Here is a 56,921-nt window from a genome sequence, read left to right on the forward strand (position 1 = left end):
GGGCGACGCCCAGCACCAGGGTGCCGAGGACGGCGCGGCGCATCGTTGAAAATACCGTGGTTTTGCTCGTAATCGTGTTCATGTCTCACTCCAAGTTTATTGTTATGTGTGAACGTGCGGGCAATCTCATCCTTGCGGATGGCGCCGCTGGTTGCTCTTTGTCAACCATACGGCGGCTTAGTACGGCTACTGCTATTACTATTTAAAACACTTCATCCTTCAAGTGATACCAGCGGTACAGGAAGCGCTGGCCCAGGCGGCGGAACGGGGCGAACGCTTGCGACTCGACCAGTTCCATCATGTTGGGATACGGCAGTTTCGAATTGAAGATCGGCAAGCCCGTTTCGCTGGCCTTGCCGGCGATGCGCTCGGCCATGCGCCGGCCCGCCTGCGCCGAATACATGACGCCGTTGCCGCCGTAACCGAGCGAATAGAAGATCGATTGCTTCGGGTCCGGCTGCACGATGCGCGGCATCATGTCGTGGCTGACGTCGACCCAGCCCCACCACGAGTAATCGATGGCGATGCCGGTCAAGGCGGGGAACTTGCGGTGCAGATCGTTGATCAAAAACTGTTTGTACTTGTCGTCCGGCGCGTCGGCGCCCGTGATGGCGCTGCGGCTGCCGATCTGCACGCGGTTATCCGGCATCAAACGGTAGTAGTGGCGCAAGATGCGCGTATCCGTGATCACCTGGTGGGTGCGGAAATTGCACGCCTCGATTTCCGCGGGAGTCAGCGGGCGCGTGACGAGCGAGTTCGACAGGATCGGCAGCAAGCGGTTCTTCACTTGCGGATGCAAATGGGGCGAGGTGTAGCCGCCCGTGGCCACGGCCACGGAACGGGCGCGCACCACGCCGCCCGGCGTTTGCAGATAATGCACGCCGTTGCGCGTTTCCCAGCCCATTACGGGGCTGGACGGATGCACCTTGGCGCCCAGCGCGCGCGCCTTGCGCAGGTAGCCGAAGGCCAGCTTGCCCGCGTGGATGCCGATGCCTTCCGGCTCGTGCAGCGCGCCGGCCGCTTCCTTGTCATCGACGAATTCGCGCTTGACGGTGTCGGCGTCGAGGATGCGGGCGTCATACTTGAATATCTCGCGCATCACCTTGGCTTCTTTTTCCAGCGCGGGCATGGCTTTCGCCTTGTGGGCGATGTACAGGTGGCCGCCCGGCTGCGGGTCGCAATCGATGTCGGCCGTGATCTTCTTGAACGTTTCCATCGCGTCGCACACCTCCGTGTGCAATTTGAGGGCGGTTTCCAGGCCATAGCGGTCTATCCACTGCGAACGCTTCAGGCGGCCCGTCGTGCACTGGGCCTGGCCGCCGTTGCGCGTGCTGCAGCCCCAGCTGACCCGGTTCGCTTCCAGCACGGTGGCCTTGATGCCGTGTTCCTGGGCCAGAAAGATGGCGCAGGACAAGCCCGTGAAGCCGGAGCCGATGATGGCCACGTCGACGTCGATGTCATGCGTGATGGGGCCGTCGTCGGCGGGCGGCTCGCCGGCCGTGCCGATCCAGTAGGTGGGCGCGTAGGCATTGCCATGGCCGGGGCGCTGGGCCACCAGGGGATCGAAGGCGGGATCGTAGGGCGTGCGGGCGGCAGTGCTGTTGCCCAGTACGTCAGATGGGGTGTCGACAGGTTTGTTCATGGTCATTCCTGGTGAACGTGCTGGCTCAGGCGGCTTGCTTGGCCGTGGCGACCGGTGGGCGGTCCTTGCGGAAGGCGTTCTTCACGGCGATCTTGCCGTCGCGGAAAGTGAAAATGTCGACCATGCGCGCTTCGATGCGCGTGCCGTCCGCCTTGGTGCCGGCAAAGGTCGACTCCGTCACGCCGCGCTCACCGCTGACGAAGTGTTCTGGATTGAGCCAGGCGGCATCGGGGAAGGTTTGCCAGGCCAGCTCAAAGCCGGCGCGCACGGCATCGCGGCCGATGAAGCTCTTGCCCAGCAAGTCAGGGCCGGCGACGGCGTGGAATTCGCAGTCGTCCGCCATGGCGGCCATCAGGGCCTCGATATCGTGACGGTTCCAGGCATCGCCGAACGCTTGCAGGAAGTCGGTGGTGACGGCATCGGTAGTTACGCGTGTGTTCATTTCTGTCTCCGTAAATCGTTTTTGATACGCTGCGTTCCGTTTTTTGTCTTTTATTGAATTTAAGCCTTAAGCATGGCCTTGTCAAATCAAATAATTCAAAAAACGGGACGCCTTGTATTCTTTAATGAAATTATGATGCTTTCGTGACAATCTGTGAGAATTTGGTCACAGCCCACTCCCACAGGCTGTCTTACTTAAACATAGTCTTTGTACTTGTCCAGGTGACGGATCGGCTTGCTCAGCGCATCGCGGCGGAACGGGTCGCCCAGCTCGCGCGTGCACATGATTTCGATGATGGTCGTCTTGCCTTCATTCATCTGCATGTCGATCGCCTTTTTCAAGGCCGGGCCCACGTCTTCCAGCTTGTCGACCGTGATGCCTTCGGCGCCCATGGCCCGCGCGATCTCGGCAAAGCTCTGATTGTCGAGCTCGCCGGCAACGAAGCGGCGGTTGTAGAAATCCACCTGGTTTTTCTTTTCCGCGCCCCACTGGCGGTTGTGGAATACCACGGCCGTGACGGGGATGCTGTGGCGCACGCAAGTCATCGTTTCCATCAGGCTCATGCCCCAGGCGCCGTCGCCCGCATACGACACGGCCGGACGGTGCGGCGCCGCCACCTTGGCGCCGATGATGGTCGGGAAGGCGTAGCCGCAATTGCCAAAGCTCATCGCCGCAAAGAAGCTGCGCGGCTTCTCGAAGCGCAGGTAGCTGTTCGCCACCGAGTTGATGTTGCCGATGTCGGTCGACACCATCACGTCTTCCGGCATGGCTTTTTCCAGCTCGCGCAAGACCTGGCGCGGGTGCAAGTAGTTGCCCGGCTCTTTCTTCTGCTCTTCGATCATGTCCAGGCTGTACGCATCCTTTTCATGGGTCCAGTTGGTCAGCTCCTCTTCCCACGCCGCCTTCTCGGCCTGCACGGTGGCATAGCGTTCTTCGCGCGTGGCGTCGCAGTCGAGCTGCTTGCCGTCCAGGCGCGCCAGGATGGCCTTGGCGGCCGCCTTGGCGTCGCCGCAGATGCCCACCGAAATCTTTTTGACCAGGCCCAGCATCTTGTTGTCCGCGTCGATCTGGATGATTTTCGCGTTCTTCGGCCAGTAATCCATGCCGTGCTGCGGCAGGGTGCCGAACGGTCCCAGGCGCGAACCCAAGGCGACGACGACGTCGGCCTGGGCGATCAGTTTCATGGCCGCCTTGGAACCCTGGTAGCCGAGCGGGCCGCACCACAGCGGGTGGCTGGCGGGGAAGGAGTCGTTGTGCAGATAGCTGTTCACCACCGGTGCGCCGAGGCGCTCGGCCAGCGCCTTGCATTCGTCGATGGCGTCGCCCATGACCACGCCGCCGCCGGAAATAATCACGGGGAACTTGGCCTTGGCCAGCAGTTCGGCCGCATCGTTCAGGCTTTGCTCGCCGCCGGCGCCACGGTCCAGGCGGTTCGGTTTCGGGATTTCTGCCTTGATTTCGCCATAAAAATAGTCGCGCGGGATGTTCAGTTGCGTCGGGCCCATTTCCGACATGGCGCGGTCGAAGCAGCGGCCCGTGAATTCGGCCATGCGGGCCGGATTGGTCACGTGGCCCTGGTATTTGGTGAATTCCTCGAACATCGGCAGCTGGTTCGCTTCCTGGAAGCCGCCCAGGCCCATGCTCATCGTGCCCGTCTCCGGCGTGATGATCACGACGGGCGTGTGCGCCCAGTAGGCGGCGGCAATGGCCGTGACGCAATTGCTGATGCCGGGGCCGTTCTGGCCGATGACGACGCCATGGCGGCCCGAGACGCGCGCATAGCCGTCGGCCATGTGGCCGGCGCCCTGCTCGTGCACGACGGGAATCAATCGGATGCCGGCGGGGGCGAAGATATCCATCGGGTCCATGAAGGCCGAGCCCATGATGCCGAACATGTCGGTCACGCCATTGGCGGCCAGGGTTTCCACGAACGCTTCGGACGGCGTCATCTTTTGCGGGCCGGTGGGGATGGCCGCTGCGGCGGCGGCTTTTTGCTCGGTCATGTCATTCATGGGTGTCTCCTGGTCTGTAGTGATGAACTTAAGCTAAATTATCAAAAAACGGTATATTTTGTTCCGAAATTTGATATACAATTCAATTTAAGCGTTCGGCATGTAAAAGTCAAACAGAATTTCGAGGAAACGGTACAATTTGAGTTCGAAAATGAAATAACACACCGATACCACACCGAGGCCACCATGGACATGATTTCATCCCCAAAACTTGAGCCGGAAAAACTGGAAGGCGACACGCCCACGATGCGTTTGTTTGCCTTGCTGGAAGTGATTGCCGAAAAAGACCAGTTGCTGTCGCTGCAAGCGCTGGTGGAAGAAACGGGCCTGCCGAAGCCCACCCTGCACCGCATGCTGCAACAGCTGGAAAGCGTGGGCGTGCTGCAGCGCGAAAGCGATGGCCGCCACTACAGCACGGGCGTGCGCCTGCGCCGCCTCGCGTCTAACCTCTTGATTAACAATACGTTCCATGGCGCCCGCCGCATGGTCTTGCGCCAGCTGGTCGAGGAAGTGGGCGAAAGCTGCAACCTGACGGCCTTCAGCGGCAGCGAGGTGGTGTACCTGGACCGGGTGGAAACGGCGGCCCCGCTGCGCTTCTATCTGCATCCCGGCTCGCGCGTGCCGGCCCACTGCTCGTCCAGCGGCAAGCTGTTCCTGGCGCAAATGACGCCCGTGCAGCGGCGCCGCCTGCTGGGCCACATGGAATTGACGCGCTTTACGGACAAGACGGAAACGGACCCCGTCAAGCTGGAACGCGAACTGGAACTGGTGCGCCGCAACGGCTATGCGCTGGACGACGAGGAATTCCTGCCCGGCCTGCTGTGCGTGGCCGTGCTGGTGCCAAACCCGAACGGCCGCTCGAACCTGGCCGTGGCGATCCAGGCGCCCATCATCCGTTTGACGCACGACAAGGCTTTACATTTCTTGCCAGCATTGCAACGCGCCGCGCAAGCCCTGGCCGCCATCGAATCGGAAACCATGCCGACGACGGGCGGGGACGACGACGCATTGCAAGCAGGTAATTCATAACCGCTGCGGCATCCATGCTGCGGCCAGACCAGGAGAACAAGGTGCCAGATTCACGCCAACATCCCCCCGCCGCAGCGGCGCAGACCTTGCAGTCCGTGCGCAGCCTGTTCAACATCGACAGCGACCTGCTCGTGCCCGTCTTCACGGAGCGCGACCCGCACGTGCCCGACATCGACCCCGCCTACCGCTTCAACAAGGACGTGACCCTGGCGATCCTGGCCGGCTTCAGCCACAACCGCCGCGTGATGGTGCAAGGCTTGCACGGCACGGGCAAGTCCACGCACATCGAGCAGGTGGCGGCGCGCCTGAACTGGCCTTGCGTGCGCGTCAACCTCGACGGCCACATCAGCCGCCTGGACCTGGTCGGCAAGGACGCCATCGTGCTGCGCGAACAGCAGCAGGTGACGCAATTCCAGGAAGGCATCGTGCCCTGGTCATTGCAGCGCCCCGTGGCCCTGATCTTCGACGAGTACGACGCAGGCCGTCCCGACGTGATGTTCGTCATCCAGCGCATCCTCGAACGCGACGGCAAGTTCACCCTGCTCGACCAGAACCGGGTCATCACGCCCCACCCCCACTTCCGCCTGTTCGCCACCTCGAACACGGTGGGACTCGGCAACCTGAACGGCATGTACCACGGCACGCAAGTGCTCAACCACGCGCAGATCGACCGCTGGAACATCGTTGCCACATTGAACTATCTGCCGCAAGACGAGGAAACGGCAATCGTGCTGGCCAGGGTTCCCGCCATGAACGACGAGGCGGGCCGCCAGCTGGCGAACAGCATGGTGGCCGTGGCCAGCCTGACGCGCCACGGCTATGCGGCAGGCGACCTGGCCTGTCTGATGTCGCCGCGCACGGTGATTACCTGGGCCGAGAATTGCCAGATCTTCCGCGACCCGGCCCTGGCTTTCCGCCTGTCCTTCCTCAACAAATGCGACGAGGCCGAGCGGCCCATGGTGGCCGAGTACTACCAGCGCTGTTTCAATGAGGAATTGCTGGCGACGGCGCCATGAACGCCCCCGCCGCCTACACGCGCGAACAGCAGGAAACGGATGAACTGTGCGCGGGCGCCATCCGCGCGCTGAGCGGCGTTGCCTCCATCCGCTACCGGGGCCGGCGCCTGCACGACGGCCACCGTCCGTTGCCCGTCCACGCAGCCCATCTGCAGCCCGATGCGGCGCTGCAGGATCTGCCCTCGCTGCGCGGCGCGGCCGACAGCGTGGCCCTGCGCTTGCTGCACACGGACGCCGCCTTGCACAAGTCGCTGTGTCCTGTGGAACCCGTGGCGCGCCTCGTCTTCGAATTGCTGGAGCAACTGCGCGTTGAAACGCTTGCGCCAGAACACCACGCTGGCGTGGTAGCCAACCTGCGCCACCGTTTCACGGCCTGGTCGCATGCGTTCTACGATTCCGGCCTGGCCGAAGGCGCCTCGGGCTTGCTGCTGTACACGGTATTCCAGATGTGCTGGTCGCGCCTGACGGCCAGGCCCGTGCTGGAAAAGACGGAAGATTTCATCGAAGCGACGCGCTGGTCAGTCTCTTCGCAGTTGAGCGGCGACCTGGCGGGATTGCGCCGCCATCGATTGGACCAGGCCGCCTTTGCGCGCCACGCGCTGGCCATCGCCCACGCCGTCGACGCCATGCTGAAAGAGGCGCAGGCGGCGCGCGACGGCGGCGAGGAGGACGGGGGCGACGCCAAGGCGCAGGCGGCGTTCAAGCTGCTGCTCGATTTCGACAGCGACAACGACCAGCTTCCCGATGCGGCCCCGCTGGGCGAGAGCCGCGCCTTCAGCGATGGCGATGGCGGCTATCAAACTTACTCCACGACCTACGACCGCGAGGAAAAAGCGGGCGAGCTGGTGCGCCGCGCCCTGCTGCTGGAATACCGCGAGCGCATGGATGGTCGCATCGCCAGCCTGGGCATCAACACGGCCCGCCTGGCGCGGCGCTTCACGCAATTGCTGGCCCTACCCCAGCGCGACGGCTGGTCCTTCGGCGAGGAAGAGGGATACATCGACGGCCGGCGCCTGGCGCAGCTGATCAGCTCGCCTTCCGAGCGCCGCTTGTTCCGCAAGGAACAATTCCTGCCGCAAGCCGATTGCCTCGTCACCTTCCTCGTCGATTGCTCAGGCTCCATGAAGACGCATGCGGAATCCGTGGCCGTGCTGCTCGACATTGTATTGCGCGCATTGGAGCAGGCGGGCATCGCCACGGAGTTGCTGGGCTTTACGACGGGCGCCTGGAACGGGGGACGGGTCAAGCGCGACTGGATGCGCGCCCGCGCGCCTGCCAACCCGGGCCGCTTGAACGAACTCGTGCACATGGTCTTCAAGGATGGCGACACGCCCTGGCGCCGCGCGCGGCCCGACATCGCGGCGCTGCTGAAGGCGGACCTGTACCGCGAAGGAGTCGATGGCGAAGCCGTGGATTGGGCGTGCGCGCGCATGCTGGCGCGCCCGGAACGGCGGCGCATCCTGCTCGTCGTCTCCGACGGTTGCCCGATGGATACGGCCACGACCCTGGCCAACGACGAGTTTTACCTGGCGCAACATCTGAAACAAGTGGTGGCGCGCCGCGAGGCGCAGGGCGCGGTCGAAATTTGCGGGCTGGGACTGGGCCTGGACCTGGGCGCCTACTACAGCCGCAGCCTGGCCACCACCCTGCCCGCCTCGCTGAACAATGAACTGTTCAGCGAGATCGCCCAGCTGATCGCCGGACGGAAACGCTAAGCCGTCAACTCACTTCGTAACGCACGGCATGCGCTTCCATCGGCAGCGGGATTTCCCAGTTCCACAGCATCGATTGCAGCTTCTTGTTGCTGAGCGATGTGTCGCGCTGGCCGTTGCGCCGCAATAATTCCTTGCGCGGCTGCTCCAGATACACGAGCTCCACCTGCGCATGGTATTTATAGAGCAGGTTGAGCGTCTTTTCGCGCATCAGCTTGGACAGGTGCGTGGCGTTCCACACGAACGGCTCGCCCTTGCGCAACAGTTCGCGCGCCCGCTCTTCCGCGTAATCCCCCACCTGCCCTTCGTTCTTGCCGTGCTTCAAGCCCAAGGCCGTCCGCGCATCGTCGAAGGAAACGACGGGCAGGCGCGGATGGTGCTTGTCCACCCACGTATTCTTGCCCGATGCGGGCAAGCCCGACATGACGATCACCTGCGAGCCCGGCTCCTGGAACAGGGGGTAGTCGGGATGCGCCTCGGCGCCGCGAAAATATTTCACGCGCGTGTGGTCGTCGACGAACACCCGCCGATGGCCATAGCAGCCCTCCTCGCGCGCCAGTTCGCGGAACAGCTCGATGGCGTCGAGTATGCGCTGCGGATCGGGACAGATGCGGCCGCGGATATCGGCTTCGGCCAGCATGGCCAGCAGGCGGATATCGACCTGCCACGACAGTTCGCGCACGGTAAATTCCGGCGTGACGCCGCGCCGCGATTGTTCCAGCGCGAAGAACGGTACTTGATGGACGTTAATCAGGCGGCAGATTTCCTCGCGCGCGGCAAACGGCGCGGCATAGTCCCACAGGGCGATGCGCGCATCGAGCGCGCCCTTGCGCGAGTGGCCGGGCTGGCCGATGGCGCCCGTTGCCGGGTCGATCACCGTGGTGCTGCACTTGGCCACGTCGTGCAGCAAGGCGGCCAGGAACACGATTTCCTGTTCCGCCCGCGTCGCTTGCTGGTAGTCGGGCATGGCCAGCAGGGATTCCACCACCATCATCGTATGCGTCCACACGTCGCCTTCCGCGTGGTAGATGGGGTTTTGCGGCGTCGTCTTCGCCAGTTCCAGCTGCGGGAAGGCGGCCAGGCAGGCATCGAAATCGGGCGACTGGCCCGCTGGCGGCACCAGTTGTTGTAACTGTTTCCAGTTCATCTTGTCCTCCTTGAAAATGTTGCCAGCTCATCGAGCGAACGGCAGGTATGCAGGCCCAGGCTCTCCCACGTCACCAGCGGCTGCGGCGCGTACAGGTCGACGCCGTCCGCCAGCAGGTTCGGGATCAAGGGCCGCGTGCTGTGGTGCGAGCCGCTGTCGAGAATGGTTTGCGTAAAGTCATGCCGCACCAGCTTGTAGCGGGCCAGCACTTGCTCGTCGTCCTCCACTTTCAGGTACAGGCCTTCCGCGTGGTCGGACTTGTCCGTCTGCTTCCAGCACAGGTCCAAAGGCAGGCGTTCACGCGCCACCACGCCTTCGAAGGCGTCGCGCCACAGCCGGGACTTGGCCAGCGAATGGCGCAGCAGCTGCCATAACTGCTTGGGCGACGCGGGCATGGCGCCCGCATACAGCACGGGCACGGACAGCACGGGCGAACCGGCCAGCATGGCGTGGCGGCGCGCCGTCGATAAAAACATCTGGCGGCGGCGGCAATACACGTCGAACTCGTTGAAGTAATGGGGCAGCCGGTCGTAAAACACGGAATGCTTGCTGTACGACCATTCGCCAAACAGCACATACTGGTCTTCCAGCAAGCCCAGCAACGCGTGTTCGTGCGCATGGGCCCACGGTTTCAAGAGGTTGAACTGGCGTTCGCTGCCGCCGCCAGCCAGGTAATGGCCGCGCGACTGCAGCAGCACTTCGCCCGCGTCGCTGAACGACACGGCGGAGTTGGCGCCATCGATTTTTTCCTCGATGACGACGTACTGGCCGGCCAGCTTTTTCAAGGGCATCTGGTCGGAGCCGTCGTCGCCATCCTGCAGGCGTGAGCCTTCCAGGTGCGGCGTGCGCGGGTATTTAAATAAGGGCAAAGATTGTAAAAACATAGCGTCCCACGCCGCGTTCACCGCAGGCGTGTCCATACAGGGTCAGTGGTGCTGACAACGTGTTCGGGCGTGGACGACCGGGACCAGGGTCACGGATACGTGTGCGGAGGGAGCAAAAACAGTGCCGCAGCAATCGGGGGGCGTCAACGCGCCGAACGATGCTGCAGAGAGCATTTCGTCAGCGTTAGCAGGTGATGGCGAAGAAGCGAGGCACTTTTGGCTCCAATAAGGAAGAGGTTCGAGAAAGAACCGCGAATATAAAGGCTGTTTGATTATTTTGCAAGTGGCGCAACCTATTGTGCGCACGCTTGTGCATCCCCCCGCTTTGCAATCCCCGCAAAGTTTACTAAGCTGGCGGCACTTCCTGTCGCTGCTGCGTGGAAAACAAACATGGCCCTTGCAAAACGGCCGTGCCTTCGTTATTTCCGGAGCAGAATCGTGTTTCCCCTATCCAGATTACAAAAAGCCCTGCGCCGCCAGGGCATCGCCGTCGCCTATGCCGACGGCATTTATACGCTCAGCAATCCGCACGCCCAGGCGTCCGTGCTGCTGCCTCACAACTTTCCCCTCGAGGAAAAAGCCGTGCGCCAGCTGATGGCATTCGCCGCCGTGGCCGTGCCCGGCCAGGATGGCCATGTCTGCAAGGCGTGCGCCACGCCCGACTTCCACCCTGGCAGCATTGCGCCCGTGGGCAGCATCGTCGCCACCAGCCCCGACATGGTGATCCCCGCCATCCCCGGCACGGACATCGCCTGCGGCATGTGCCTGATCACGACCGGCTTGACCCTGGCGCAGTTCGAGGCGCGCAAGCCGCAGCTGCTCGCCAAGCTCAAGCATGTGTTGCTGGAAGACGGCCGCAACGTGCCGCTGCGCTCGAAGGCGTTTGCCGCCCTGTTCGACGTGGGGCCGGAAGCGTTCATTGACAGTCTGCACAAGGATGGCATATGCGGCTTGTGGCCACGGGTCGACAAGGCGCGCCTGTTGCGCGAGCTCGACGATTGCATCGCCCTGCGCGAACTGGGCGGCGGCTTGCGCCATGCGCCCGAAGCGCTGGTGGGCACGCGCGACGTGATACGCGACCCCAGCCTGGGCACCACGGGATCGGGCAACCATTTCGTGGAAATCCAGCTGGTCGACGCCGTCATGGACCGCCACGCCGCGTACCGGCACGGGCTGGTGCCGGGCGAAGTGGTCGTCATGAGGCGCAGCATCCGCCGCCAGGCCATGCGCGCCATGCGCCCCACGGTGGGTGGCGACGAGATGGCGTTCCAGTGCGTGACCCTGCGCGAGGAACGCCGCGTCGAGGAAGCGCCGATGGCCTACAAGAAGATCGGTCCCGTCATCGCCGCGCAGGAGGAAGCGGGTTTGCTGCAATCGGTGGCGCGCTTGAAGCCCTTGCTGACGTTTAAAGCCTAGTGCAGCAATTGCGGCGCGGCCGCCGCCATCAGCGACAGGCCGATCAGGGTCAGCACGGCGAACGCGATGCGGCGCATGCCGCGCTGGGCGATGGGCGGCGGGTAGCGCTTGCCGACCATGGTGGCCAGCACGCCGACTGGCAGGGCCAGCGCGCACAAGAGCAATACTTTCGCATCGAGCTGGCCCTGGCTGCCCGCCATCAGCGAGCGTCCGCCAGCGCTGATGGCGAACAGGAAGATCAGGCTGTAGCGAATGGTTTTTAAACTCATTTCCTGGCGATAAAACTGGTACACGAGCGGCGGTCCGGCCAACGAGAACAGGCCCGAGAACAGGCCGCCGCACACGCCGCTGATGAAGAAGCTGCGCTTGTCGGCCGCGCCCGGTCCCGGCGGCGCTTGCAGCAAAATGCTGACGCCGCCATACACGATGGCCGCGCCCAGCAGCAGCTTCAGCAAGGGCGCATACGCCTGGTCGAGATATCCCAATAGCAAGACGCCGGCCGCCATGGCCGGCAGCAAGCCGATGCTGGCCGCGCGGACGGCGCGCCAGTCCAGGTGGTGCAAGGCGCCCGGCAAGGCCACGAGGCAATTGGCCAGGGACAACAAGCTGACGAGGGCCGCCAGCGCGGGCACGGGCGCCAGGCCCAGGCCGCTGGCCACGCCCATGACGATCATGCCCAGGCCAAAGCCCGTGACGGTCTGGAAATACGTGCCCGCCGCCACCACGCCCAGCAGCGCCAGCACGGGCAGGCTGAACAACTCAGCGCCCACCCTGCGCCTGCACGGAGGTCACGGCAATCACGTTGTACACGTCGTCGGCGCTGCAACCGCGCGACAGATCGTTGGCGGGCTTCTTCAAGCCTTGCAGCAAGGGGCCGATGGCGACGGCGCCGCCCATGCGCTCGGCCAATTTATAGCCGATATTGCCCGCGTCCAGGTTCGGGAACACCAGCACGTTGGCGCGGCCGTTGACGACGGAATCCTTGACTTTTCTCTGCGAAATCTCGGCCACGATGGCCGCATCGAGCTGCACGTCGCCATCGATGGCCAGCAGCGGACGCTGGGCCTTGACCCGGTCCGTGGCCGCATGCACCTTGTCGACGGCCGCATGGTGGGCGCTGCCGCTGGTGGAAAACGACAGCATGGCCACGCGCGGCTCTTCCATCAGCAAGGCTTGCGCGCTGTCGGCCGCGGCCATGGCGATGTCGGCCAGCTCTTCCGCCTTCGGGTCGACCACCAGGGCGCAGTCGGAAAAGATGAAGCCGCCCTTGAGGCTATGGAAAGGTTCGCACAGCATCATCAGGAAAAAGCTCGACACCAGCTTGAAGGCCGGATCGACGCCGATGATCTGGATGGCGCTGCGCACCACGTCGGCCGTGGTGTGCACGGCCCCCGCCACGCAACCGTCGGCGTCGCCCAGGCGCACCATCAGGTTGGCATAGCACAGCGGATCTTGCACGGCGATCCTGGCCTGCTCCACCGTCATGCCCTTGGCCTGGCGCAGCACAAACAATTGCTGGGCATAGTGTTCGGACTCGCTGGAAGCGGCCGGGTCGATCAGGCGCACGCTATCGAGGTCCAGCGCATGCTCGCGCGCCAGCGCCAGGATGGCGGCCGGCTTGCCGACGATGGTGATGTGCGCCAGCCCTTCGGCAGCCGCCCGCGCTGCCGCCTGCAGCACGCGCACGTCGCCGCCCTCGCACAGGACGATGTTTTTCGGCACGGCGCGGGCTTGGGCGATGATGCGGTGCAGGGCTTTCATGAGTACTCCAATTCGGTAAAAAAATGCCGGAACCATGGAAGCATGAAGCATGAGACATGAAGCATGGTTCCGGCACATAAAACCCGGCAAGCCGGGGTCATACAAGGATCGAACTGACTGATTACACGTAGTCTTTGTACTTGTCCAGGTGACGCACAGGCTTGCTCAGCGCATCGCGGCGGAACGGGTCGCCCAGCTCGCGCGTGCACATGATTTCGATGATGGTCGTCTTGCCTTCATTCATCTGCATGTCGATCGCCTTTTTCAAGGCCGGGCCCACGTCTTCCAGCTTGTCGACCGTGATGCCTTCGGCGCCCATGGCCCGCGCGATTTCCGCGAAGCTCTGGTTGTCGAGCTCACCGGCAACAAAACGGCGGTTGTAGAAATCGACCTGGTTTTTCTTTTCCGCGCCCCATTGCCGGTTGTGGAACACCACGGCCGTCACGGGAATGTTGTGGCGCACGCAAGTCATCGTTTCCATCAGGCTCATGCCCCAGGCGCCGTCGCCCGCATACGACACGGCCGGACGGTGTGGCGCCGCCACCTTGGCGCCGATGATGGTCGGAAACGCATAGCCGCAGTTGCCAAAGCTCATCGCCGCAAAGAAGCTGCGCGGCTTCTCGAAGCGCAGGTAACTATTCGCCACCGAGTTGATGTTGCCGATGTCGGTCGACACCATCACGTCTTCCGGCATGGCTTTTTCCAGCTCGCGCAAGACCTGGCGCGGGTGCAGATAGTTGCCTGGCTCCTTCTTCTGTTCCTCGATCATGTCCAGGCTGTACGCATCCTTTTCATGGGTCCAGTTCGTCAGCTCCTCTTCCCACGCCGCCTTCTCGGCCTGCACGGTGGCATAGCGTTCTTCGCGCGTGGCGTCGCAGTCGAGCTGCTTACCGTCCAGGCGGGCAAGAATCGCTTTCGCCGCCGCCTTGGCGTCGCCGCAGATGCCCACCGAAATCTTTTTGACCAGGCCCAGCATCTTGTTGTCCGCGTCGATCTGGATGATTTTCGCGTTCTTCGGCCAGTAATCCATGCCGTGCTGCGGCAGGGTGCCGAACGGTCCCAGGCGCGAACCCAAGGCGACGACGACGTCGGCCTGGGCGATCAGTTTCATGGCCGCCTTGGAACCCTGGTAGCCGAGCGGGCCGCACCACAGCGGGTGGCTGGCGGGAAACGAGTCGTTATGCAGGTAGCTGTTGACGACGGGCGCGCCCAGGCGCTCGGCCAGGGCCTTGCACTCGTCGATGGCGTCGCCCATGACGACGCCGCCGCCGGAAATAATCACAGGGAACTTGGCCTTGGCCAGCAGTTCGGCCGCATCGTCGAGGCTTTGCTCGCCGCCGGCGCCACGGTCCAGGCGGTTCGGTTTCGGAATCTCGGCCTTGATTTCGCCATAGAAATAGTCGCGCGGGATGTTCAGTTGCGTCGGGCCCATTTCCGACATGGCGCGGTCGAAGCAGCGGCCCGTGAATTCGGCCATGCGGGCCGGATTGGTCACGTGGCCCTGGTATTTGGTGAATTCCTCGAACATCGGCAGCTGGTTCGCTTCCTGGAAGCCGCCCAGGCCCATGCTCATCGTGCCCGTTTCCGGCGTGATGATCACGACGGGGGTGTGCGCCCAGTAGGCGGCGGCGATGGCCGTGACGCAATTGCTGATGCCGGGGCCGTTCTGGCCGATGACGACGCCATGGCGGCCCGAGACGCGGGCATAGCCATCGGCCATGTGGCCGGCGCCCTGCTCGTGCACGACGGGAATCAGCCGGATGCCGGCGGGGGCGAAGATATCCATCGGGTCCATGAAGGCCGAGCCCATGATGCCGAACATGTCGGTCACGCCGTTGGCGGCCAGGGTTTCCACGAACGCTTCGGACGGCGTCATCTTTTGCGGGCCTACTGGAATGGCAGCGGCGGCGGCTTTTTGGTCGGACAAATCGGTCATGGCTCAGTCTCCTTACGGTTTTATGAAAAATCGGTATATTTTGTTCCGATATTTGAAATACGTGTTCAATTTAACGGTTGCGAAATGGGCTGTCAATGAAAATTCATGAAAAATCGGACTGTTTCATTCCTGAATCCGGAATCCATGACTTTGACCCACTCCTGAAACAACAATGGCGGCTTATCCGCAACAGATAAGCCGCCACCAGTTTCTCGCCAGCCCTGCTCCTTAGAACTTCAGGCGCATGCCGGCCGTGAAGGCGCTCGAGTGATGTCCAGGCAAGGGCACGCTGCCGCCGCTCGATGCGTCGCCGACGAAGTTGGTGCCCGCGCCATCGTTGTTGATGCGCCCGTACGAGGTGTACAGATTCGTGCGCTTGGACAAGGCATACGTATAGCCGATGGCCAGTTGGCGCCCGCCGCGGCGCGCATTCGTGCGGTCATCCTTGCGGATGTACGAGGCCATCACGCTGCCGGCCGCACCCACGGGGGCCGACGCGCCCAGCATGTAGTTGCGGAAATCCGTGCCCGCATCATCCTTGTCCGTTTCATACGCGGCGTGCAGCTTGGCGGGACCGAAGTCGTAGGTGCCGCCCAGCAAGGTCACTTTCGCCGTGTTCAGCGGCGTATCCTTGCGGTTGTCGTGCGCCAGGGTCAGCACGAGCGGGCCGTTGGCGTAGTCGATGGAAAAGTCGATGGTGCGGCCCAGCGTGTTGCTGTCCGGCTTTTCGCCCAGGCCGACCATGATCGCGGCCGACAGGCCGTTCACCTTCGGCGTTTCGTACATGATGGAATTTTTCGTGCGCAGGCTGGCCACGCTCATCAGGTTGATCGAGGCGCCCGTCATGCCCGTCTCGAACGGATCGATATTGTCCAGCGCGGTGAACAGCGGGTTATGCTGCAAGCCCAGGTTCACGGCGCCGAAGCCGCCGGACAGGCCCACGTAGGCCTTGCGGCCGAACAAGGCGCCCTGGCGGTTGGCGCCCGTGTCCACGTCGAGGCCATTTTCCAGCAAGAAGTTGGCTTTTATATTATTGCCCAGGTCTTCCGTGCCCTTGAAGCCGATGCGGCTGCCCGACTGCACGCCGGTGGCCAGCTTGGTGACGGAACCGTCCGCGCCGCCGTGCTCGGACGTCAGGCCCGCGTCAAGCAAGCCGTACACGGTGACGGACGATTGGGCGCTGGCGTTGCCGGCGAAGAGTGTGGCCAGGACGGCCGCCGCTACGAGTGTGTGTTTCATGTCATCTCCAGGTATTGTGGTTTTTATGGGTGCTTCCAACAAGAATCGACAACGGTGCTACAAACTTGGCTCAGGCGATCAGCCCGGCCATCGGCGACGAGGGCGAAGCGCTCATGACGCCTCCTCTCCGGGGCATGCGTCCGGCCAGGTAAGCTTCGCGTCCGCCCTGCACCGCCAGTTTCATGGCGCGCGCCATGCGGATCGGTTCGCGCGCCGCCGCGATGGCGGTATTCATCAAAATGCCGTCGCAACCGAGTTCCATGGCGATGGCCGCGTCCGACGCCGTGCCCACGCCGGCGTCGACCAGCACGGGCACACGGGCTTGCTCGATGATCAACGACAAGTTCCACGGATTCAAAATGCCCATGCCCGAGCCGATCAATGACGCCAGCGGCATGACGGCGATGCAGCCGAGGTCTTCCAGCATGCGCGCCTGGATGGGGTCGTCGCTGCAATACACCATCACCTGGAAGCCGTCGCGCACCAGCTCCCCCGCCGCCTTGAGGGTTTCCGGCATGTTCGGGAACAGGGTCTTTTCATCGCCCAGTACTTCCAGCTTGCACAGCGGGTGCCCGCCCAGCAGCTCGCGCGCCAGCTGCAAGGTGTAGACGGCGTCGCGCGCGTTGTAGCAGCCGCCCGTGTTGGGCAAAATCGTGTATTTCGACGGCGGAATGAAGTCGAGCAGATTCGGCTCGCCCTTCTCCTGGCCGATGTTGACCCGGCGGATCGTCACCGTGACGATCTCGGCGCCGCTTTCCTCGATGGCCAGGCGCGTTTCCTCGAAATCCTTGTATTTTCCAGTCCCCACCAGCAGGCGCGACTGGTAGGTGGTGCCGGCCAGGGTCAGGCCGTCCGGTGCTTGGCTGGGGGTGGCGTCGTCTCTCATCGTGGTGCTCTCCTAAGTTGAACCAAAGCGGCCTCATGCCGGGGGGTTTCGCCGCAAAACGCAAAATCGACTTCCGGCCGCCGCCCCGACACGAGCTCGGCCAGCGCCCTGCCCGCGCCGCAGCCCATGGTCCAGCCCAAGGTGCCGTGGCCCGTGTTGAGATAGAGCTGGCGATAGCGCGTGGCGCCAATGTAAGGCACGTTCGACGGTGTCAGGGGGCGCAAGCCGGCCCAGTAGACGGGGTCGCTGTAATCGCAGGCGTGGGGAAACAGGGCCTGCACGCGGCGCGTGATGGCGGCGCAGCGCACGGGGTTCAGTTCCCGCGTGTAGCCGTTCAGCTCGCACGTGCCCGCCACGCGCAGGCGCTCGCCCAGGCGCGAAAACACCAGTTTGTGGCCGTCGTCCGTCAGCGACACGGTCGGTGCGCTGGCGGGGTCGAGAATCGGATAAGTGGCCGAGTATCCCTTGCCCGGATACAGCATCAATCGGATACCCAGCGGCTGCAGCAGGGGCGCGGAAAAGCTGCCCATGGCCACCACCACGGCGTCCGCGTGCTCGAGGCGGTGGCGCCCGTGCGCGTCGATGCATTCCACGCCCGTGATGCGCTCGCCATCGTCCAGCAGCCGCGTCACCGTCGTGCTGAATTGAAAATCCACACCGGCCTTGGCGGCGCGCGCCGCCAGTGCCGTGGTAAACAGATGCACGTCGCCCGACTCGTCGCTGGCAGTAAAATCGCCGCCGACGATCTGGCCGCGCGCGTGGCGCAAGGCCGGTTCCAGCCGGATCACCTCATCGGCGCTGACGGTGTTGCGCGGGCAGCCCAGTTCGCGCAAGAGCGCGGCCCCGGCTTGCGATTTGTCAAACTCCTGCTGGTCCGTATAAAAATGCAGGATGCCCCGCTCCAGGTGGTCGTAGGCTATGCCCGTCTCGCGCCGCAGCGCCTGCAAACTCTGCCGGCTGTACTCGGCCAGGGCAACGATCTGGCGCATATTGCGCGACACGCGCGACGGCAAACATTCGCGCAGGTAGTGCAAGGCCCACTGCCATTGCAGCGCATCCAGGCGAGGACGGAACAGCAGCGGCGCGTCGTCCTTGCCCAGCCATGTGAGCACCTTGCGCAGGGTGGCGGGATTGGCCCACGGTTCCGCATGCGAGACGGAAATCTGCCCGCCGTTGCCGAAGCTGGTTTCCTGCGCCGCGCCCGCCTGGCGCTCGAGCACGCGCACGTCGTGGCCCGCCTGGCGCAAGTACCAGGCCGATGCCGTGCCGACCACGCCGGCGCCGAGAACGAGGATCTTCATGGCGGGCCCGCCTCGCTTAGCGCGTCAGCAGCACGGCGATGGCGACGAAGGCGGCGATCCACACCGTTTCCATCACCAGCATGATCACGGGACGCCAGCCCAGCGAAGCCAGCGACTGGAACGAGGTTTTCACGCCCAGGGCGGCGATGGCGATGACGAGGCAGGCGCGCGAGGCATTGTTGATCCAGCCATTCACTTCCTGCGGAATCAGGCCCAGGCTGTTGGTAATCACCAGCCAGACAAAGCCGATCAGGAAGAAGGGCACGAGCGGCGGCGCATCGACCTCGCTCTTGCCATCCTTGCGCTTGAACATGATCGACAGGCCCAGCACGACGGGTACGAGGCAGGCGACGCGCGTCAGTTTGACGAAGGTGGCCACGTCGCCCGTATGGTTGCTGACCAGATAGCCGGCGCCCACCACTTGCGCCACGTCATGGATGGTACCGCCGATGAACACGCCCGCTTCCGTCGGGTCAAAGCCCAGCAGCTTGACCAGCAGCGGGTAGACGATCATGGCCAGAGTCGACAGCGACGTCACGCCCACCACCGTCAGCAGGGTGAACTTTTCGTTTTCCTTGGTTTGCGGCAGCACGGCCGAAATGGCCAGCGCGGCCGACGCGCCGCAGATGGCCACCGAGCCGCCCGACAGGATGCCTTCCGTGATGGGCCGTTTCAGCCACCTGGCCAGCATATAGCCGAAACCCAGGGTGGCGATCAAGCCGCCGACGACGATCAACAAGGGCGTCACGCCCACCGAGGCGATCTGGTTGAAGGTGATGCGCGCGCCCAGCAGGGCCACGCCCGTGCGCAATAAAATCTTGCTGCAGAACTCGATGCCAGGCTTGCAGGTGGGGTCGGACGCGAGGAAGTGGAAGGCCAGGCCGAAGAACAGCGCATACAGCAGCTGGGGGCCGCCGTAATTGCTGGAAATAAAGGTGGCCGACAGGGCGATCACCAGCGCAATGGCCACGCCGGGCCAGCTGCGCAGCACGGCGCGGGGGCGCCAGATGGCGACGGCGGAAGACAGGTAGGGAATGTTCTTGTCGACAACGCGTGTTATCGCTGAGGAGTTGGTTTTCATGCGGGTCAGCTCATAATGTTTTAAAAATTGGGACATTTCATCTCGTTTTTTAATAATACACGATGAGCTAGCGAAGTCCATGCTTTTCCATCAAAATCGAAACTGGATGTTCCGGAAACTGACGTTTTTTATTTTTTACCCCTGTAAACGACGAGCGGCGCGGCCCTTCGCAGGGACGCGCCGCTCTCTAGTGACGAGTTAAAGACTTACTTTTTGTTCAGACGGGTGATCAGGCTGGACGTGTCATAACGGTTGCCGCCCGCCTGCTGCACTTCGCCATAGAACTGGTCCGTCAAGGTCGTCACGGGCAAGTCGCTGCCGTTGCGCTTGGCTTCGGCCAGGCAGATGCCCAGGTCCTTGCGCATCAGGTCAACGGCGAAACCGAAGTCGAACTTGCGTTCGATCATGGTCTTGCCGCGGTTTTCCAGCTGCCACGACTGCGCCGCGCCCTTGGAAATCACGTCGACGACGAGCGCCGCATCGAGGCCCGCGTTTTCCGCGAAGGCGATGCCTTCGCTGAGCGCCTGCACGAGGCCGGCGATGCAGATCTGGTTGACCATTTTTGTGAGCTGGCCCGAGCCGGACGCGCCCATATAGGTGACGGCGCGCGAAAACAGGGCGATGACGGCTTCGGCGCGCGCATACGCTTCCGCGTCGCCGCCCACCATCACCGTCAGCTTGCCGTTTTCCGCGCCAGCCTGGCCGCCGGACACGGGCGCGTCGAGGAAAAACACGCCCTTCTCCTTGGCCGCCGCGTGGATGGTGCGTGCCGCTTCTGCCGAGGCCGTCGTATGGTCGATCAGGATGCTGCCCGGCGCCATGGCGGACAGCAAGCCGCCCTCTTCCAGGATGACCTGGTACAGATCATTATCGTTGCCGATGCACGTAAACACGAACTCGGCGCCCGCAGCGGCGGCGGCCGGCGTGGCGGCGCTGCTGCCCTTGTGCTGCGCCAGCCAGGCGGCCGCGCGGGCCGGGTTGCGGTTGTACACGGTGACGTCGTGCCCGCCCGCCGCCAGGTGCCCCGCCATAGGGAAACCCATGACGCCCAAACCGATGAATGCCACTTTTGCCATATTCTCCGTCCTGTCGATGTATGAATCCGATTATTGTTGCACAAACAGCCGCCGCCGGCAGCCTCAAGGCGCGGGGGCGCGCCGGTAATACAGGTCGAACTCGCCCTCGCCATCGGGCACGAAGCCGTGACGCACATAGAAACGGTTCGCCTCGCTACCGCGCAAGGCGCCCACGCGCACGCTTTGGCGGGCCGCATCGGCCTCGGCAAAGACGCGCGCCAGCACGGCCGCGCCCATGCCCTGCCGCTGGCATCCGGGCGCCAGGTAGAGGTGGTCGAGCAACAGATAGTCCGCTTGCGGCCGCAACACATAGAAGCCGGCCAGCGCGCCGCCGTGGCGCAGCTGCCAGGTGCAGGCTGGATCAAAAGTAGCCAGGAAACGCTGGCGCGCCCGCTGCGGATCGTAGCGGCCGATGCGTTCCAGGCTCTCGCGCATGGCGGTCACGCGCAGGCTGGCCAGCGCTTCGCCATCGGCCTGGCTGGTAGCAACAAACGTCAGCATGGCGTCACAGCACTGCGCGCAAGGCCGCCATCAACGCGGCGCATTCGCCCTCGTTGCCGATGCTGATGCGCAAATACTGGCTGATGCGCGGCGCATTGAAATGGCGCACGATCACGGAGCGGGCGCGCAAGCCGGCGGCCAGTTGCGCCGCATCGTGCCGCGGGTGGCGGGCAAACACGAAATTGGCCACCGACGGCAGCACCTCGAAACCCAGCGCCGCCAGGTCCGCCGTCAGCTGCTCGCGGCTGGCGATGACGGCCTGGCGCGTCTGCTGGAAATACGCCTCGTCATGTAGCGAGGCCACGGCGCCGGCCAGCGCCAGCCGGTCCAGCGGATACGAGTTGAAACTGTTCTTCACTCTTTCCAGCGCCTCGATCAGGTCCGGATGGCCGAAGGCACTGCCCACGCGCAAGCCGGCCAAGGAGCGCGATTTCGAGAACGTCTGCACCACCAGCAAGTTCGGATAACGGTCGACCAGGGCCACGGCGCTCTCGCCGCCGAAATCCACATACGCTTCATCGACCACCACCACGGCGTCGGGATGGTCGCGCAGCAAGGTTTCCACGCCGGCCAGCGGCAAGTCCACGCCCGTCGGCGCATTGGGATTGGGAAAGATGATGGCGCCGCACGGCCCCCGGTAATCTTCCGGGCGGATGCGCATGGACTCGTCGAGCGCGACCGTGCGGTATGCGATGCCATACAGCTTGCAATATACGGGATAGAAACTGTAGCTGATATCCGGGAACAGCAGCGGCGCATCGTGCTTGAGCAAGGCCATGAAAGCCAGCGCCAGCACTTCGTCGGAACCGTTGCCGACGAACACTTGCGCGCTATTCAGACCGTGGTAGTCGGCCAGGGTTTGCTTCAGTTCGCTGGCGGATGGGTCCGGATACAGGCGCAGGCTATCGTTGCTGGCTTCGCGCAGCGCGGCCAGTACCTGCGGCGACGGGCCGTAGGGGTTTTCGTTGGTGTTGAGTTTCACCAGGTCGGGCAGTTTCGGCTGCTCGCCGGGGACGTAGGGGGTCAGCTCGCTGACGATGTTGCTCCAGAATCGGCTCATTGCTTTTATTGGTGGGGGCAGGATGGGGATGCGCTAGATTACCATAGGCTGAGCGGGGTCAAGGCGGGCGCCATCGGCGAGGAGTAGCGTGGACAGCATCGGCATCGGCCCCAGACTGAAGAGGATGTGGCATGAACAGCATGCACAAGCTGAGCGATACGCGGTTGCGGCATGGCGCGCTGACGCAACAGTCACGCCAGCGCAAAATCGATGCGTGGCTGCAGGTCGCAGCCAGTCTCAGCGAGCAGATCAGCGTCGAATTGCAGACTGCCACGGAGCAGCTACAGGGCGAAGGAATGGCCGACTTGCAGCGCGTGACGGCGCTGGCGCAACGCCTGGCAAGCAATAGCAAGGCCATGCACGATACTCTCGGGACACGGTTTGACAGCAGTGAAAAAAGCGAGGAGCATGCAGTGACAAGCACGGAGGATTACGCCATGGACGAGCAAGTCAACGCACTGGCAAAAGATATGGCCAGTGTGAAACTGGACGTTGCTGATGTAAAGGTTGATGTGGCTGACATCAAGGTGGATGTTGCGGACTTAAAAACCGATGTGGCGGACTTCAAGGTGGATGTGGCGGACTTGAAAACCGATGTGGCAGACCTCAAGGTGGATGTGGCTGGCTTGAAAACGGATGTGGCGGACCTCAAGGTGGATGTGGCGGACTTGAAAACCGATGTGGCAGACCTCAAGGTGGATGTGGCGGACTTAAAAACCGATGTGGCGGACCTCAAGGTGGATGTGGCTGGCTTGAAAACGGATGTCACCAGTCTCAAGACCGATGTCGGCGTTCTCAAGACGGATGTCAGTGGCTTGAAACTGGACCTCGCTGTGGTGCGCTCCAATTATGCGAGCAAGTCAGATGTGGCGGAGGCGAAGTCGGCTGTCATCCTGTCATGTGTGGGGACAATGATTGCACTGTCGGGCGCGGCGTTTGCGGTGGCGAGGCTCGTGCATTAGCTTGGGTTCGTGGGGAGCTGGCCTTTAAAACCTGAATGGAGGAAAAAACGCCTTGCGCTGCGCGCTTTGGGCGGTTTTTCTACCTGGACTTTGCGCTGGTGGTCTTTTGACCTTGCGGGAATAAAAAAAGCTCCCTTGCGGGAGCTTCTCTTATGTATTCTGGCGGAGAGGGTGGGATTCGAACCCACGGTACGATTTAACGTACGCTTGATTTCGAGTCAAGTACATTCGACCACTCTGCCACCTCTCCGTTTACTGCGGTCTATTCATCCAAACTGGCGTGACTGTTTGAACGAGGCGCTATTTTAGCATGGGGATTGTTCAGTTGGGTAGGGGTTTGTTGCTTATCCTGCTTTGAAAAAGCAGAAACCAATTGGGCGATTCGGGGAGCCTCGCGCGAGTACGCGCTCGTCTTCGAATCCCGCGCGTACGCCCCGCAGGGGGCGTACTCCTCTTCGCCGCCACAAATAAAAAAAGCTCCCGCAAGGGAGCTTTTTTTATTTGTTCTGGCGGAGAGGGTGGGATTCGAACCCACGGTACGATTTAACGTACGCTTGATTTCGAGTCAAGTACATTCGACCACTCTGCCACCTCTCCATTTGCTGCGGTCTTTTCCTGCATTGCTGCGGGAAGGCAAGATTATAGCAGCCGCTTGAAAAAATGGAAGGACTATTTTTCACCTTCCATCGCAGCGGCTGCCCGAACCTTTCAAGCCTTCAGATGCGTCAGGCCACCCATGTATGGGCGCAGCACTGCGGGGATCTCGACGCTGCCGTCCGCTTGCTGGTAGTTTTCCAGCACGGCCACCAAAGTGCGGCCCACTGCCAGGCCGGAGCCGTTCAGGGTGTGCGCCAGTTCCGGCTTGCCGGCCGCGTTGCGGAAACGCGCCTGCATGCGGCGCGCCTGGAAGGCTTCGCAGTTCGACAGCGACGAAATCTCGCGGTAGGTGTTCTGCGCCGGCAGCCACACTTCCAGGTCGAAGGTCTTGGTGGCGCCAAAACCCATGTCGCCCGTGCACAAGGACATCACGCGGTATGGCAGACCCAGGCGTTGCAAGATCGTTTCCGCGTGGCCGACCATGTCATCGAGCACTTGATAGGAAGTGTCCGGGTGCACCACTTGCACCATTTCCACCTTGTCGAACTGGTGCTGGCGAATCATGCCGCGCGTGTCGCGGCCGTAGCTGCCCGCTTCCGAGCGGAAGCATGGCGTGTGGGCCGTCATTTTCAGGGGCAGTTGATCGAGCGCCAGGATTTCATCGCGGGCGATGTTGGTCAGCGACACTTCCGACGTGGGGATCAGGTAGAAGGTCTCGCCCTCGCCTTCCGCCCCGCCTTTTTTTACCGAGAACAGATCGGCTTCGAATTTCGGCAGCTGGCCCGTGCCGCGCAAGGAATCGGCGTTGACCATGTACGGCGTATAGCATTCCGTGTAGCCGTGCTCGTCGACGTGCGTGTTGAGCATGAATTGCGCCAGCGCGCGATGCAGGCGGGCGATGCCGCCCTTCATGACGGAGAAACGCGAACCGGTCAGCTTGGTGGCCACTTCGAAGTCCAGGCCCAGCGGGGCACCCACGTCGACGTGATCCTTCACCTCGAAATCGAAGGTGCGCGGCGTGCCGACCTTGCGCACTTCCACGTTGCCCGACTCGTCCATGCCCAGGGGCGACGATTCATGCGGCAAATTCGGCACGGCCATGATGAAATCGCTCAACTTGGCTTGCACCAGGGTCAGGGCCGCTTCATCGGCTTTCAGCTCATCGCCCAGGCCAGCCACTTGCGCCATCACGGCCGAGGTGTCTTCCCCCTTGCCTTTCAACATGCCGATTTGCTTGGACAGCGCGTTGCGCTTGCCCTGCAGCTCTTCGGTGCGCGTCTGGATCGCCTTGCGTTCGGCTTCGAGGGCGGTAAAACCTGCCACGTCGAGCTGGAATTTGCGCGTCGCCAGGCGTTCTGCGACGGTGGCGATGTCTTTACGGAGAAGTTGGATATCTATCATGGGTGGATGGCGGTGCCGATGTATCGAAAGCACTCATTGTACCAAGACCCGTTCAGTTCTTTATGAGTTTTGCACATGGCCAACCATCGTCATGGCGGCATGCCTGGGCACTCGCGCCCGCTTTACAATCAGTGTTCAGATAAAGGCGGCTTTTTCGGCAGCGGTCAGGCGGCGGGCGCTGACGGTGACGACGGGCATGTCGGCAGCCTGGGCGATCACGGTACTGCTGGCGCTCACTTCCACGGTATTCGCGCCGGCGGTGGCGAAGCTGGCGCCGATGGCGATGATGGCGGCGGCGACGAAGGTGATTTCCATGTTTTTCAGTGCGTGCATGATGTGACTCCTGGTTGGTTTGTTTCGTTGACTGCTGCTGGTATGGTGGTACTTTAGCCAACGGCCGCGAACAACGCCACCGGCTTGCGACCAGCGGCGAAAAACAGGGAGCGAACGGTGAAAAACGGGGACTGAAGGGAAAACGAGGGAATGAACAACGCCTGACAGAACCGTAGCGAGCGGCAGTGATTTGTGGCTAAGAAGCGCAACCGTGCTAGAGCACGGTGAGCATCGCAGGCCGCAAAGCGCGCCGCGCAGTAGGTTTTGACAGGCGTTCTACAAGGCGTCCTTGACCAGATGGCCCAGGCGGCCGATCGCCTGCTCGATGCGCGGCGTCCACGCATTGCCGCAATTGAGGCGCAGATAATTGCCGAACTTGCCCGAGGCCGAGAACAGCTGGCCCGGCATGTAGGCCACGCCGTCCGCGATGGCCTGTCCATGCAGGGCCAGCGCATCGACTTGCGGCGGCATCTGCACCCACAGCACGAAACCGCCCTGCGGCTCGGACAGCATGCAGTCCGCCGGAAAACTGGCCGCCACGGCGTCGGACATGCGGGCGATGCGCTGCACCAGGGTGCGCCGCATCTTGCGCAGCTGCTGGTCGTAGCTGCTGCCTTCCAAAAAGTCGGCCAGCACGGCCTGGAAGAAATGGCTGGTGGCGCCGCTCGACACGGTTTTCAGCAGGGCCACTTCCTGCGCGAAGCGCCCGGCCAGCACGTAGCCGACGCGCGACGCGGGGGTGATCGCCTTGGAAAACGAGGAGCACAATAAAACGTTGCCGCTCGTGTCGTAGGCCTTCACGGGCCACGGCCGCTGCGGCGCGAAACACAGGTCGCCATACACGTCGTCTTCCACCAGCGGAATATTGAATTCCGACAGCAGTCCCGCCAGCCGCTTCTTGTTTGCTTCCGGCATGACGCAGCCCAGCGGATTATTTGCGTTCGGCACGAACAGGCAGGCTTGCACGAGGCCGGCGCGCAGGGCCAGCTCCAGCGCGTCGAGCGACGGCCCCGTCTTCGGGTCGGTGGGAATTTCCAGCGCCTTCATGCCCAGGCTTTCGATCATCTGCAGCAGCACGAAATACGTGGCCGACTCGATGGCGATGGTGTCGCCCGGCTTGGCCACAGCGCGCAGGCACAGGCTGATCGCTTCCGTGCAGGAATTCGTCACGACGATCTCGTGCGGGTCCAGCTTGCCCCAGTCCAGCGCGCGGCGCGCCACCTGGCGCAGGAAATTGCCTTCGCTGACGTCATAGCAGCTGACCTTGCTCAACAAGGCGGGTTCGCGCCGCGCCACCGCGCTGATGGTGCGCTGCATGCGCTTGACGGGCAGGATTTCGTCGGGCGGCCAGGCCGTGCCCAGCTGCACGATATTCGCCGTTTCGTTATCCTTCAGCACGCGCATCAACAGATTGTTGATGCCGACAAAGGCCGGCTCCTTCAAATGCTGGGCGTCGGCACTGCAGGGCCGGCGCGGCGCCCGGTGGCGCACGAAGTAGCCGGACTGGGGCCGCGCATCGACCTGCCCGCGGTCTTCCATAAGGCGCAGCGCTTGCATCACCGTGCTGACCGAAATGCGCTTTTGCTGCGCCAGGTGGCGGATCGACGGCAGACGGTCGCCGGGCGCGAACACGCGCGCGTCGATCAAAGCGCCCAGCTGGTTGGCCAGGTGCTCGTACAGATTCAAATGCGCGCTCATGTTCATCCCTTCAGTATGCGGCTGCCGCGCGCGGCACGCACAGATACAGTTGCCCGATTTTTTGACAAGCACAGTGTACGACGAAGCACACTGTATGCATCACAATTTCGTTTTCCTGCATCTGTCATGGTTTGCCGCAAGCGCCTAAGCTGTTCCTGTCAGCACAACAGGAGCGATGCCATGCATACCGACCACGAATTACCCAGCGAACGACCCTTGCGCCTGGAGCAAGCGCACGCCAAGGTCATCGAGTGCCTGTCCGGTACGGCGTGGATCACAGCCTACGCCCAGTTCGAGGATTGCGTGCTGCGCAGCGGCGAACGCTACACGATACCGAATGACGGCCTGGTGCTGGTCGAAGCCGTGGGCAGCGGACGCATCCGCGTGCACGGGACGGCCGCACCGCGCCCCGCCCTGCTGCGCTGGCTGCACCTGGCACTGCCTCACATCTTGAATACAAGGAATACATGACTCAAATACCATTGCGCGTCCTCGTCACGGGAGCCGCCGGCATCATCGGCAGCGCTTTCTGGCAGCGCCGGCACGGGGAATTCTCCCTGCGCCTGGCCGACCTGCACACAGGCAAGCTGGCCGAAGCGCCCTGCCCTTTCATTCAGCTTGACGTGGCCGACCATGCCGCCTGCCTGGCCGCCTGCGCCGATATCGACGTGGTGCTGCACCTGGCCGGCGTGCCCCATGCCGGCGCCGATTTCGACACGCAACTGCTGCAGCCGAACATCATCGGCACGCACCATATCTTCCGCGCGGCGCAGGCGCAAGGCGTAAAACGGGTGGTGTTCGCCAGCAGCGCGCAAGCCGTGGAAGGCTATCCGCTGGATGTACAGGTGCATGAACACATGCCCGCGCGCCCGGCGAACATGTATGGCGCCAGCAAGGCTTTCGGCGAAGGCGTAGCCTGCGCGTTCGCCCACCAGCATGGCATGACGGCCATCGCCGTGCGCATCGCCAACGTGGCGCAGTTTGAGAAAGGTCAACAACACAGCGCGCGCGACATCGCCGCCTTCATCAGCGAACGCGACGTGGTGCAATTGCTGGCCCGCTGCGTGGCGGCGGACGTGCCGGCCGGCTACCACGTCGTGCATGGCGTGTCGGACAACCGCTACAAACGCTTGTCGATCGCGGCGACGCGCCAGCTGGTGGGCTACGCGCCGCAGGATGACGGTTTTACTTTGCTGGGCCTGTAAGCCTCAGCCCTTGCCTGCTGGTTTTCCTGCTTTTCTGTCCAGCTCGCGCAACCACGCCAGTTTATCGGCTATTTTACTTTCCAGGCCGCGTAGGCGTCCGGCTCGTCGTGCGCGTAGCGGTAGGCGTGGCCGTAACCGAGTTCCTTCATCAGCCTGGTCGGTGCATTGCGCAAGTGCACGGGCACTTCCTTCGACTTGTCTTTCTTGACGAACGCCATGGCCGTGTTGAAGGCGTTGTAGCCGGCATTGCTCTTCGCGGCAATCGCCAGGTAGATCACGGCCTGGCCCAGGGCCAGTTCGCCTTCCGGCGAACCGAGGCGTTCATAGGTTTCCGCCGCATCGTTGGCCATGGTCAAGGCGCGGGGGTCGGCCAGGCCGATGTCTTCCCAGGCCATGCGCACGATGCACTTCACTTTCCAACCAAAGTCTCAATGCCGAACTGTGCTTACGGCAGGGATACTGCTTGTCTCAAAAAAAAAGCTTGCAAAGCAAAATCATCCCGACTATAGTCTCTTTACCGATCGGTACATTGTGTTCCGAACAGTACAACCAAGGAGAAATATCATGTCTATCCGTCCACCACTGCCACCTTTTACCCGTGAAACCGCAATCGAAAAAGTTCGTCTGGCCGAGAACGGCTGGAACACCCGCGACCCTGAAAAAGTCGCACTTGCCTATACCGAAAATAGCTGGTGGCGCAATCGTGCCGAGTTCGTTCAAGGCCGCGAAGCCCTCACCGCGCTGCTGAAGCGCAAGTGGACCCGCGAGCTGGACTACCGCCTGATTAAAGAGCTGTGGGCCTTTGACGGTGCGCGCATCGCCGTGCGCTTCGCTTACGAATATCATGACGACTCCGGCCAGTGGTATCGTGCCTACGGCAACGAAAACTGGGAGTTCGACGAGAACGGCCTGATGCATCACCGTCACGCTTGCATCAACGAGCATCCAATCAAGTCCGAAGACCGCAAGTTCCTGTGGGACAATAGCGGCCCACGCCCAGCCGATTATCCAGAGCTGAGCAGCTTCGGTTTTTAAGGAAAATGAATGGCTAGAGTAATTGCTGAACGGGAGGATGTGATCCCGCTGCTAGGAGAAATTTTCCGAACCTATGGTTTCGAGGGTGCAAGCTTGGCTCGCATCAGCGAAGGCACCAAATTGGGCAAGGGCAGCATCTATCATTTCTTCCCAGGCGGCAAAGAGGAAATGGCTGAAGCCGTTCTGGCTCAGATCGATGAGTGGTTCAAGCGCCACGTTTTTGAACCACTCGTTGAGCGCGCCAATGCCGTAGAAGGTATCAGAGCAATGTTCGACGACGTTGGCCGTTACTTCCTCTCTGGTCGTCGCGTCTGTTTGGTCGGCGTCTTCGCTCTCGGCAGCGAGCGTGACCGCTTTGCAGATCGGGTCCGTGATTACTTTGTAGCTTGGATTGATGCGCTTGCAGCCGCCTTGGTGCGAACTGGGCGTGAGCAGCTGGAAGCCAATGCTCTCGCTAAAGAGGTTGTAGGTGGTATTCAGGGTGCCTTGGTTTTGGCGAGGGCTTTAGACCAAACGGAAGTTTTTACCGATACTTTGAGTAGCCTCCAAGACCGCCTGTTGACTGTTTAGTCCAGCAGCAAGCACATGGCGGCAAACCAAGCATCGGCTGACATATTTGACGTTTAAAGGACTGAGATGATTGACAAGCCAGGTACCGCGCCGCTGGACAAAAAGCCCTCCAGCGCCGAACCTCCGCTCACAGGCCAGGATCACGATGACATCGCGCTCGACGAAGCGCTGAGAGAGAGGTTCCCGTCAAGCGATCCCATTGCCATCAACATCGAGCCGCTAGCCCACAAGCCCCAATGACCCAGTACTGCATCTCAAGCAGTACTGGGTCCTGCCGGCGGCACCTAATTATTCTTTACTGGCTTCCTCATCCCACTTCCTGAGTAACGCGAGCTTTTCACCAATCTTGATCTCTAAGCCCCTTGGCACAGGTTGGTACCAAGCTGGTTCCTCTATACCATTAGGCAAGTAAGTTTCCCCAGCGGCATAAGCATTCGGTTCGTCATGAGCATACCGATACTCATGCCCATAGCCAAGTTCTTTCATCAATTTTGTCGGAGCATTTCTGAGGTGGACTGGCACCTCCCGGCTCTTGTCCTGCTTCACGAAAGCTCTGGCCTGGTTGTAGGCGTTGTATCCAGCATTGCTCTTGGCAGCTACTGCCAGATAAATTACAGCCTGCCCCAAGGCCAACTCCCCTTCAGGGCTTCCCAGTCGCTCATAGGTCAAGGCCGCATCGTTAGCGATCTGCATGGCTCTTGGGTCGGCCAAGCCAATGTCCTCCCAAGCCATGCGAACAATGCGCCGTGCCAGATACCTTGCATCTGCGCCACCGTCCAACATGCGAGTTAGCCAATACAGGGCAGCGTCAGGATGGGAACCGCGAACAGACTTGTGCAACGCTGAGATCTGGTCATAGAAGTTATCCCCTCCTTTGTCAAAGCGCCGACTGTTCAATGTCAAGGCGTTTTGCAAGAAGTCAGCGGTAATCTCTGTGAGACCCGACGTATTGGCTGCTGTACTTGTCTGCTCCAGCAGGTTCAAGAATCGCCTGGCATCACCGTCTGCATAGCCAATGATCGTGTCGGTAGCCAAGTCATCGAACACCAGATGGCCAAGCGCAATATCTTGGGCGCGTTTTAAGAGCAGCCTTAGTTCTTCGTCTGTTAGCGACCTGAGAACATAGACTTGCGCACGCGACAGCAGAGCCGAATTGACTTCAAATGAGGGGTTTTCAGTGGTGGCACCAATAAAGGTAACAAGGCCACTTTCTGCATACGGAAGAAGAGCGTCTTGTTGAGATTTATTGAACCTGTGAATCTCATCAACGAACAAGATCGTATGCTTGCCCATAGCCAGATTCTGCTGGGCCTGTTCCATCGCAGCCCTGATGTCTTTGACACCTGAGAACACTGCCGACAATGCTATAAATTCGCACTTGAAGGCGGTTGCGGTAAGGCGTGCCAAGGTCGTCTTACCGACACCAGGCGGCCCCCAGAAGATCATGGAATGCGGTTTGCCAGACTGAAAAGCCAGCCTCAGCGGTTTGCCTTCACCGAGCAGATGAGACTGCCCAACCACCTCGTCCAAGGTCTTCGGGCGGAGCTCTTCTGCCAATGGTGCTTGAGGCTCTTGTGAGAACAAATCAGCCATGATTACCTCCCGCTAAACAATGGGGAAGCCCAAATATTTGCACAATGACTCTTCTAAGTGCTTGTTTTAAATAAGAGTTGACAGCTTTGTTGAACTGGTGGATCTCGTCGACGAACAGCAAAGTGTGCTTGCCGAACTGGTCCAGGCTGTAGGGGGCCTGGTCCATGGTGGCGCGGATATCTTTCACGCCGGCAAACACGGCCGACAGCGCGATGAATTCGCTGTCAAACGCATGTGCCATCAGGCGCGCCAGGGTCGTCTTGCCCACGCCGGGCGGTCCCCACAGGATCATGGAATGGGCCTTGCCCGCCTCGAACGCGAGGCGCAGCGGCTTGCCCGCGCCCAGCAAGTGCGTCTGGCCGATGACTTCGTTGAGGGTGGATGGCCGCAAGGCTTCGGCCAGCGGCTGGCGCGGTGCGGTGGAAAAGAGATCCGCCATAGTATTTACCGGGTAAGAATGCAAAGGCCCCGCATGGTGCGAGGCCGGTCAATAACAGTCTGCGAAAAATTAATTATTAATCACATCCGCGCCCTTGGGCATGACAAATTTAAAGTGATCGGCGGATAAGGCCGGATTTTTCTGGAAGTTCTTGAACGCCAGCACCGACGTCTGGCCGAAGGAATCGCGCAATTCCATCGCTTCCGGCACGCCGTTGCGCAGGCCGATGGTGATTTCGTCGAATGTCGTGTCCTTGGCTTTCGGCGTCGCTTTCAGCCATTCCAGGCCATCGCGCGTGCCCGCTTCGGACAGGGTGAAATTCTTTTCCAGGTCGTTGCTGCCGAACAAGATGGCGGCCGGCGAGGAACCGAGCGCGTCGCCCAGTTTCTTGACCGTCACCTGACTCAAGTCCTTGTCGTAGATATACAGCTTGTCGCCATCGGCCTGCAGCAACTGCTCGTACGGCTTCAGGTAGGTCCAGATGAACTTGCCGGGACGGGCGAATTCAAACGTGCCGCTGGCGGGCGTGGACACTTTCGCCTTGCCGCTGGCGTCCGCTTTCTTGACCTGGCGCTGCACGAACTCGCCCTTGGCCGACCTGGTGCCGGCCGCGAAGCTCTTGAATTGCTCCAGCGCGCTGGCCGAGGCGCTGGCCGCGAACAGCAGGCTGCAGGCGACACTGGCCGCGCCGATCATCATTTTTGCTGCGAAAGTATTGCTTTTCATTCTTTACCCTTGTTCGGCACTTGCCGCCGGCACCAGGATGTCCCGGTTGCCATTGGATTGCATGGTTGATACCACCCCGCTCTGCTCCATCTGCTCGAGCAGACGGGCGGCGCGGTTGTAGCCGATGCGTAAATGACGCTGCACCAGCGAAATCGAGGCGCGGCGGTTTTTCAGCACCACCGCCACCGCCTGGTCATACAGGGCATCGGCCTCGCCGCCGCCCTCGCCCGGCGCGCCGCCTTCGGCGCCGTCGCCTTCCAGGGTGCCGCCTTCGAGGATGCCCTCGACGTAATTCGGTTCGCCCTGCAACTTCAAATGACTGACGACACGGTGGACTTCCTCATCGGAAACGAACGCGCCGTGCACGCGCATTGGCAGGCCGGTGCCGGGCGGCATGTACAGCATGTCGCCCATGCCCAGCAGGGTTTCCGCGCCCATCTGGTCGAGAATGGTGCGCGAGTCGATCTTCGACGACACCTGGAAGGCAATACGCGTCGGGATATTCGCCTTGATCAAGCCCGTGATCACGTCTACAGATGGGCGCTGCGTGGCCAGAATCAAGTGCAAGCCGGCGGCGCGCGCCTTTTGCGCGATACGCGCGATCAATTCCTCGACTTTTTTGCCCACCACCATCATCAAATCGGCCAACTCGTCGATGATGATGACGATGGTGGGCAATTTTTCCAGCGGTTCCGGCGAATCCGGCGTCAGGCTGAACGGATTCGGGATATGTTCTTCGCGCTTCTTCGCGTCGGCAATCTTCGCGTTGTAGCCGGCCAGGTTACGCACGCCCATCTTGCTCATCAGCTTGTAGCGGCGCTCCATCTCGTTCACGGCCCAGTTCAGCGCGTGGCCGGCCTGGCGCATGTCGGTGACGACGGGCGCGAGCAAGTGCGGAATGCCTTCGTAGACGGACATTTCCAGCATCTTCGGATCGATCAGGATCAGGCGCACGTCGAGCGGGTCGGATTTGTACAGCAGCGACAGTATCGTCGCATTGATGCCCACGGATTTACCGGAACCGGTGGTGCCGGCCACCAGCAAGTGCGGCATTTTCGCCAGATCGGCCACGACGGGCTTGCCGGCGATATCCTTGCCCAGCGCAATCGTCAGGCTGGACACGCCATCGTTGTAGACCTTGGAACCGAGGATTTCCGTCAGGCGCACGATCTGGCGCTTGCTGTTCGGCAATTCCAGCGCCATGTAATTCTTGCCGGGAATGGTTTCCACCACCCGGATCGACGTCAGCGACAGCGAACGGGCCAGGTCGCGCGCCAGGCCGACGATCTGGCTGCCCTTCACGCCCGTGGCCGGCTCGATTTCATAGCGCGTCACCACAGGGCCGGGGTAAGCGGCCACTACCTTGGCATCCACGCCAAAGTCCGAGAGTTTCTTTTCGATCAGGCGGCTCGTAAATTCCAGGGTTTCCACGGACACCGTTTCCACCACGGGTGGCGCCTCGTCGAGCAAGGACAAGGGCGGCAGCTTGCCATCGCCCAGGTTCTCGAACAGATGGGCCTGGCGTTCCTTTTCCACGCGCTCCGATTTCACCACCGTGACGACCTGCGGCTCGATCTTCACGGGTGGCGCGGCCACGTGTTTTTCCACGTGCTTGGCCCGTTCGATGACCACCACTTCGTCGCGGCGCACGGCGGCCACTTCGCCCTGGCGACGGTCTTCGCGGTCCTGGTAGCGCAGCACGAACCAGTTGAACGCATCTTCGATGGCGCCGCCGATGCGCTCGGCCACTTGCAGCCAAGACACATGGAAGAACAGGGAAAATCCCAGGCCGAACAGCAGCAACAGCAATAAGGTGGCGCCCGTGAAACCGAAGGCCACGTGGGCCGAGTGTCCCACCAGCTGGCCCAGCACGCCGCCCGGCTCGCGCGGCAGCTGCACGTGCAGGCTTTTCGCCATGCGCAAATATTCGAGGCCCATGCTGCCGATCAGCATGATGGAAAAGCCGACGATGCGGATCAGCATCTCGACATGGTGCTCGCGCTCCACCTCTTCCTCTTCCAGCAGGAAGCGCTTACTCAGGCGGCGATAGCCATGCCACACCGTGCGCAGCAACCACACGCACCACCACCAGGCGGAAAAACCGAAGATGTACAGCAACAGATCGGAGAAGGTGGCGCCGAGCTTGCCGCCCAGGTTGGCCACCTTGTCGACATTGGTGGCGTGCGACCAGCCAGGGTCGAGCTTGTTGAAGCTGGCCAGTATCAGCACGAAGTACAAGGCAAACGCGGCCAGCGCGAACCAGCGCGCCTCGGACAACAGCCGCACCAGCCGGTTGGGCAGGGGCCGGCGTTCGACCGGTTTTCGGGTGTAGCTATTTTGATTGGCCTGGGCTGGTTTAGTCATTCTGGGAAGCGCTGCAAGGTGAAAAATGTTTCTGAAAGGGAATTTCCCATAATAAGGAAGTATTCTAAGCCATATATGCCCCGGACGGCCCCACGATTCGTCGCTACAGGCAGCTTGGTCTATAATCGTGGATTGCTTGCGCAAGCGCAATACGCCCTTGTTCTTCGCGCGTATGCCCCCAATTCGGATAGACCCTACTCATAGAGAAGCCTCCCATGACCACTACCAAACACGCCCGCGTTTTGATCCTCGGCTCCGGCCCAGCCGGCTACAGCGCCGCCGTCTACGCCGCCCGCGCCAACCTGAACCCGATGCTGGTCACCGGCGTGGAACAAGGCGGTCAATTGATGACCACCACCGACGTGGAAAACTGGCCCGGCGACCCCATGGGCGTGCAAGGCCCGGACCTGATGCAGCGCTTGCTGCAGCACGCCGAGCGCTTCAATACGGAAATCGTGTTTGATCACATCCACACCACTTTCCTGAATGAAAAACCGATCCGCCTGAAGGGCGACAGCCACGAATACACGTGCGACACCCTGATCATCGCCACGGGCGCGTCCGCGCAATACCTGGGCCTGCCATCGGAAGCGGAATTCATGGGCAAGGGCGTGTCCGCCTGCGCCACCTGCGATGGCTTCTTCTACCGCAACCAGGAAGTGGCCGTCGTCGGCGGCGGCAACACGGCCGTCGAGGAAGCGCTGTACCTGTCGAACATCGCCAATAAAGTCACCCTGATCCACCGCCGCGACAAGTTCCGCGCGGAAGCGATTTTGATCGACCGCCTGAACGCCAAGGTTGCCGAAGGCAAGATTGTGTTGAAATATAACCACACCCTGGACGAAGTGACGGGCAACGAAGGCGGCGTGACGGGCTTGAACATCAAGTCGACCATCGACGGCAAGGTTGAAGCATTGAGCGTGCACGGCGTGTTCATCGCCATCGGCCACAAGCCGAACACGGGCATCTTCGAAGGCCAGCTGGACATGCACAACGGCTACATCAAGACGAAAACCGGCCTGGAAGGGATGGCCACGGCCACCAGCGCGCCGGGCGTGTTCGCCGCTGGCGACGTGCAAGACCATATCTACCGCCAGGCCATCACCAGCGCCGGCACGGGTTGCATGGCAGCACTGGACGCCCAGCGCTACCTGGAAGGCCAGGAGTAAGCGTCGCATGGCGTCGATGAAAGACTTTGCCGACCTGAAAGCGGTCAGCAAGCAGCTCAAGGAACAGGCGGAGGCGCGCGCCCAGGCCGAGGCCGAGCGCATCAAGCAAGTCAAGGTGCAGGCCGTGGAAAGCAATCTGTTCAAGGCCAGCATCGGCGGCGTCAAGCGCCTGCCCGAGTCGGACCGCTACGTGCCCAGCCTGCCCAAGGCGGGCGCGGCAAGCGTTCAGCAGCCGGCCCGCAAGCTGTCTCCGGAAGAGGACGATGCGGCCGTGCTGCGCGAGTCGTTGTCGGACTTGTTCGAGGTCGACCATTACCTGGAAAACGATCCGGCCCTGAACTACGCCCGCCCCGGCGTGGGGCCGGACGTGGTCAAGAAGATGCGCAAGGGCCACTGGCCCATCCAGGATGAGCTGGACTTGCACGGCTTGCGCCGCGACGAGGCGCGCGACGGCATCGGCGCCTTCCTGAACCAGGCGACGCGACGCAAGCTGCGCTGCGTGCGCGTGATCCACGGCAAGGGTTTCGGCTCCAAAGGCCAGGAACCGGTCTTGAAATCGATGGTGCACAGCTGGCTCGTGCAAAAGGATGAAGTCGTCGCCTTTTGCCAGGCGCGCCGCTCCGAAGGGGGCGATGGCGCGCTGGTGGTACTGCTTTCTTCCGCGCTGCAGCCCATTCGCTGAGCTTGCCAGCAAGAAAACACCATTCCGTCACAAGTTACACCCTGCACACGGCCCCGTTTGTCACCATTCGGGGCCGTGTCATGTTAACCTGTGACAATTATTTCCTGCTCAAGCGCTCCACCCATGATGCCACCCCAATTGCCGCCTGGCTCCTTGATCAAGATCATCGAGATCATCGCCATCCTGGTGGGCGCGTTTTCCGGCTTCATCGAGGCGCGCCGCAAGCGCATGGACCTCGTCGGCGTGTTCGTCGTGGCCTTCATCACGGCGTTTGGCGGCGGCACCCTGCGCGACATCCTGCTCGACAAACGGCCCCTGTTCTGGGTGTCGCACCAGGAATACGCGATTCTCATCTTCGTGCTGGCCCTGACGGCCGCGCCCCTGATCCAGCACTTGCGCCAGATCGTCTCGGAACGCCTGATCATCGTGGCCGACGCCATCGGCCTGGGCATGTTCGCCATCGCGGGCGTGGCCGAAGCGATGCGCGCCGGCATGCCGATTTTTATTGCCTCGATGATGGGGGTGATTACGGGGATTTTTGGCGGCGTGATGCGCGACATCGTCTGCAACGAAGTGCCGATGGTGTTCCGCGACGGCAAACCGTACGCCATCTGCGCGTTTTTCGGCTGCTGGGCCTACCTGCTGCAGATGCACTTCGGCGCCGAGCACGACTTTGCGCTGTGGACCAGCGCCAGCGGCATCACCATCTTGCGCCTGATCTGCTGGAAATTCGACATGCGGCTGGGGCGCTGAACAACAGCCGCCCCGGCAGGTAACGCTTAAACGGCGTCGGGACCCGTTTCGCCCGTACGGATGCGGATGACCTGCTCCACGTCGCGCACGAAGATCTTGCCGTCGCCGATCTTGCCCGTGCGGGCCGCCTTGATGATGGCGTCGACCACCAGTTCCGACACGCTGTCATCCACCACCACTTCGACTTTGACCTTTGGCAGGAAGTCGACCACGTACTCGGCACCACGGTACAGCTCGGTATGGCCCTTCTGGCGGCCGAAGCCCTTCACTTCCGTCACGGTCAAGCCCGTCACGTTCACATCGGCCAGGGCCTCGCGTACTTCGTCGAGCTTGAATGGTTTGATGATGGCTGTAATCTGCTTCATGGCTTTCTCCTTATTGGTAATCATCAGTTCTTCATTAGCTGGCTTAACGGGACCCCGCAAAACCGGGTTTGGCGGGGTTCCCCACGTTATTCGTAAAACTTCGACGTAATGGGATAACGCCAGTCGCGGCCGAAGCCACGGTGCGTGACGCGGATGCCCACCGGCGACTGGCGCCGCTTGTATTCATTGATCTTGATCAGGCGCGTGACCCGGGCCACATCGGCCGGCGGGTAGCCAGCCTCGATAATCTCGGCGATCGGCCGGTTTTCTTCCATGTACAGCTGCATGATGCCGTCGAGCACGTCGTACGGCGGCAAGGAATCCTGGTCCAGCTGGTCCGCGCGCAGCTCGGCCGACGGTCCCCGCGTCAGGATACGCTCGGGTATCACGTCCGACACCCCGTTACGGTACGCGCACAGGCGGTACACGAGGGTCTTGGCGATATCCTTGATCACGGCAAAGCCGCCCGCCATGTCGCCATACAGGGTGCAATAGCCGACGGCCATCTCGCTCTTGTTGCCCGTCGTCAGCACGATGCTGCCATGCTTGTTCGACAAGGCCATCAGCAAGGTGCCACGGATGCGCGCCTGGATGTTCTCTTCCGTCGCGTCTTCCGCCAGTCCGGCGAACTCGTCAGCCAGGGTGGCGCGGAAGGCGTCGAATGTTTGCTTGATCGGAATTTCATCGTAGCGCACATCGAGGCGTTTTACCATGTCGCGCGAATCGATCCACGAGATATCGGCCGTGAATTGCGACGGCATCATGACGGCGCGCACCTTGTCGGCGCCCAGCGCATCGACGGCGATGGCCAGGGTCAGCGCGGAATCGACGCCGCCCGACATACCGATCAGCACGCCAGGGAAGCCGTTCTTGACGATATAGTCGCGCACGCCCAGCACCAGCGCCTGGTACACCTGCGCCTCCGTCGTCAGCGGCGCGGCCAGCGGCTGCGGCACGGGCGTGGCGCCGTCGAACTCGACCAGCTGCAAGTCTTCCTCGAAGTGGCGCAGCTGGGCGCAAATGGTGCCGGCCGCATCCATGACGAACGAATCGCCATCGAAAATCAGTTCGTCCTGGCCACCGACCAGGTTGGCGTAGACGAGGGCCATGCCTTGCGCGCTGACATTCCTGCGCATGGTGTCATAGCGCAGATGCTGCTTGTTCATGTGGTAGGGGGAACCGTTCGGCACCAGCAGCACTTGCGCGCCGGCCGCGCGGGCGCGCATCGGCGCATGTTCGAACCACGTGTCTTCGCAGATATTGATACCGAAACGCACACCCTTCACGCCAAACACGAAAGCCTGGTCCGACGACGTAAAGTAACGTTTTTCATCGAAAACAGTGGTGTTCGGCAAGTCATGCTTACGGTAGGTGCCCAGCACTTCGCCGTTCAGCAGCACGGAGGCGGCATTGTGGCGCACGCCCTTCTCGTCCTGCAGGGGCAAGCCCACCACCACATGCAAATCCTTGAACTGGGCCAGTTCCAAGGCCAGCGCCGCAAACGCTTCCTGCGTTTTTGCGTAGAATGCATTGCGCAGCAACAGGTCCTCGGGTGGATAGCCGACCAGCGACAGTTCCGGCGTGAGCACGATATCGGCGCCCGCCTCAAAGGCGCGACGGGAAAGGTCGAAGATCTTGGCACGGTTGCCGGCCAGATCGCCGACCGTACTATTCATTTGAGCAATTGCGACTTTGACTGTCATGATGATGATGGATATTTCGTTCTATTAAACAAGACAGGGGCGCGCAGGCCGATGGCGGCGCCCCGAGAGTGATGAATGCACACTACAACAATGAATTATCGCACGGCAATCGTCTCTACCCTGGCTGAAATTGGCGAAGCGGCCTGGACTGAACTGCTGGCCAGCCAGGCCGAGGCCAATCCCTTCCTTTCCTACGCCTTCCTGCACGCGCTGCACGAGTCCGGCTGCGCCAGCGCGGACACGGGCTGGCAGCCGAATTACCTGGCGCTGTGGCAAGGCGATGTGCTGGCCGCCGCCCTGCCCCTGTATCTGAAGATGCACTCGTATGGCGAGTACGTGTTCGACTGGGCCTGGGCCGATGCTTATCAGCAGCATGGTCTCGAATATTACCCGAAACTGTTGTCGGCGATTCCGTTTACGCCCGTCAGCGGCACGCGCCTGCTGGCCCGCGATGGACAGGCGCGCGCCGCCCTGCTGGCCTTTTTGCAGGCCCAGCAGCAGGCGGCAGCAGTGTCATCCTGCCACATCCTGTTCCCGCCGGAAAGCGAAGCGCGCCAGCTGGCGGCGGCCGGCTACCTGATGCGTAGTGGCGTGCAGTTTCACTGGCTCAATCCCGGCTACACGGATTTCGAGCAATTCCTCGCCACCCTGGAACACAAGAAGCGCAAGAATATCCGCGCCGAGCGGCGCAAGGTGCGGGAAGCGGGCGTGGTCATGCGCCAGGTGCGCGGCAGCAACGCCACGGAGGCCGACTGGCAGTTGTTCCACCGCTGCTACAGCAATACCTATGCGGAACACCGGTCTTCGCCCTATCTGTCGCTGAACTTCTTCCGCCGCATCGGCGCCACCATGCCGCAGAACATTTTACTGGTGATCGCCGAACGCGAAGGCCGGGCCATTGCCGCCTCGCTGCTGATCCACACGAGCAATACCCTGTATGGCCGCTACTGGGGCGCGCTCGAACACGTGCCCTGTTTGCATTTCGAGACGGCGTATTACCAGCCGCTGGAGTTTTGCATCGCCAACGGCATCGCCACCTTCGAGGGCGGCGCCCAGGGCGAGCACAAGATGGCGCGCGGCTTCCTGCCGCAAAAGACCTGGTCCGCCCACTGGCTGGCGCACCCGGCCTTCGCCGACGCCGTGCAACGCTTCCTCGAACGCGAACGGGGCGGCATCGACGCCTACCTCGATGAATTGAACGAGCACAGCCCGTTTCGCTCCGCGACGGCGCCGTAAGAAAAAACGTTCCCGGCCAAGTGGCGGGGAGCGCCTGTCGTCATGCCGGCACGGGCGGGATCAGGCGGCCGAGCGGCCCGCACCGGCACCGAGGGCGCCGTCCTTTTTCAGCCGGTAGGCGCGCCATGCCAAGCTCAGCAACAAGATACCCGTCAGCAAGGCATACACGCCGATCATCCACACGAGGGCAAAGGTGCCGGCGGCGGGGAATGCCAGGATCAGGATGCCGAAGGCGATGGAAATGATGGCATTGAGCACCAGCAACCATTCACCCCGGATGGCCTTGCGCAGGCGGATCGCCAGCACGATATCGAACACGCCCGATATCAGCGCATTGACGCCGATCAAGACGATCAAGGCAAACGTCGTCAGCAGCGGGTAGATGATGGTCAACATGCCCACGGCCAGGCCGCAGATACCCAGCAGCAGCAAGGCCCACCAGTCGCCGCCATGCTTGCGGTTGCTGAACGCCCCGACGACGGACGCGCCGCCGCCCAGCAGCGCGTAGGCGGCAAACACCATCAGCAAGGACAATACCGTCACGCCCGGCAGCGCCAGGGTGATCACGCCAAAGGCGATCGCGGCCAGGCCACGCAGGGCCAGCACCCACCACGAGCGCATGAATAAATGGTCAGAATGCATATCACCTCCCGGATAACTTGCTGCGAGATTAAATTTTTGATAACTATTTTGACGTGTGAAAACAGCCGCATTCATCGGCAAGCATGACGCATGTGGCCATAAAAAAACGCACCCGGCCATCATAGCAGGGTGCGTTTTTTACTCGCACACGAATGAAAACAGGCCAGGCCCGGGGTGGGCGGCCGTCTTCTGACGCAGAGTCAATGCTTAGGCAGCATCTTTCTTGAAGGCGGCGACGCCGTTCAGGATTTCTTCCTTGGCCACTTCAGGACCATGCCAGCCGTCGATCTTGACCCATTTGCCTTTTTCCAGATCTTTGTAGTGCTCGAAGAAATGCTGGATCTGGCGCAGGCGCAGTTCGTTCAAGTCTTCCGGCTTTTGCCAGTGGCTGTAGATCGACAGGACCTTGTCGACTGGCACGGCCAGCACTTTCGCGTCTTCGCCCGACTCGTCGGTCATTTTCAGCACGCCGATAGGACGGCAGCGCACGACCACGCCGGGAATCAGCGGGAACGGGGTGATGACCAGCACGTCAACCGGGTCGCCATCCGGCGACAGGGTGTTCGGCACGTAGCCGTAGTTGCACGGGTAATGCATGGCGGTACCCATGAAGCGATCGACGAAGATCGCGCCGCTTTCCTTGTCGACTTCGTACTTGATCGGATCGGCATTCATCGGGATTTCGATGACGACGTTGAAATCGTTCGGCAGGTCGCGGCCGGAAGAGACGTTATTCAAACTCATGGGGTTCCTCATTAGCGGATGGTGTTTTAACCGCGCAATTATAGCGAAGTACAGGCAGCTTGTGCGATGCAGCAGTGGCCCGCCGGTGTTTTGCGCAACACGCCAGCAACGGTGGCCTGCACCGTCCGCCGGCGCCCGCAGCCGGCCATCGATAAAATAAACAGGCCAGCGACAATAATAAGTAGAAACACTTAAGCAATACTACCGGCACCTTGAATTAATTCGGATGAAATATCGGCATATTTTCATTTCAATATCACCATGCCATTAACAGGGTTATGACAATCCGCATTGCATTTTTTGCAGCCACTTATAACAACAGTCTGATGATCATTATCCCGCGCTGCCGCCGTATTATTGCGCCACCGTTTCAACGCCCTCCTTTCCCTGCCCCCCAAAACGGCCTGCCAGCCGGGCGCGCCCCTGATCCAGCATAATATTTGCTCTTATTTGAAGTGTTTATTTGATTCAAATGGCGGCCCCGCCTAAAAATGGCGCGACCAGAAGACAATCATCAATTCTGATAAACTATCACATTCTGGTGATTCCAAACTTTGTAGATTCTGCAATCGACGCCTTCCCTGAATTCAATATGGCGCATCAACGCGCCACCGATAAATCCTTGCAAAAAGGAATATGATGATTCCCTCTTTCCGGCCCGGGCCTTTATTAAAGGTCACCGGCGTTATTTTCATTCTGTTTGGCCTCGCCCTGCTGGGCGGCGGCATCTGGCTGGCCACGCTCGGCGGCTCCTGGTACTACTTGCTGGCCGGCATAGGCATGCTGATCGCCGGCGCGCTGGTATTCCAGGGCAAGCGCAGCGCGCAACCGTGCATGGCGCTGCTGTTGCTCGCCACCCTGATCTGGTCCCTCATTGAAGTGAAATTCGACTGGTGGCAATTGCTGCCGCGCCTCGACATCTGGTTTGCCGCCGCCGTCTGGCTGCTGCTGCCCTTCGTCAGCCGCCGCCTGGCGCCACCCGCCTCCGCAAAACGACCGCAAGTGGGCAAGACGGCCCTCTCCGCCGCCGTGGCCCTGACCGTCGTCGCCGGCGTCATCGCCCTGTTCCAGGACTACCATGACCTGCATGGCGACGTGCCGGCCGAAAACATGGCCGCCACCGCCACTGGCGACCTGGCGCCCGGCGTCGAGCACAACGACTGGTCCGCGTATGGCCGCTCCGGCTATGGCGACCGTTATGCGCCGGCCGCGCAGATCACGCCAGCCAATATATCCGGCCTGAAAGAAGCCTGGACCTACCACACGGGCGACTTCAAGGGCTTGACCGACCCGGGCGAGATCGCCAACGAAGTCACGCCGCTGAAGGTCAATGACATGCTGTACCTGTGCACGCCGCACAATATCGTCATCGCCCTGAATCCGGACACGGGCAAGGAAATCTGGCGCCACGATCCAAAGATCAACCGCGATGCGGCCAGCTACCAGCACATGATCTGCCGTGGCGTCGCCTACTGGGACGTCAATGCGGGCCGCGCGAAGAACAATCCCGCCCCCGAGGCGGCCAGCATGGAATGCCCGCGCCGCATCCTGGCGCCGACCATGGATGGCACCATGATCGCCGTCAACGCCGATACGGGCGAGTCGTGCAAGAGCTTTGGCAACAACGGCGTCGTCAACCTGTATAAGAACATGGCCATGATCAAGCGCGGTTTCCTGATGCCGACCTCGCCGCCGGCCGTGGCGCAAAACGTGGCCGTGATCGCCGCCAGCGTGACGGACAACCATTCAACGCAAGAGCCATCGGGCGTGATCCGCGGCTACGATCCCGTGACCGGCAAGCTGATGTGGAACTGGGACCCGGCCACGCCGGAAGATACCGCACCTTTCCCTGAAGGCAAGAACTACACCAACAACTCGCCCAACTCGTGGGGCGTGGCCAGCATCGATGAAAAGCTGGGCATGGTCTACATTCCGATGGGCAATGAAACCCCCGATACCTGGGGCGGCAAGCGCAACAAGAATGGCGAGAAATTCAACAGCGCCATCGTCGCGCTGGACCTGGCGACCGGTAAAGTACGCTGGGTCTACCAGACCGTGCACCACGATATCTGGGACATGGATATCGGCGGACAGCCTTCGCTGGTCGACATCGACACGCCGAAAGGCAAAGTGCCATCGGTCGTGGCCACGACGAAACGCGGCGACATTTACGTGATCGACCGCCGCGACGGCAGCCTGGTCGTGCCGGCGCCGGAAAAACCGGTACCGACGAGCAATCCTGCCGCCGGCGACACCCTGTCGCCCACGCAGCCATTCTCGGCCCTCACCTTCTTGCCTGAGCGCAATATCAGCGAAACGGACATGTGGGGCACCACGCCGTTCGACCAGCTCGCTTGCCGCATCATCTTCAAGGAACGCCGCTATGAAGGCCCGTTCACGCCGCAAACGGCCGGCAAGGGCGCCGTCATCTCGCCGGGCCCGCTCGGCATCTTCGAATGGGGCGGCGCCGCCATCGACCCCGTGCGCCAGTTGTTGATCGTCAACCCTGACTACATGGGCTTCCTGGAAAAACTCGTGCCGCGCGCGGAAACGACGGCCAAGGGCGGCACCGGCGGTGAAATGGGCTTGCAGCCGCAGACGGGCGTCCCGTTCGCCGTGGAAATCAAGGCCTTTTTGTCGCCGCTGGGCTTCCCATGCCAGGCACCGCCGTGGGGCTATGTGGCCGCCGTCGACCTGCGCACCATGAAGAAAGTATGGATGCACAAGAACGGCACCACGCGCGACAGCGGTCCCGTGCCGATCCCCTTGCCACTGGGCGTGCCCAGCCTGGGCGGCATGGTCACCACCGGTGGCGGCGTGACCTTCCTCAGCAGCACCCTCGACTACTATATCCGCGGCTATGACGTCAGCAACGGTAAAGTCATCTGGAAAGCCCGCCTGCCAGCCGGCGGCCAGGCTACGCCGATGAGCTATGTGTCGAACAAGTCGGGACGCCAGTTCGTCGTCGTCATGGCCGGCGGCCACGGTTCGCTGGGCACGAAGATGAGCGACACCCTGGTCGCGTATGCCTTGCCCGAAGGCACTGCCGTACCGAAGAAATAAACAGGTAGCAGCGCGCTCCGCCTTGGAGTGCGCGCACAAAAAAAGCCGTTCAGTCTGCACTGAACGGCTTTTTTACGTCTGGACGATTGGCTTACAGGATGGTGGCCAGCGCGCACTGGCGGTAATGGGCGGCAGCCTGTTCCGTCTGCTGCAAGGCGTCGTGCATCTGCGCCAGCTTCAGGTGGGCGTCGCGCACCATGTGCGGCTCGTTCGCATCCGACAAAGCCTGCTCCAGGTGGCGCTGGGCCTTGCCCCACAGTTTTTGCTTGAGGCACAAGGTGCCCAGGGTCAGCGCCAGTTCCGCATCCAGCGGACGCTGCTTCATCCATTGCTCGCAATGTTCGATCTGCAGCAGCAGGGCCGGCGTGCCGCTCGGCGCCGCCGCTTCGCGGTAGGCGCGCACGACGCGCTCGTCCCAGTCGGCCGCCAGCGACTCTTCGCACACGAGGCGCGCTTCGTCGTGCAGGCCGCGCGCGTTCAGGGCAGTGGCGGCGCGGCAGGCGATGTAGGGCTTGACCCGGTCGCTGCTGGGCACGGTGGACCACACGCGCATCAGGGATTCGGCGTCATGCGATGGGTCGGACAGCAGATGGTCGTAGGCCAGCTCGCGCAGGCGCGACGACAGGGCCGGATGCAGGGCGCGGTGCTTGTCGAGCGAACGCACGAGGCGCAGCACTTCCGGCCAGTTCTTCGCCTGCTGTTCGGCTTTCAGCGACCATTGCAGCGCGTGGATATGGCGCGTGCCGCTGGCATTGAGTTCGCGCACGGCGGCCAGGGCCGCTTCCGGCTGGTGGTCGTCGACCAGCAATTCCGTCACCGTCATCAAACGGGCCGTCTTCAGGCTGGCGTCGCCTTCGACGCGGGACAGCCAGCTGTCGCGGCGTTCGGACTGGCGCATGCGGTGCGCGGCGCGCGCGCCGATCAAGGCGGCCAGGCCAGCGTTTTCGTCCAGCTCGGCGGCGCGCAAGGCGGCCTTTTCCGCATGGCCGAAGCGGCCTTCGAACAGGGCTTTCAAGGCTTCGCGCAAGCCCTTGTTGCCATCGCGCTCACGCTTGCGCTGGCGGTAGGCCGCCACTTGCGCCGGCATGCGCACGGTGGCGCGCACGGCGCGCACCAGCAGGTACAGCAGCACGAACAGCACGACCTGCAGCAGCAGGAAGAAGTTCAACGACAAATCGATGCGGTACGGCGGATAGAACAGCACCACGTTGCCAGGATTAAAACGGGCCGTCACGGCGATACCGATCGCCGCGGCCATCAGGGCGAGTAACCAGAGAAATAGACGCATGGGCTCAGGACTTCGCTTTGTAGTTGCGCACAGCCGTCAGACTGTCGGACAAGGTTGGCATTTCGATGGCCAGGTTGCTGCCTTGCACCTGGCGCAGCAGGGCTTGCGCCGTCTGCGTGCTCTTGGCGCGGGTGTCGAAATACTTGGCCAGCGCATCCTGCGCGGCGATCAAGTCGTTGCGGAAGGCGGTTTCATTGCGCGACAACAAGGCCATGCGGGCATTGAGCAGGCGCAGCTTGACGTTTTCACGCAAGAAATACGATTGCGTCGGCGACAGCATCAGCGCTTCCGGCGTATCGACGCGGCGGATGCGGATCAATTGACGCACGTCGGCCCACATGTCGCCGCTCCAGGTATTGAAGCCGTCGCGCACTTTCTGCAGCAGCGGTTCCGGCGCCGGCGGTCCCACCAGCTTGCCGGCCGCATCGCGCACGGGCTTGGCTCCGGCCTTCTTCGGCTTTTCCGGCGCGGCCGGCAAGGCCGGCGTTTCATCGGACAGCATCGGCAGGGAATCGACCTGGGCGATCACGGCATCGAGGCGCAGCGCCACGCCCGTCGAATCGACGCTGGGCAGGGCCTTGAGCTTTTCCATGTCGCGGCCGATGGCGCGGCGGATGGTGATGAATTGCGGCTTGTCGGAACGCGACAGGCTGCGGTCCGCGTTTTGCAGGGCGATCAGCGCGCCCGGCACGTTGCCGGCCAGTTGCAGCTGCTGGCTGGCCGTCGACAGCACTTGCTCGATTTCCGTCAGCGCCCACTCGTCGCGGTTCTTCGACAAGTCGTTATACAGTTGTTCCAGGGCCAGCTGCTGGCTTTGCGTTTCGCTCTGGCGGTTTTCCAGCGCGCCCACCTTGATTTGCAGCTCTTTCGTGCCTTCTTGCACGTTGCGCGCCAGCACGCCCGTTTCGGCATTGCTGACATCGCCCTTTTGCAGGCGCTTGGCCACTTCTTCGCGCAGGTTACGGATCTGCTTGCTGGTCGACCAGCTTTGCGCAGCCAGCAGCACGGCCAGCACGATGACGGCGATGCTCATGGGCTTTTGCAGCTGTTCGAGCAGGGTCGGCGCGCGGCCGGCGGGTTGGTCGGCCGCCTGCGGCGCCGTCTTCACGGCGCCGCCAGGCGATGCATTCGGTTCGGAGAGTGTAGGCATGTCGTTCATGGTCGTGATTGTAACGCGGCGAGCACTCCTGCGTCGCCTGATCCTGTCAAGGTGACATGGGCAAAACCCAGGGCCGCCGCCGTTTGTGCAATGCGGGCGTGCGGCACGATCAGATGCTGCTGTTGCATTTTCGCAACAGCTATCTTTTCAGCATCCATTCCGCCCAGCAGCGCCAGCAAGCCGCGCAGCGCTTCCGAGCTGGTGATGATCCAGTCATTATTATGCTGCAACAGGTTTTCCAGGGTCGCCCGCAAGGCCGGCGTCAGCGTCGGCACCTGGCGGCGGTAGGCCGTGACGAACTCGACTTCGGCGCCGGCCGCGCGCAAGCCATCGGCCAGGTAGTCGCGTCCGCCATCGCCACGCACGATCAGCACGCGCTTGCCGCGCAGGGCCGGCAAGTCCAGCGCCAACAGCAAATGTTCGGAATCGCTGCGCGCCGTGTCGAGCGGACTGGTGATGCTGGCGTTGGCCTGCGTGACGCCATGCGCGGCCAGGGCCATCCGGCTGCCCTCGCCCACCACGGCCAGCGGCAGGCCGGCTGGCCAGGCGGGCAGGTGCGCAAAGACGCAGTCGATGGCGTTCGGCGAGACGAACGCCACCAGGTCGTAATCGCGCAGGCGCGCCAGCACGGCTTGCAGCCGCGCGCATTCCTCCGCGCCGTCAAGCGCGTGGATTTCCAGCAGCGGCAGCAGGGTCACGGGCCAACCCAGCGCCGCGATCCGGGCGGCCAGCGGCCCCGCCTGCGCCGCGGGCCGCGTGATGACCACGCTGTCAGGCATGCGGCGCCAGGCCTTCATGGTTGTCGGGCGTGACAAAGCACGAGGCGAGGATGCCGGCGGCATCCTGCCCGCGCAGCAGTTCGGCCACCCGTTCGCCCAGCAGTTCCGGCGCGCCGGCCGGGCCACTGACGTCGGCGCTGGCCATGCGCGCGCCATCGGGCGTGGCGACCATGGCGCGCAAGCGCATCTGCTCGCCCTCGACGGTGGCGAACGCGGCCAGCGGAATCTGGCAACTGCCGCCGAAAATCTTCGACACCTTGCGCTCGGCCGTGACGGCGCGCGCCGTATCGGCATGGTTGAGCGGCGCCAGCAGGCGCAGCAGCTCGGCGCCGTCGGCGCGCGCGCTGCGGATCTCGATCGCCATGGCGCCCTGGCCGGCGGCCGGCAAGCTGTCTTCCGGCGCCAGCACGGCGCGGATGCGCGACGCCAGGCCCAGGCGTTTCAAGCCGGCGGCGGCCAGGATGATGGCGGCGTAATCGCCACGGTCCAGCTTGCCCAAGCGCGTATCGAGATTGCCGCGCAGGGGCAAAATCGTCAGGTGCGGATAGCGCGCGGCGATCAGCGACTGGCGGCGCAGGCTGCTGGTGCCGACGACGGCGCCGTGCGGCAGCTCGGCCAGGCTGGCGTAATCGTTCGACACGAAGGCGTCGCGCGGGTCTTCGCGCTCGAGGATGGCGGCCAGGCTGTAGCCATCCGGCAACTCCATCGGCACGTCTTTCAGCGAATGCACGGCCAGGTCGGCGCGGCCCTCTTCCATCGCCACTTCCAGCTCCTTGACGAACAGGCCCTTGCCGCCTACCTTGGACAAGGCGCGGTCCAGAATCTGGTCGCCGCGTGTGGTCATGCCGAGAATTTCAACGCTACACTGCGGATACAGGGCGGCCAGGCGCGCGCGCACGTGTTCAGCTTGCCACATGGCAAGACGGCTCTCGCGCGTGGCGATCACCAGGCGGGCGGGAATCTGCGGCTTCAATTCGTTCGGGGTCAATTCGGATGCTTTCAAAACAAGGTTCTTTCGCTGTCGTTGTCGTTTTTCGTTGCCATTTCGCCGGAAGTGATACCGATATGTATCGAAATGGCGCCCGGCGTCGCTATAATCGTTATCGCTTTGCCTATACGGCCAAGTCAGGCTAGCGTCCATGTTGAAGACCACAAATTTTATCATGCGCCCCCTCCCCTCTGCGGCCAAACGCCCGGTGCGATCCACATTCCCTTGCTTTTACACTTACTTTGGTTCTTTATTATGCTCAATGACGCAGTAGCACCAGAAATAGTCCCGGCCGGCTCCGACAAGGACGCGCCGCTGAAGGAAGACATCCGCCTGCTGGGCCGCCTGCTGGGCGACGTGCTGCGCGAACAGGAAGGCGACGCCGTCTTCCATGTGGTGGAAACCATCCGCCAGACGTCCGTGCGCTTCCGCCGCGAAGCGGACGCGGGCGCCGCGCTGGAACTCGACGCCATGCTCAAGGAACTGAGCCGCGAACAGACGATCTCCGTCGTGCGCGCCTTTTCCTACTTTTCGCACCTGGCCAACATTGCGGAAGACCAGCACCACATCCGCCGCCGCCGCGCCCACCTGCTGGCCGGCTCGCCGGCGCAAAAGGGCAGCGTCAGCTTCGCGCTGAGAAAACTGCGCCTGGCCGGCGTGCCGCGCAAGACCGTCGACACCTTTTTCCAGGACGCCCTGATCGCCCCCGTGCTGACGGCCCACCCGACGGAAGTGCAGCGCAAGAGCATCCTCGACGCCGAGCACGACATCGCGCGCCTGCTGGCCGAGCGCGACTTGCCGCAGACGCCGAAGGAGCGCCACGCCAATATGCAACTGCTGCGCTCGCGCGTGGCCACCTTGTGGCAGACGCGCATGCTGCGCTACTCGAAGCTGACGGTGGCCGACGAGATCGAAAACGCCCTGTCCTACTACCGCATCACCTTCCTGCGCGAACTGCCGGGCCTGTATGACGACATCGAGGACGACATCGCCGCCGAGTACCCGAACGGCGACGGCACGATCGAGCCGATCAACGCCGCCTACGTGCAGATGGGCAGCTGGATCGGCGGCGACCGCGACGGCAACCCGAACGTCAACGCGGGCACGATGCAGCACGCGCTGGCGCGCCACGCCACCACCATCCTCGACTTTTACCTCTACGAAGTGCACGCGCTGGGCGCGGAATTGTCCGTCTCGACCCTGATGGTGGGCGTGAGCGCCGAACTGCAGGCGCTGGCCGACCAGTCGCCGGACGCCTCGCCGCACCGCAGCGACGAGCCCTACCGCCGCGCCCTGATCGGCATCTATGCGCGCCTGGCCGCCACGGCCCGCGCGCTGGGCGCCACCAACATCCTGCGCAAGGAAGTGGGCGCGGCGGCCGCCTATCCGGACGCGGCCGCCTTTGTCGCCGACCTGCGCACCGTCGTCGCCTCGCTCGAAGCGCACCACGGCGCGGCCCTCGTGCGCCCGCGCCTGGCCACCCTGGCGCGCGCGGCCGACATCTTCGGCTTCCACCTGGCCTCGCTCGACATGCGCCAGACCTCCGACGTGCACGCACGCGTGCTGGCCGACCTGTTCGCCAAGAGCGGCGTGGCGGCCGATTACGCGGCCCTGCCCGAGGAAGACAAGCAGACGCTGCTGCTGAACGAACTGGCGCAGCCGCGCCTGCTGTACTCGCCCTACATCGGCTATGCCGCGGAAACGGATGCGGAACTGGCGATTTTGCGCGCGGCGCGCGACATCCGCCAGCGCTACGGCGCGCGGGCCATCCGCAACTACATCATCTCGCACACGGAAACCGTGTCCGACTTGCTGGAAGTGTTGCTGCTGCAAAAGGAAACGGGCTTGCTGCGCACCGACTGGAAGGCGGGGGCCGACGGCGACAGCACGTGCGAGCTGATGGTCATTCCCCTGTTCGAGACGATCCCCGACCTGCAGCGCGCGGCCGGCATCATGAGCGAACTGATGGCCTTGCCCCTGGTCAAACAGCTGATCGCCAAGCAGGGACAGTTGCAGGAAGTCATGCTCGGCTATTCCGATTCGAACAAGGATGGCGGCTTCCTCACGTCCAACTGGGAACTGTACAAGGCGGAACTGGCGCTGGTCGCCGATTTCCAGAAGGCCGGCGTCAAGCTGCGCCTGTTCCACGGCCGCGGCGGCACGGTGGGCCGGGGCGGCGGGCCCAGCTACGAAGCCATCCTGGCCCAGCCGCCGGGCACCGTCAACGGCCAGATCCGCCTGACGGAACAGGGCGAGATCATCGCCTCGAAGTTTTCCAACGCGGAAATCGGCAGGCGCAACCTGGAATTGCTGGTGGCCGCCACCCTGGAAGCGAGCCTGGCGCCGCAGGAAGCCAATCCGGCCCGCACCGGCCGGCTGGCGCAGTTCGAAGCCGTGATGGCGCAGCTGTCGGACCTCGCCTATCACGCCTACCGCCACCTCGTGTATGAAACGCCGGGCTTTACCGAGTATTTCTTCTCGGCCACGCCAATCGCGGAAATTGCCGAGCTCAACCTCGGTTCGCGCCCCGCCTCGCGCAAGGCCAACCAGCGCATCGAAGACTTGCGCGCCATTCCCTGGGGCTTTTCCTGGGGCCAGTGCCGCTTGCTGCTGCCGGGCTGGTTCGGCTTCGGCAGCGCCATCGAGGCCTGGATCCAGCAGGCCGACGGCGCCGCGCAGGACGACAGGATCGCCACCCTGCGCGCCATGCATGCCGAATGGCCGTTCTTTGCCACCCTGCTGTCGAACATGGACATGGTGCTGGCCAAGACGGACCTGGCGATCGCCTCGCGCTATGCGGAACTGGTGGCGGACCAGGACTTGCGCGAACGCATCTACAAACGCATCACGGAAGAGCATGGCACCACCTTGCGCTGCCTGGAGCTGATCACCGGCAACACGGAGCGCCTGGCGGGCAACCCGCTGCTGGCCCGCTCGATCCAGAACCGCTTCGCCTATCTCGATCCGCTGAACCACTTGCAGGTGGAATTGATCAAGCGCAACCGCGCCCTGTCGGCGGAAAGCCGGATCGACGAAAGGGTGCACCGCGGCATCCAGCTGTCGATCAATGGCGTGGCGGCCGGCCTGCGCAACACGGGCTGATCGCAGCCAGCCGTCTTTGGCAGGCAGGGGCCGGCGCCGCAAGGGCCGGCCCTTTTACTTGCCCGATGGAAAAATATTCTCAAGAAAACAACAATTGGTATTACACTAGCGTTTGACACTTTTCCCTCTCCGGCGCCAGGCGCACCGCAGCGGCCAACCATGACGCCAGGAACGCCGATGAGCAAATGGTCGATTGAAACGCTGGGCGCGGCATGCGCCGCCCTCACCCTGATCATGCTGGGCTGGCTGACGGGCGCGGCCTGGCAGGAACTCGGTTTCTGGGAGCATGTCTGGCTGGCGCTGCTGGTAGCGGCCTGCGCCGGCACGTCCGTATGGCTGATGCGCAAGCTGCGCGCCCATCTGGCCAGCACCCGGCTGCAGCTCGACGCCAGCGCCATGCGCTACCACGACCTGAGCGAGGCGGCGCAGGACGGCATGTGGCAAACGGATGTGCAAGGCACGATATTGCATGTCAACCAGCGCCTGTGCGACATGCTGGGCATCCCGGCGGATCACTTGCTGGGTCACAGGATGAGCGACTTCCACGACAAGTCGAACCTGCTGCGCCTGTGCCCGCTGCTGCGCGAGGACGCACAGAGCCGCATGGGCGAACTGCAGTACTGGCACAGCGACGGCTCGGAACGCTGGGCCATGATCAGCGGCCGCTGCCTGTACGACCAGCAAGACAGCCTGACAGGCGCGCTCGTGCTGGCCAGCGACATTACCGAACACAAGCGGGCCGAACACGCCTTGAGCGTCGCCCATGCGGAGCTGGAAAACCGCGTGGCCCTGCGCACGGCCCAGCTGCTCGACGTGAATATCCGGCTATCCGAGGAAATCGCCATGCGCGCGCAAACGGAAGCGGCCCTGGCGCGCAGCGAAGAACGGCTGCAGGACATCATTTCCATGATGCCCCTGTCGCTATTCCTCAAAGATGCCGCTTCGCGCATCGTGCTGATGAACCAGGCCTGCGAACAGCAGTGGGGCGTGCGCCAGCAGGACATCGCCGAAGGGCGCGACTTGCAGCATTTCCCCAAGGAACAAAACGCAGGCTTCCACGCGGCGGACCAGGAAGCGTTTGCCAGCCGCCAGGTGGTGATCCGCGAAGAACTGGTATGGAACGCGCAGTTGCAGGAGAATCGTTTGCTGCAGACGCACAAGAAACCCGTATTCGACGCGGACGGCCGGCCGCAGATGATCATCGCCATGGCCATCGACATCACGGAAAGCAAGCGCAACGAGGAAAACCTGCAGCGCACCCTGGCCCAACTGCGCGAACTGAGCGACCACCAGCAGACCATCAAGGAAGAGGAGCGGCGCCGCATCGCGCTCGACATCCATGACGACCTGGGCCAGAACCTGATGGTGCTGCGCATCGACGTGTCGCTGCTGCATGCGCGCACGGCCAGGACCCATCCGCGCCTGCACCACCATGCCCAGCGCGTGCTCGACACCATCGACGCCACCATCCGCTCGGTGCGCACCATCATCAACGACTTGCACCCGAGCACCCTGGAGCTGGGACTGGGTCCGGCGGCCGAATGGCTGCTGCGCCAGATGGAAGGGCGCGGCGCCATCCGCTACCGGCTCTCGCTCGACAGCGAGGCGCCCGACCTGGGCCTGGATCAGCGCCAGACGTCGGCCATCTTCCGCGTGCTGCAGGAATCGCTGTCGAACATCGTGCGCCACGCCCAGGCCAGCGAAGTGGAAGTGGCGCTGGTGCAGGATACGGATGCCATCGTGCTGCGCATCAGCGACAACGGCATCGGCATGCAACCCGGCGACCACGGCAAGAAGACCGGCTTCGGCCTGAAAAGCATACGCGAACGCGTGCATGCGCTGGGCGGCGAACTGCGCATCGACAGCCAGGCGGGCCGGGGCACGGTGCTGGCCATCCACTTGCCGCAAACGAGGAAAGGCGCGCCGGCCGAACATGATGAAATACAAAAATTAGCAAAAACAGTAGTAAATTAAGTATGCATTTTCAACATAAGAAAGTATAGTAAGTTTTTTCTTTGAGGAAACTATCATGCCGCCACGGTTCTTGCGCTTCCACGCCTCACTGCTCGGCCTGTGCCTGCTGGCCGCCATCCCCACCGCCAGCGCCGCCATCTATGTCGAACGCGGCTTTGGCGAAAGGGATGGCAACGGCAGCATCGCGTCCGACCTGAACCCGGCGGGCCTGGTGGCCGGCATCATCATGGAAGAAGAAGGACGGCGCCGCGCCGTCACGTATCAGCATGGCCGCATCAGCGAACTGGGCACCCTGGGCGGCGCTGAAGGTTTCACCAAGGCCATCAATATCCATGGCGTGGTGGTCGGTTCGGCGCAGACGGCCAGCGGCGCCTGGCATGCCTTCCACTACGATGCGGCGGGCGGCATGCGCGACCTGGGCACCCTGGGCGGCACCAGCAGCTATGCCACGGCCATCACGCGCGACGGCACGATCGCCGGCTATGCCGATACCAGCGGCGGCGATTTCCACGCCTTCGTCACGAAAGCCGACCACAGCCTGCAAGACCTGGGCACCCTGGGCGGCGCCAGCAGCTATGCCAGCGGCCTGAACAACCACGGCGTGGTGGTGGGCACGGCGCAGCGCGGCGATGGCTACCGCCGCGCCTTCGTCTACCGCCCCGGCACGGGCATGCAGGAAATCGGCACCCTGCCCGGCGGACGCATCAGCTCGGCCACCGCCATCAATGACGCGGGCCTGATCGTGGGCGCGTCGGAAACGGAGAAGCGCCGCTGGCACGCGTTTGCCTGGGACGGCAAGCGCATGCTCGACCTCGGTGCCATGATCGGCCAGGGCGACAGCTACGCCACGGCCGTCAATGCGGCCGGGCACGTGGTCGGCAGCGTCAGCATCAAGGGCTTTGAACCGATGACCTTTGTCTACAAGGAAGGTGTGATGACGGTGCGCCGCCGCGACGATGGCCTGTACCTGACCAACAAGATCACGGACGCCGGCCTCGTGGTGGGCGCCATCTACACGGGGCACAAGTTCCAGGCCTTCGCCGTGCCGTCGCAGGCGTCGCCGGCGCCGCCGCGCCGCAACCCGCTGGAATGGCTGCTCATCACCTTCCTCATCTCCGCCAGCGGCGTGGCGCTGTACCAGCTGCGGCGCCGCCACCGCGCCGGCGTGACGGGCCAGCGCATGCATTTTTTGTAAGGCGACGCCGGGGACGGGCGAAAAAAAGAGGCTTGCGCCTCTTTTTTGTCACTGCTTAGTTTTGCGTGAGGAAAGTTTTCAGCTTGTCCGAACGCGAAGGCTGGCGCAGCTTGCTCATGGCTTTCGCTTCGATCTGGCGGATGCGCTCGCGCGTCACGTCGAACTGCTTGCCCACTTCTTCCAGCGTGTGGTCGTTCGACATTTCCACGCCATAACGCATGCGCAGCACTTTCGCTTCGCGCGGCGTCAGGGAATCGAGCACTTCCTTGATCACGTTGCGCATCGAGGCGTGCAGCGCGGCGTCCAGCGGCGCCAGGGTGGTGTTGTCTTCGATAAAGTCGCCCAGCTGCGAATCGCCATCCTCGCCCATCGGCGTTTCCATGGAAATCGGCTCCTTGGCGATCTTCATGATCTCGCGCACCTTGTTTTCCGGCATTTCCATCTTGACGGCCAGGGTCGCCAAGTCGGGCTCGCTGCCCGTTTCCTGCATGATCTGGCGCGAGATGCGGTTCATCTTGTTGATCGTTTCGATCATGTGCACAGGCACGCGGATGGTGCGGGCCATGTCGGCGATCGAACGCGTGATGGCCTGGCGGATCCACCAGGTGGCGTAGGTCGAGAACTTGTAGCCGCGGCGGTATTCGAATTTATCGACGGCCTTCAGCAGACCGATATTGCCTTCCTGGATCAGGTCGAGGAATTGCAGGCCGCGGTTGATGTACTTCTTGGCGATCGAGATGACCAGGCGCAAGTTGGCCACCGTCATTTCGCGTTTCGCGTGACGGGCGCGCTTTTCGCCGGCCGCCATCTGCTTGTTGATCTTGCGCAAGTCAGCCAGCGGCAGGGCCACGCGGGCTTGCAGGTCGATCATCTTCTTTTGCAGTTCCTTGACGGCAGGCACGTTGCGGCTGAGGATGGCGCTGTACGGATACTTGCAATCGACTTCGCGGTCGACCCATTCCAGGTCGCATTCATTGCCCGGGAACACCTTGATGAAGTGGGCGCGCGGCATGCC

Annotated in this window: 50 protein-coding genes, 2 tRNA genes and 1 pseudogene (2 of these 53 running past the window's edge); 18 read left to right on the plus strand and 35 right to left on the minus strand. The window is 62.5% G+C overall.

Going from position 1 to position 56,921, the window contains the following annotated elements; translation table 11 throughout:
* From tauA to xsc (J0O65_RS15890), 4 genes are all read right to left on the minus strand, one after another.
* Positions 1-82, minus strand: the beginning of a protein-coding gene (gene tauA, locus J0O65_RS15875) for a taurine ABC transporter substrate-binding protein (RefSeq protein WP_215408149.1). The gene continues 971 nt to the left of window position 1, outside the view; only the first 82 of its 1,053 coding nucleotides appear in the window; the start codon lies at positions 80-82; its stop codon lies beyond the left edge, outside the window.
* Positions 83-202: 120 nt separating this feature from the next.
* A complete protein-coding gene (locus J0O65_RS15880; RefSeq protein WP_215408151.1) occupies positions 203-1,642 on the minus strand; it encodes an NAD(P)/FAD-dependent oxidoreductase in 1,440 nt (479 codons plus the stop codon).
* Positions 1,643-1,667: 25 nt separating this feature from the next.
* The gene (locus J0O65_RS15885) at positions 1,668-2,084 is read right to left on the minus strand and encodes a nuclear transport factor 2 family protein (RefSeq protein WP_215408153.1); all 417 of its coding nucleotides are present in this window, start codon (positions 2,082-2,084) and stop codon (positions 1,668-1,670) included.
* A gap of 194 nt (positions 2,085-2,278) precedes the next feature.
* A complete protein-coding gene (gene xsc, locus J0O65_RS15890) occupies positions 2,279-4,087 on the minus strand; it encodes a sulfoacetaldehyde acetyltransferase (RefSeq protein WP_251373814.1) in 1,809 nt (602 codons plus the stop codon).
* A 201-nt stretch (positions 4,088-4,288) separates the two neighbouring features.
* Here xsc (J0O65_RS15890) and J0O65_RS15895 point away from each other — a divergent pair, with 201 nt between their 5' ends.
* From J0O65_RS15895 to J0O65_RS15905, 3 genes are read left to right on the plus strand one after another with little or no spacing between them, the layout of a single operon-like run.
* On the plus strand, positions 4,289-5,125 hold the full coding sequence (locus J0O65_RS15895) for an IclR family transcriptional regulator (RefSeq protein ID WP_369811606.1): 837 nt from the start codon (positions 4,289-4,291) through the stop codon (positions 5,123-5,125).
* A gap of 41 nt (positions 5,126-5,166) precedes the next feature.
* Complete coding sequence (locus tag J0O65_RS15900; RefSeq protein WP_353056206.1) at positions 5,167-6,141, plus strand: AAA family ATPase; 975 nt, start codon at positions 5,167-5,169, stop codon at positions 6,139-6,141.
* Positions 6,138-7,856: a cobaltochelatase CobT-related protein gene (locus J0O65_RS15905; RefSeq protein WP_215408157.1), complete on the plus strand. Its 1,719-nt coding sequence runs from the start codon at positions 6,138-6,140 to the stop codon at positions 7,854-7,856. The genes J0O65_RS15900 and J0O65_RS15905 overlap by 4 nt, the downstream gene beginning before the upstream one ends.
* A 4-nt stretch (positions 7,857-7,860) precedes the next feature.
* On the opposite strand, the gene J0O65_RS15910 is transcribed toward J0O65_RS15905, so the two are convergent.
* Both J0O65_RS15910 and J0O65_RS15915 read right to left on the minus strand, forming a co-directional pair.
* Positions 7,861-9,000: an AAA family ATPase gene (locus J0O65_RS15910; protein WP_215408159.1), complete on the minus strand. Its 1,140-nt coding sequence runs from the start codon at positions 8,998-9,000 to the stop codon at positions 7,861-7,863.
* Positions 8,997-9,884, minus strand: coding sequence for an RNA ligase family protein (locus J0O65_RS15915; RefSeq protein WP_251373778.1), 888 nt, complete (start codon positions 9,882-9,884; stop codon positions 8,997-8,999). The genes J0O65_RS15910 and J0O65_RS15915 overlap by 4 nt, the downstream gene beginning before the upstream one ends.
* A gap of 438 nt (positions 9,885-10,322) precedes the next feature.
* Here J0O65_RS15915 and J0O65_RS15920 point away from each other — a divergent pair, with 438 nt between their 5' ends.
* Positions 10,323-11,300 carry an RtcB family protein gene (locus J0O65_RS15920; RefSeq protein ID WP_353056207.1) on the plus strand — a complete coding sequence of 326 codons (978 nt, stop codon included), beginning with the start codon at positions 10,323-10,325 and terminating at the stop codon, positions 11,298-11,300.
* Here J0O65_RS15920 and J0O65_RS15925 read toward each other — a convergent pair.
* The 10 genes from J0O65_RS15925 to hisC all read right to left on the minus strand — a co-directional run bounded on the left by J0O65_RS15925 (position 11,297) and on the right by hisC (position 22,141).
* Positions 11,297-12,058, minus strand: coding sequence for a sulfite exporter TauE/SafE family protein (locus J0O65_RS15925; RefSeq protein ID WP_251373779.1), 762 nt, complete (start codon positions 12,056-12,058; stop codon positions 11,297-11,299). The genes J0O65_RS15920 and J0O65_RS15925 overlap by 4 nt on opposite strands.
* 1 nt (position 12,059) lies before the next feature.
* Positions 12,060-13,061 (minus strand): phosphate acetyltransferase, encoded by a 1,002-nt coding sequence (gene pta, locus J0O65_RS15930; protein WP_215408163.1) that lies wholly within the window; start codon positions 13,059-13,061, stop codon positions 12,060-12,062.
* 121 nt (positions 13,062-13,182) lie between these two features.
* The gene (xsc, locus tag J0O65_RS15935; RefSeq protein WP_251373780.1) at positions 13,183-14,997 is read right to left on the minus strand and encodes a sulfoacetaldehyde acetyltransferase; all 1,815 of its coding nucleotides are present in this window, start codon (positions 14,995-14,997) and stop codon (positions 13,183-13,185) included.
* Positions 14,998-15,225: 228 nt separating this feature from the next.
* Positions 15,226-16,236, minus strand: coding sequence for a porin (locus J0O65_RS15940; RefSeq protein WP_215408164.1), 1,011 nt, complete (start codon positions 16,234-16,236; stop codon positions 15,226-15,228).
* Positions 16,237-16,306: 70 nt separating this feature from the next.
* Positions 16,307-17,122 (minus strand): thiazole synthase, encoded by an 816-nt coding sequence (locus J0O65_RS15945; RefSeq protein ID WP_215408165.1) that lies wholly within the window; start codon positions 17,120-17,122, stop codon positions 16,307-16,309.
* Positions 17,119-18,423 carry a D-amino acid dehydrogenase gene (locus J0O65_RS15950; protein ID WP_215408166.1) on the minus strand — a complete coding sequence of 435 codons (1,305 nt, stop codon included), beginning with the start codon at positions 18,421-18,423 and terminating at the stop codon, positions 17,119-17,121. The genes J0O65_RS15945 and J0O65_RS15950 overlap by 4 nt, the downstream gene beginning before the upstream one ends.
* Before the next feature lie 16 nt (positions 18,424-18,439).
* The gene (locus J0O65_RS15955) at positions 18,440-19,504 is read right to left on the minus strand and encodes a YeiH family protein (protein ID WP_215408168.1); all 1,065 of its coding nucleotides are present in this window, start codon (positions 19,502-19,504) and stop codon (positions 18,440-18,442) included.
* Between the two features lie 206 nt (positions 19,505-19,710).
* Positions 19,711-20,580, minus strand: a complete 870-nt coding sequence (locus J0O65_RS15960; RefSeq protein ID WP_215408170.1) for an NAD(P)-dependent oxidoreductase — start codon at positions 20,578-20,580, stop codon at positions 19,711-19,713.
* Positions 20,581-20,643: 63 nt separating this feature from the next.
* Positions 20,644-21,081, minus strand: a complete 438-nt coding sequence (locus J0O65_RS15965) for a GNAT family N-acetyltransferase (RefSeq protein ID WP_215408171.1) — start codon at positions 21,079-21,081, stop codon at positions 20,644-20,646.
* A gap of 4 nt (positions 21,082-21,085) precedes the next feature.
* Positions 21,086-22,141, minus strand: coding sequence for a histidinol-phosphate transaminase (gene hisC, locus J0O65_RS15970; protein WP_215408173.1), 1,056 nt, complete (start codon positions 22,139-22,141; stop codon positions 21,086-21,088).
* 131 nt (positions 22,142-22,272) lie between these two features.
* Here hisC and J0O65_RS15975 point away from each other — a divergent pair, with 131 nt between their 5' ends.
* Positions 22,273-23,103, plus strand: coding sequence for a hypothetical protein (locus J0O65_RS15975; protein ID WP_215408175.1), 831 nt, complete (start codon positions 22,273-22,275; stop codon positions 23,101-23,103).
* Positions 23,104-23,263: 160 nt separating this feature from the next.
* Here J0O65_RS15975 and J0O65_RS15980 read toward each other — a convergent pair.
* The 5 genes from J0O65_RS15980 to J0O65_RS16000 form a co-directional block, all read right to left on the minus strand.
* Positions 23,264-23,353: transfer RNA gene (locus J0O65_RS15980), tRNA-Ser, on the minus strand.
* A 257-nt stretch (positions 23,354-23,610) separates the two neighbouring features.
* Positions 23,611-23,700 (minus strand) — tRNA-Ser (locus J0O65_RS15985).
* A 111-nt stretch (positions 23,701-23,811) separates the two neighbouring features.
* The gene (serS, locus tag J0O65_RS15990; protein WP_215408178.1) at positions 23,812-25,101 is read right to left on the minus strand and encodes a serine--tRNA ligase; all 1,290 of its coding nucleotides are present in this window, start codon (positions 25,099-25,101) and stop codon (positions 23,812-23,814) included.
* A gap of 135 nt (positions 25,102-25,236) precedes the next feature.
* Positions 25,237-25,434 carry a hypothetical protein gene (locus tag J0O65_RS15995; protein WP_215408180.1) on the minus strand — a complete coding sequence of 66 codons (198 nt, stop codon included), beginning with the start codon at positions 25,432-25,434 and terminating at the stop codon, positions 25,237-25,239.
* 276 nt (positions 25,435-25,710) lie between these two features.
* A complete protein-coding gene (locus tag J0O65_RS16000) occupies positions 25,711-27,132 on the minus strand; it encodes an aminotransferase-like domain-containing protein (RefSeq protein ID WP_215408181.1) in 1,422 nt (473 codons plus the stop codon).
* A 180-nt stretch (positions 27,133-27,312) separates the two neighbouring features.
* Here J0O65_RS16000 and J0O65_RS16005 point away from each other — a divergent pair, with 180 nt between their 5' ends.
* Positions 27,313-27,603, plus strand: a complete 291-nt coding sequence (locus J0O65_RS16005; protein WP_215408182.1) for a DUF2917 domain-containing protein — start codon at positions 27,313-27,315, stop codon at positions 27,601-27,603.
* Positions 27,600-28,337 carry an NAD-dependent epimerase/dehydratase family protein gene (locus J0O65_RS16010; RefSeq protein ID WP_215408183.1) on the plus strand — a complete coding sequence of 246 codons (738 nt, stop codon included), beginning with the start codon at positions 27,600-27,602 and terminating at the stop codon, positions 28,335-28,337. Before J0O65_RS16005 ends, J0O65_RS16010 begins: the two co-directional genes overlap by 4 nt.
* A 3-nt stretch (positions 28,338-28,340) precedes the next feature.
* Here the strand turns inward: J0O65_RS16010 and J0O65_RS16015 are convergent.
* Positions 28,341-28,741 (minus strand): annotated as a pseudogene (locus tag J0O65_RS16015) (AAA family ATPase); the annotation flags it as partial.
* Between the two features lie 160 nt (positions 28,742-28,901).
* Between J0O65_RS16015 and J0O65_RS16020 the strand changes: the two are divergent.
* The 3 genes from J0O65_RS16020 (at position 28,902) to J0O65_RS16030 (ending at position 30,182) form a co-directional block, all read left to right on the plus strand.
* On the plus strand, positions 28,902-29,372 hold the full coding sequence (locus J0O65_RS16020; protein ID WP_215408184.1) for a nuclear transport factor 2 family protein: 471 nt from the start codon (positions 28,902-28,904) through the stop codon (positions 29,370-29,372).
* 9 nt (positions 29,373-29,381) lie between these two features.
* The gene (locus J0O65_RS16025) at positions 29,382-29,942 is read left to right on the plus strand and encodes a TetR/AcrR family transcriptional regulator (RefSeq protein ID WP_215408185.1); all 561 of its coding nucleotides are present in this window, start codon (positions 29,382-29,384) and stop codon (positions 29,940-29,942) included.
* Between the two features lie 66 nt (positions 29,943-30,008).
* Complete coding sequence (locus tag J0O65_RS16030) at positions 30,009-30,182, plus strand: hypothetical protein (RefSeq protein ID WP_215408585.1); 174 nt, start codon at positions 30,009-30,011, stop codon at positions 30,180-30,182.
* Positions 30,183-30,230: 48 nt separating this feature from the next.
* Here the strand turns inward: J0O65_RS16030 and J0O65_RS16035 are convergent, their stop codons facing one another.
* From J0O65_RS16035 to J0O65_RS16050, 4 genes are all read right to left on the minus strand, one after another.
* Positions 30,231-31,535 carry a replication-associated recombination protein A gene (locus J0O65_RS16035; RefSeq protein WP_215408186.1) on the minus strand — a complete coding sequence of 435 codons (1,305 nt, stop codon included), beginning with the start codon at positions 31,533-31,535 and terminating at the stop codon, positions 30,231-30,233.
* Complete coding sequence (locus J0O65_RS16040) at positions 31,528-31,974, minus strand: AAA family ATPase (protein WP_215408187.1); 447 nt, start codon at positions 31,972-31,974, stop codon at positions 31,528-31,530. Before J0O65_RS16040 ends, J0O65_RS16035 begins: the two co-directional genes overlap by 8 nt.
* Positions 31,975-32,043: 69 nt before the next feature.
* Positions 32,044-32,700, minus strand: coding sequence for an outer membrane lipoprotein chaperone LolA (gene lolA / locus J0O65_RS16045; protein WP_215408188.1), 657 nt, complete (start codon positions 32,698-32,700; stop codon positions 32,044-32,046).
* Between the two features lie 3 nt (positions 32,701-32,703).
* Entirely contained in the window at positions 32,704-35,064 is a 2,361-nt protein-coding gene (locus J0O65_RS16050; protein ID WP_215408191.1) for a DNA translocase FtsK, read from the minus strand.
* Positions 35,065-35,279: 215 nt separating this feature from the next.
* On the opposite strand from J0O65_RS16050, the gene trxB reads away from it, so the two are divergent.
* The 3 genes from trxB (at position 35,280) to J0O65_RS16065 (ending at position 37,668) form a co-directional block, all read left to right on the plus strand.
* Positions 35,280-36,233, plus strand: a complete 954-nt coding sequence (gene trxB, locus J0O65_RS16055) for a thioredoxin-disulfide reductase (RefSeq protein WP_034758671.1) — start codon at positions 35,280-35,282, stop codon at positions 36,231-36,233.
* Between the two features lie 7 nt (positions 36,234-36,240).
* A complete protein-coding gene (locus J0O65_RS16060; protein ID WP_215408193.1) occupies positions 36,241-36,915 on the plus strand; it encodes a Smr/MutS family protein in 675 nt (224 codons plus the stop codon).
* 123 nt (positions 36,916-37,038) lie between these two features.
* Positions 37,039-37,668, plus strand: coding sequence for a trimeric intracellular cation channel family protein (locus tag J0O65_RS16065; RefSeq protein WP_215408195.1), 630 nt, complete (start codon positions 37,039-37,041; stop codon positions 37,666-37,668).
* Positions 37,669-37,694: 26 nt separating this feature from the next.
* On the opposite strand, the gene J0O65_RS16070 is transcribed toward J0O65_RS16065, so the two are convergent.
* Positions 37,695-38,033 (minus strand): P-II family nitrogen regulator, encoded by a 339-nt coding sequence (locus J0O65_RS16070; RefSeq protein ID WP_034758685.1) that lies wholly within the window; start codon positions 38,031-38,033, stop codon positions 37,695-37,697.
* 86 nt (positions 38,034-38,119) lie between these two features.
* The gene (locus tag J0O65_RS16075; RefSeq protein ID WP_215408197.1) at positions 38,120-39,736 is read right to left on the minus strand and encodes an NAD+ synthase; all 1,617 of its coding nucleotides are present in this window, start codon (positions 39,734-39,736) and stop codon (positions 38,120-38,122) included.
* Positions 39,737-39,826: 90 nt separating this feature from the next.
* Between J0O65_RS16075 and J0O65_RS16080 the strand changes: the two genes are divergently transcribed.
* On the plus strand, positions 39,827-40,972 hold the full coding sequence (locus J0O65_RS16080; RefSeq protein ID WP_215408556.1) for a GNAT family N-acetyltransferase: 1,146 nt from the start codon (positions 39,827-39,829) through the stop codon (positions 40,970-40,972).
* A 60-nt stretch (positions 40,973-41,032) separates the two neighbouring features.
* On the opposite strand, the gene J0O65_RS16085 is transcribed toward J0O65_RS16080, so the two are convergent.
* Positions 41,033-41,614, minus strand: coding sequence for an HdeD family acid-resistance protein (locus tag J0O65_RS16085; protein ID WP_251373781.1), 582 nt, complete (start codon positions 41,612-41,614; stop codon positions 41,033-41,035).
* Positions 41,615-41,821: 207 nt separating this feature from the next.
* Positions 41,822-42,358 (minus strand): inorganic diphosphatase, encoded by a 537-nt coding sequence (gene ppa / locus J0O65_RS16090; protein WP_215408199.1) that lies wholly within the window; start codon positions 42,356-42,358, stop codon positions 41,822-41,824.
* A 636-nt stretch (positions 42,359-42,994) separates the two neighbouring features.
* Between ppa and J0O65_RS16095 the strand changes: the two genes are divergently transcribed.
* Positions 42,995-45,421: a membrane-bound PQQ-dependent dehydrogenase, glucose/quinate/shikimate family gene (locus J0O65_RS16095; RefSeq protein ID WP_251373782.1), complete on the plus strand. Its 2,427-nt coding sequence runs from the start codon at positions 42,995-42,997 to the stop codon at positions 45,419-45,421.
* 91 nt (positions 45,422-45,512) lie between these two features.
* On the opposite strand, the gene J0O65_RS16100 is transcribed toward J0O65_RS16095, so the two are convergent.
* From J0O65_RS16100 to hemC, 4 genes are read right to left on the minus strand one after another with little or no spacing between them, the layout of a single operon-like run.
* Positions 45,513-46,709 (minus strand): heme biosynthesis protein HemY, encoded by a 1,197-nt coding sequence (locus tag J0O65_RS16100; protein WP_215408201.1) that lies wholly within the window; start codon positions 46,707-46,709, stop codon positions 45,513-45,515.
* A 4-nt stretch (positions 46,710-46,713) separates the two neighbouring features.
* Complete coding sequence (locus J0O65_RS16105; RefSeq protein ID WP_215408203.1) at positions 46,714-47,868, minus strand: uroporphyrinogen-III C-methyltransferase; 1,155 nt, start codon at positions 47,866-47,868, stop codon at positions 46,714-46,716.
* Positions 47,865-48,647, minus strand: coding sequence for a uroporphyrinogen-III synthase (locus J0O65_RS16110; RefSeq protein WP_215408204.1), 783 nt, complete (start codon positions 48,645-48,647; stop codon positions 47,865-47,867). The genes J0O65_RS16105 and J0O65_RS16110 overlap by 4 nt, the downstream gene beginning before the upstream one ends.
* Entirely contained in the window at positions 48,640-49,650 is a 1,011-nt protein-coding gene (gene hemC, locus J0O65_RS16115) for a hydroxymethylbilane synthase (protein ID WP_502793565.1), read from the minus strand. Before hemC ends, J0O65_RS16110 begins: the two co-directional genes overlap by 8 nt.
* 240 nt (positions 49,651-49,890) lie before the next feature.
* Here hemC and ppc point away from each other — a divergent pair, with 240 nt between their 5' ends.
* From ppc to J0O65_RS16130, 3 genes are all read left to right on the plus strand, one after another.
* A complete protein-coding gene (gene ppc, locus J0O65_RS16120; protein WP_215408206.1) occupies positions 49,891-52,737 on the plus strand; it encodes a phosphoenolpyruvate carboxylase in 2,847 nt (948 codons plus the stop codon).
* Between the two features lie 177 nt (positions 52,738-52,914).
* On the plus strand, positions 52,915-54,711 hold the full coding sequence (locus tag J0O65_RS16125; RefSeq protein WP_215408208.1) for a PAS domain-containing sensor histidine kinase: 1,797 nt from the start codon (positions 52,915-52,917) through the stop codon (positions 54,709-54,711).
* A 55-nt stretch (positions 54,712-54,766) separates the two neighbouring features.
* On the plus strand, positions 54,767-55,906 hold the full coding sequence (locus J0O65_RS16130; RefSeq protein WP_215408210.1) for an HAF repeat-containing protein: 1,140 nt from the start codon (positions 54,767-54,769) through the stop codon (positions 55,904-55,906).
* A gap of 55 nt (positions 55,907-55,961) precedes the next feature.
* Here J0O65_RS16130 and rpoD read toward each other — a convergent pair whose 3' ends face one another.
* Positions 55,962-56,921, minus strand: the final stretch of a protein-coding gene (rpoD, locus tag J0O65_RS16135) for an RNA polymerase sigma factor RpoD (RefSeq protein ID WP_215408212.1). The gene runs 1,584 nt beyond the window's last position; the window shows 960 of its 2,544 coding nt (coding positions 1,585-2,544); the start codon falls outside the window, past its right edge; the stop codon is at positions 55,962-55,964.

It is taken from the genome of Janthinobacterium sp. JC611 (assembly GCF_018682595.1).
Taxonomy (GTDB): Bacteria; Pseudomonadota; Gammaproteobacteria; order Burkholderiales; family Burkholderiaceae_D; genus Janthinobacterium.

Excerpts from the sequence above, each read along its gene's own strand:
- J0O65_RS15880 (WP_215408151.1), bottom strand. The coding sequence starts at position 1,642 with ATGAACAAACCTGTCGACACCCCATCTGACGTACTGGGCAACAGCACT.
- J0O65_RS15885 (WP_215408153.1), bottom strand. The coding sequence starts at position 2,084 with ATGAACACACGCGTAACTACCGATGCCGTCACCACCGACTTCCTGCAA.
- xsc (WP_251373814.1), bottom strand. The coding sequence starts at position 4,087 with ATGACCGAGCAAAAAGCCGCCGCCGCAGCGGCCATCCCCACCGGCCCG.
- J0O65_RS15895 (WP_369811606.1), top strand. The coding sequence starts at position 4,289 with ATGATTTCATCCCCAAAACTTGAGCCGGAAAAACTGGAAGGCGACACG.
- J0O65_RS15905 (WP_215408157.1), top strand. The coding sequence starts at position 6,138 with ATGAACGCCCCCGCCGCCTACACGCGCGAACAGCAGGAAACGGATGAA.
- J0O65_RS15910 (WP_215408159.1), bottom strand. The coding sequence starts at position 9,000 with ATGAACTGGAAACAGTTACAACAACTGGTGCCGCCAGCGGGCCAGTCG.
- J0O65_RS15915 (WP_251373778.1), bottom strand. The coding sequence starts at position 9,884 with ATGTTTTTACAATCTTTGCCCTTATTTAAATACCCGCGCACGCCGCAC.
- pta (WP_215408163.1), bottom strand. The coding sequence starts at position 13,061 with ATGAAAGCCCTGCACCGCATCATCGCCCAAGCCCGCGCCGTGCCGAAA.
- xsc (WP_251373780.1), bottom strand. The coding sequence starts at position 14,997 with ATGACCGATTTGTCCGACCAAAAAGCCGCCGCCGCTGCCATTCCAGTA.
- J0O65_RS15940 (WP_215408164.1), bottom strand. The coding sequence starts at position 16,236 with ATGAAACACACACTCGTAGCGGCGGCCGTCCTGGCCACACTCTTCGCC.
- J0O65_RS15945 (WP_215408165.1), bottom strand. The coding sequence starts at position 17,122 with ATGAGAGACGACGCCACCCCCAGCCAAGCACCGGACGGCCTGACCCTG.
- J0O65_RS15950 (WP_215408166.1), bottom strand. The coding sequence starts at position 18,423 with ATGAAGATCCTCGTTCTCGGCGCCGGCGTGGTCGGCACGGCATCGGCC.
- J0O65_RS15955 (WP_215408168.1), bottom strand. The coding sequence starts at position 19,504 with ATGAAAACCAACTCCTCAGCGATAACACGCGTTGTCGACAAGAACATT.
- J0O65_RS15960 (WP_215408170.1), bottom strand. The coding sequence starts at position 20,580 with ATGGCAAAAGTGGCATTCATCGGTTTGGGCGTCATGGGTTTCCCTATG.
- J0O65_RS15965 (WP_215408171.1), bottom strand. The coding sequence starts at position 21,081 with ATGCTGACGTTTGTTGCTACCAGCCAGGCCGATGGCGAAGCGCTGGCC.
- hisC (WP_215408173.1), bottom strand. The coding sequence starts at position 22,141 with ATGAGCCGATTCTGGAGCAACATCGTCAGCGAGCTGACCCCCTACGTC.
- J0O65_RS15975 (WP_215408175.1), top strand. The coding sequence starts at position 22,273 with ATGAACAGCATGCACAAGCTGAGCGATACGCGGTTGCGGCATGGCGCG.
- serS (WP_215408178.1), bottom strand. The coding sequence starts at position 25,101 with ATGATAGATATCCAACTTCTCCGTAAAGACATCGCCACCGTCGCAGAA.
- J0O65_RS15995 (WP_215408180.1), bottom strand. The coding sequence starts at position 25,434 with ATGCACGCACTGAAAAACATGGAAATCACCTTCGTCGCCGCCGCCATC.
- J0O65_RS16000 (WP_215408181.1), bottom strand. The coding sequence starts at position 27,132 with ATGAGCGCGCATTTGAATCTGTACGAGCACCTGGCCAACCAGCTGGGC.
- J0O65_RS16005 (WP_215408182.1), top strand. The coding sequence starts at position 27,313 with ATGCATACCGACCACGAATTACCCAGCGAACGACCCTTGCGCCTGGAG.
- J0O65_RS16010 (WP_215408183.1), top strand. The coding sequence starts at position 27,600 with ATGACTCAAATACCATTGCGCGTCCTCGTCACGGGAGCCGCCGGCATC.
- J0O65_RS16020 (WP_215408184.1), top strand. The coding sequence starts at position 28,902 with ATGTCTATCCGTCCACCACTGCCACCTTTTACCCGTGAAACCGCAATC.
- J0O65_RS16025 (WP_215408185.1), top strand. The coding sequence starts at position 29,382 with ATGGCTAGAGTAATTGCTGAACGGGAGGATGTGATCCCGCTGCTAGGA.
- J0O65_RS16030 (WP_215408585.1), top strand. The coding sequence starts at position 30,009 with ATGATTGACAAGCCAGGTACCGCGCCGCTGGACAAAAAGCCCTCCAGC.
- J0O65_RS16035 (WP_215408186.1), bottom strand. The coding sequence starts at position 31,535 with ATGGCTGATTTGTTCTCACAAGAGCCTCAAGCACCATTGGCAGAAGAG.
- J0O65_RS16040 (WP_215408187.1), bottom strand. The coding sequence starts at position 31,974 with ATGGCGGATCTCTTTTCCACCGCACCGCGCCAGCCGCTGGCCGAAGCC.
- lolA (WP_215408188.1), bottom strand. The coding sequence starts at position 32,700 with ATGAAAAGCAATACTTTCGCAGCAAAAATGATGATCGGCGCGGCCAGT.
- J0O65_RS16050 (WP_215408191.1), bottom strand. The coding sequence starts at position 35,064 with ATGACTAAACCAGCCCAGGCCAATCAAAATAGCTACACCCGAAAACCG.
- trxB (WP_034758671.1), top strand. The coding sequence starts at position 35,280 with ATGACCACTACCAAACACGCCCGCGTTTTGATCCTCGGCTCCGGCCCA.
- J0O65_RS16060 (WP_215408193.1), top strand. The coding sequence starts at position 36,241 with ATGGCGTCGATGAAAGACTTTGCCGACCTGAAAGCGGTCAGCAAGCAG.
- J0O65_RS16065 (WP_215408195.1), top strand. The coding sequence starts at position 37,039 with ATGATGCCACCCCAATTGCCGCCTGGCTCCTTGATCAAGATCATCGAG.
- J0O65_RS16070 (WP_034758685.1), bottom strand. The coding sequence starts at position 38,033 with ATGAAGCAGATTACAGCCATCATCAAACCATTCAAGCTCGACGAAGTA.
- J0O65_RS16075 (WP_215408197.1), bottom strand. The coding sequence starts at position 39,736 with ATGACAGTCAAAGTCGCAATTGCTCAAATGAATAGTACGGTCGGCGAT.
- J0O65_RS16080 (WP_215408556.1), top strand. The coding sequence starts at position 39,827 with ATGAATTATCGCACGGCAATCGTCTCTACCCTGGCTGAAATTGGCGAA.
- J0O65_RS16085 (WP_251373781.1), bottom strand. The coding sequence starts at position 41,614 with ATGCATTCTGACCATTTATTCATGCGCTCGTGGTGGGTGCTGGCCCTG.
- ppa (WP_215408199.1), bottom strand. The coding sequence starts at position 42,358 with ATGAGTTTGAATAACGTCTCTTCCGGCCGCGACCTGCCGAACGATTTC.
- J0O65_RS16095 (WP_251373782.1), top strand. The coding sequence starts at position 42,995 with ATGATGATTCCCTCTTTCCGGCCCGGGCCTTTATTAAAGGTCACCGGC.
- J0O65_RS16100 (WP_215408201.1), bottom strand. The coding sequence starts at position 46,709 with ATGCGTCTATTTCTCTGGTTACTCGCCCTGATGGCCGCGGCGATCGGT.
- J0O65_RS16105 (WP_215408203.1), bottom strand. The coding sequence starts at position 47,868 with ATGAACGACATGCCTACACTCTCCGAACCGAATGCATCGCCTGGCGGC.
- J0O65_RS16110 (WP_215408204.1), bottom strand. The coding sequence starts at position 48,647 with ATGCCTGACAGCGTGGTCATCACGCGGCCCGCGGCGCAGGCGGGGCCG.
- ppc (WP_215408206.1), top strand. The coding sequence starts at position 49,891 with ATGCTCAATGACGCAGTAGCACCAGAAATAGTCCCGGCCGGCTCCGAC.
- J0O65_RS16125 (WP_215408208.1), top strand. The coding sequence starts at position 52,915 with ATGAGCAAATGGTCGATTGAAACGCTGGGCGCGGCATGCGCCGCCCTC.
- J0O65_RS16130 (WP_215408210.1), top strand. The coding sequence starts at position 54,767 with ATGCCGCCACGGTTCTTGCGCTTCCACGCCTCACTGCTCGGCCTGTGC.